Genomic DNA, 57,671 nt, shown 5'->3' with positions numbered 1-57,671 from the left:
ATTGGCTCAAGTGCAATTTTGATTGATGGCACAGAAGAGCAAAAGCAAAAATATTTACCGCGTTATGCAAGTGGTGAAATTATTGGTTCATTTTGTTTAACCGAGCCTGAATCTGGTTCTGATGCTGCCTCTTTAAAAACCAGCGCAGTTAAAGATGGCGACTTTTATGTATTAAACGGCACCAAACGTTTTATTACCAATGCACCTCATGCTGCAACTTTCACCGTAATGGCTCGAACCAATTCTGAAATTAAAGGGTCGGGTGGCATTTCAGCTTTTTTAGTCGAAGCGAATACACCGGGCATTACGTTGGGCAAAATTGACCAAAAAATGGGGCAAAAGGGTTCACACACTTGTGATGTGATTTTTGAAAATTGCCGTGTACCTGCTTCTGCATTGATTGGTGGCGTAGAAGGTGTTGGTTTTAAAACGGCCATGAAAGTGCTTGATAAAGGGCGTTTACACATTGGTGCCTATAGCGTGGGTGTTGCCGAACGTATGTTAAACGACGCATTACACTATGCGATTGAGCGTAAGCAGTTCGGTCAGCCTATTGCAAACTTCCAGCTTATTCAAGCCATGCTTGCTGACTCAAAAGCCGAGATTTATGCAGCTAAATGTATGGTCCTAGATGCAGCTCGCCGCCGTGACAATGGCGAAAACATTAGTACAGAAGCATCTTGCGCAAAAATGTTTGCGACTGAAATGTGCGGACGTGTTGCTGACCGTTGTGTACAGATTCACGGTGGTGCGGGCTATATCAGTGAATATGCCATCGAGCGTTTTTATCGCGATGTACGTTTGTTCCGTTTATATGAAGGAACCACGCAAGTTCAACAAATTATTATTGCTAAAAACATGATTAGGGAAGCTACAGCCTAATAAAAAATCAAATGCCATGAGGCATTGGATGCCTCATGTTCCTTCTGAGGATATGGACATGACAACAGAAACAGTTACCCAAAATACGGCTAGCAGTGAAGCTATCCAGACACCAAAAAAGATTTGGATTACCGCATTTATATTCGCTTTTTTAACATTGTTGTGTGATGGGGCAGACTTAGGTTTTTTGGCATTGAGCCTGACCAGTCTTAAAACAGAATTTCATTTAACGGGTGTACAAGCCGGAACATTAGGCAGCTTAACGCTTTTCGGATCGGCTGTGGGTGGTCTAATTGGTGGCTGGGCGTGTGACCGTTTTGGGCGAGTTCGCATTATTGTGTTCTTTATTGCTTATTCTTCAGTTTTAACTAGTGCGCTGGGTTTTACTGATTCTTATATGCAATTTGCAGTTTTAAGAACATTTGGAGCGATGGGTTTAGGTGCACTTTATATCGCCTGTAATATCTTAATGTCTGAAATGGTGCCAACCAAACATCGCTCGACTGTTTTAGCTACTCTCATGACGGGGTACACCTTAGGTTCTTTACTCGCGACATTATTAGCTGGACATATTATTCCTGAACATGGCTGGCGTTTCCTTTACTGGATTGCAATTGCGCCTGTGGTGTTGTCAGTTTTAATGCACTTTTGTGTACCTGAACCTGAGTCTTGGAAAAAAGCCCGTCAATTAAAAGCGCTAGAAGTCGCTCAAAGTAATCAACCCAAAAAACGCCAAAATCCATATCTTGAGATTTTAAGAGATAAAAAACATGGCACCATGTTTGTGCTTTGGATTATTAGTACTGGTGCATTACAGTTTGGTTATTACGGTGTAAGTAACTGGTTACCCGCTTATTTAGAGTCTGATCTTGGCATCAAATTTAAAGAAATGGCCATGTATATGGTCGGTACTTTCCTGATTATGATGTTTGCCAAAGTGATTGCAGGGATCGTTGCCGACAAATTAGGACGCCGCGCTGTATTCGCTTTTGGAACCATTGGTACAGCCTTATTTATTCCAGTGATTGTCTACCTAAATACACCAACCAACATTTTATGGATGATGCTGTTCTTCGGTTTCCTTTACGGTATTCCATACGCAATTAATGCCACTTACATGACAGAAAGCTTCCCGACTTCAATTCGAGGCTCGGCAGTGGGTGGTGCTTATAATATTGGCAAAGTACTTTCTATTTTCTCTCCATTAACAATTGGTTTTCTATCGCAAAACGGTTCTATTGGCTTAGGGCTTTTGGTGATGGCTGCGGCTTATTTTATCTGCGGGGTAATTCCATTGTTATTTATTAAAGACCGACTATTTAACCCGCAAAAGGCAGAGTGACAGATCAATCTGTCACCTTAAATTAAGGATGAAAAGGGACAAGTGAGATGATAAATAAAATCACCAGTGACATTGAACCAATTTTAAAAGCTATTCCTGATGGGGCAACCATCATGACAGGCGGGTTTGGTGTGACGGGGCAACCTGCTGAATTAATTGAAGCCTTAATCGATTTAGGAAAAAAAGAACTCACCGTTGTAAATAACAATGCGGCCTCTGGTGACCGTGGCCTAACCAAGCTCATTATTGCTGGCTGTGTTAAAAAAATGATTTGTTCATTTCCAAAATCTGCTGGATCAACCGTTTTTCAAGACTTATATAGAGCTGGAAAAATTGAGTTAGAACTGGTTCCACAAGGTAATTTGGCTTGTCGTATTCAGGCTGCTGGTGCAGGTTTGGGCGCTATTTTTACGCCGACTGGTTATGGCACTAAAGTTGCCGAGGGTAAAGAAACCCGCACCATCAACGGTAAAAACTATGTACTTGAATATCCACTTGAAGCTGATTTTGCACTGATTTATGCCGATAAAGCTGACCGCTGGGGCAATTTAACTTATCGCAAAGCAGCCCGCAATTTTGGGCCAATTATGGCAAAAGCCGCCAAGACCACGATTGTTCAAGTGAATGACACCGTAGAGCTAGGAACGCTTGACCCAGAGTGCATTATTACACCGGGAATTTTTGTTCAGCACGTTGTAAAAGTAGGAGATATCTAATGTCAGTTCAAAAACGTTCTCGTGAAGATATTGCCAAGCTCATTGCCAATGACATTCCTGAAGGTTCTTATGTCAATTTAGGGATTGGCTTACCAACCAACGTTGCTAAATTTTTGCCTAAAGACAAAGAAATCTTTTTACATTCGGAAAATGGTGTTTTAGCTTTTGGCCCACCGCCACAACCTGGTGAGGAAGATCAAGATTTGGTTAATGCCGGAAAAGAACTTGTTACTTTGTTAGATGGTGGATGCTTTATGCATCATGGCGACTCGTTTGATATTATGCGCGGCGGCCATCTGGACATTTGCGTAATTGGGGCATTCCAAGTTGCGGTAAATGGAGACTTGGCAAACTGGCATACCGGTAAGGCAGATGATGTGCCGGCAGTTGGCGGTGCTATGGATTTGGCAGTCGGTGCAAAAACGATTTATGTCTATATGGAGCATGTCACTAAAAAAGGTGAGCCCAAAATTGTAAAAGAACTGAGCTATCCAATAACGGGTGAGCAGTGTGTAAACCGTATTTATACCGATTTATGCATTATTGAACTCAAAGACCAAAAAGCTTACGTCAAGGAAATGGTAGACGGCTTAACTTTTGATGAATTACAGGCAGTCACTGACTGTGAACTAATCGATGCACGTGTAGCCTAAATACACACGGAAAAACGCTTCTTTAAGGATTAAAAGATGAAAAAATTAATTTTAGCTGCAGCTTGTGCTGCGGCTTCAGGGACCATTTTTGCAAATTCTTCAGATACGACAGAACAAAGAATTAATTTGCTAGAAACTGAGTTGCAAAAATTAAAAGCAGAACTTGCTGCTCAGAAACAAACTCAAAATAATTTACAGGTCAAACAGGTTAAGATCGAAGAGAACATTGAAAAAACTAAAGCAACGGTAACAGAAAAGCCAGTTGCTCCTTCATGGGTCACTTGGACGGATAATGTCAAGGTTTACGGTATTGCCCGTATTGATGCAGCGGTCGATTTTAAATCATCACCTGACTCGGGTGGTAGAACGACCAGCAGCCTGTACCGAACACCTTTTGAAAGTGAAAAACGTTCAAACCATGCACGCTCTGATGCCATGATTAATGCAAGCCGATTAGGTGTTTATTTTAATAGCCCAAATAAAGCGGTTACAGGGAATATCGAAGCCGATTTCTTTGATAGTTCTAACATGGGAACTGGGGATGGTAAATTCCGTATCCGTCATGCATTTTTTACCTATAAAGACTGGACCTTTGGTCAAACATGGTCACTCATGTCTAACATGGAAACCCGTACAGAAGCTGTTGATTACACCCAATTTGTGGGAACCTCTTATACGCGTACTCCTCAAATTCGCTATGACTGGAAAATTGATGCCAATAATGATTTAAAAGTAGCTTTGGAATATACAGGTTCGAGAGTCTCGGCATTTCCAACTTTAACGGGTCGCTATACCTTTAAACAGGGGCCTCTAACGGCACTTGCTCAAGGCTTTATTAATGAAAAGTCTACAGATGTCGCAACTGCCACGGTGAAGAAAGTAAGCTGGGGTGCTGGAGGCGGTTTAAAATATCAACTCACGCCACAACAATCAGTACAAGCAAATTATCAATATATTGTCGGCGATCAAAAATTTATGCCGTATACCACCCAAAGTGGGTTGGCAAATTCAACAAGTTTAAATGCCGCGGGTGATTTCTCATTAAACGAAGACAAAACAGATTTGGTTATGAATAAGTTGAATAGCATCAATATTGGTTATTCATATAAATTTAATGAGCAATGGCGTGCAAACTTATCGGCTTCAATGTTTGATTATGATGACGACACGGCGTATGCCAAACTCAACCCAGATGCTAATAAACGCTTAACGGACTACGCAGCTAACGTCTTTTATTCACCGATTGAGCAAATGGATATTGGGATGGAATATCACCAAGGCAAACGAGAAGTGTTTGACGGCAGAACCGCTGATGTATCACGTGTAAACTTTGTATCGATGTATAAATTCTAAAATGGGGCGTAGTTAAAAATGGAAAAAATAGTTGAGCCCAATGCAGAAAATATACTGTCAAAAAGCTTTATTTTTATCATGGCAATGACATGTGGAATTTGTGCGGGTTCAAACTATTATAACCAGCCCTTAATCTATTCGATTGCTGAAGCATTAAAAGTTAATGCCGACCAAGTCGCTTTAACTATTGTGATTAGCCAACTGTCATATGCAGTTGGCCTTTTTATATTGGTTCCCTTAGGCGACTTTTTTGAAAAGCGTAGTTATATTTGCTTGCTCATGTGTTGTACGGGGCTTGCACAAGTAGGGCTATCCTTAAGTCAAACCTTGCCAGCTTTATATGGCTTTACCTTTTTAGCCACATTCTTTTCGATTGCGACTCAAGTTTTAGTTCCTTTTGCCGCAGGTTTAGCCAGCCCGAACAAAAGCCCTCAAGTCGTAGGCACTCTCATGAGTGGTTTGTTCTTGGGAATATTATTGGCGCGCTCTATTGCAGGTTTACTTTCTACAGTTTGGTCTTGGCATGCGGTTTATTTAATTAGTGGAATTGTCATTTTGGTATTTGCTTGGGTGATGTGGGTGAAATTGCCAGTTGCGCGTAAGTCTCACCAACTCAATATTTTACAGATTTATGGTTCACTAGTTTCATTAGCAGCTCACCAGCCGCATTTATTACGCCGTGGTTTTGCTGGTGGAATTGGCTTTGGAATTTTGGCTCTGATTTTTACCACTATGACTTTTATTTTGGCGAATGAGCCTTATCATTTTAACGATTTCCAGATTGGTTTATTTGGGATTGTTGGACTGGCCGGTGTATTTGCGACACCTTGGGCAGGTAAGAAAATTGCGGCAGGGCTTGAAAATAAAATTGCAGTGATTTGTATGGGGTTATTAATAAGTGCATGGATACCACTATTTTTTGCCCAGCAGTCTCTGTTTGCCTATGCTGTTGGTGTGATTATGGCGTACTTTGGTTTGTCGGCATTTCATGTACTCAACCAAAATCTGGTCTACCGAATCTCGACCGAGGCCCGTTCTCGTATTAATTCAATTTATATGACCTTATATTTTGGTGGGGCTGCTTTAGGTTCTTTTATTGCGGTGTATGCATGGAAACACTGGGGATGGGAAGCGTGTGCAGCCTTAGGTTTAGCGATGGCAATATTAAGTTTTATAATTGATCGCTTAGATTTTTATGAAATGGGCAAGATTGCCAAGCAAGAAAAGCTCCATAAATAGGAGCTTTAAAATTTTATTATTTGCGAATAATCATTAAGGTTGCTGAAGCAAAAGCATACACTTTGCCGTTCTCATCTACGATTTTACCTTCGGTACTAATAATATTCCGGCCCGCATTAATCAACTCGGCTGTCGCATAGTAAGACGTATCAACCTGCATGGGGCGGATCATTTTTACATTTAAATCAATAGTTCCATAACCAACGCCATGTTCAAGTAATGTATGAGCTGCGCTGCCTGTTGCTGTATCTAAAGCTGTGGCGCAAAAGCCGCCGTGTACACCGCCTTGTATATTTCTATGTTCTTTGCGAGGGGTAACTTTATAAGTTGCTTTACCTTCGGAAACTTCAACGAGTTCCATTGGTATGGTGTGAGCCATAGGTGACGGAGAAACTTCACCATTTTTTAAAGCGGTTAAAAACTCAAGACCTGTGTATTTCGGGCTTTCCATAAATCGTCCTTGCATGATTAAGCAGTCTAATCAAGATACTATAAATTGATTTTTTACGGAATAAAATTTTGCAATACAAAATTTAAATTTATTCTGATTAAGCAGTGTTAATTACTTTTAATACTATATTTATATTTAAAAACATATATTTATATTTTATCTCTATAGCTAAGTTAGGATAATTTTATTAAATTAGTGAAAATATATTTTGCTATAAGAAATTTTTTGATATTTTGGTGAGATTGAAACAATAAAAGTCCATTTCAAGGAAAAACAATATCTGCCCATGACACAGGCAGTGAAGTGAAAGGAAAAAACTATGCCTTTATACAAAGCTCCATTACGTGATATGCAATTTGTACTGCATGAAATGCTTCAAACAGAACAGAACTATCAAGGTTTAAGCAACTATCAGGAAAGCGTAAATCGAGAATTAATTGATCAATATTTAGAGGCAGCAGCAGATTTTTGTGAAAATGAGTTGGCACCGATTAACCAAAATGGTGATCAGGAAGGATGCCATTTAAATCAAGGCGTAGTCACAACGCCGAAAGGTTTTAAAGAAGCCTACCAAAAATATGCTGAGCTTGGATTTACCTCTTTAACTGCCGATCCGGAATATGGTGGGCAGGGCTTACCGACATTGCTGCGGATTGCGATTTCTGAAATGTTATGTGGCTCTAATTGGGCTTGGGCGATGTATCCCGGCTTGTCTCATGGCGCAATGAGAACAATTGAGCATCATGGTACCGAGCAACAAAAACAGCAGTATTTGACTAAACTCATTAGCGGTGTCTGGACGGGAACCATGTGTTTAACCGAATCACATGCGGGCTCGGACCTTGGGTTAATTAGAACGAAAGCCGAACCAAATCCGGACGGTAGCTACTCAATTACGGGTGAAAAGATTTTTATCTCGGCGGGTGAACATGATCTTTCTGAAAATATTATTCATATTGTTTTAGCCCGTTTGCCTCAGGCACCTGCAGGGACTAAAGGCATTTCTTTATTTATTGTGCCTAAATTTAATGTGAGTGATGATGGTCAGGTGCTGGACCGTAATAAAGTCGTTTGTAGTGCGATTGAACATAAAATGGGTATTCATGGAAATGCCACCTGCGTACTTAATTTTGATGGCGCAAAAGGTTATTTGATTGGTCCGGAAAATCGTGGGCTCAATTGTATGTTTACCTTTATGAATACTGCACGCATTGGAACGGCAGTACAAGGGCTTGCTGCTTCTGAAATTTCATTTCAAGGCGCATTAAGTTATGCCAAAGAGCGCCTTGCCATGCGTTCGCTATCTGGTCCTAAATATCCTGAGAAAAATGCCGATCCAATTATTGTGCATCCCGCTGTACGTTCGATGTTAATGACGCAAAAAGCGTTTTCTGAAGGCGGCCGTGCACTGGCTTACTTTTTAGCTCAGCATGTCGATATTGTGGAAAGTTCAAACGATCAGGAACAGCAAAAACACTCCGATGAATTACTGGCTTTTTTAACGCCAATTGCTAAGGCTTTTTTAACAGAATCAGGCAATGAATCTGCCAAGCATGGCGTTCAAGTATTTGGCGGTCATGGCTTTATTGTTGAGCATGGAATGGAGCAAATTGTACGTGATGCGCGTATTTCAACATTGTATGAGGGAACGACCGAAATCCAGTCTTTAGATCTGCTTGCACGTAAAGTTCTCAAGTCAGAAGGTAAACTTTTAAAGAACATGACTGATTTAATTGATCAATTTATTGGTCAACAGCAATCTAGTGAAACCCTGAAACCTTATCTAGAAAAATTAGCTGAGCTTAAGCAACAATGGTTGTCACTGACCAAAATTATTGCAGAGAAAGCTAAGCACAACCCAGAAGAAATAGGAGCAGCTTCAGTAGATTATCTTTATTTTTCCAGTTACGTTGTGTTCGCGTATTTGTGGGCTCGAATGGCACAAGTTGTCCATGAAAAATTAGAATCGGGTACACAAGAAGAAGCTTTTTATAAAGCAAAATTAACGACAGCTAAGTTTTTCTATCAAAAACTTTTACATCGTACACAGAGCCATGCTGCTTCTATTGAGTGTGGAGCTGAATCTGTGATGGAGCTCGATCAAGATGCTTTTGCTTTTTAGTGACTAGTATTTTTTAGAATCACTGGGTGAAATCGACATGCGAAATTTTACCTAGTGATTAAATTTGTAATTTTAGACTCATCAGTTTTTGGTAGGAAAAACCAGTTGAGCCAATGAAATAGAGGGTTAACATAAGCATTAAAACGTGAATTTTCATCAAATATTGATGTTGGACAAGGACTAAGGAAAGAAAATCATGAATGCTTATTATCAATTACTGAATAGAACAATTGGTCCTCAAGGTGAAGTCATTGCTCATTATTGCTCAACTGTCCATGCACAAGGGGCTTGGAACCCTCATGAACAGCACATGGCGCCCGCAAGTGGTGTAATCGCAGCAGAGTTAGAGCAATTTTCACCACGACAAGATATGCGAATTGGTCGAATTAGTTTTGATATTTTTGGATTGATTGCTTTTGGTGAGTTTACGATTAAGACACATGTGATTCGTGCTGGTAAAACCATTGAACTGATTGAAGCTGTAATGCAAGCACAAGGTAAAACCTGCATTGTGGCTAGGGCATGGCGAATGTGTACTCAAGATAGTTCCGATATTGCTGGGCTTGAAGATCAGCCAGTTCACCATCCAGATACTTTTACAGAATGGACGGGCATGAAACGATGGCCGGGTGGCTTTATCCAGACACTCGTCACTAAAACGGATGATCAGCATCGCGCAGGCAAAGGGATTGTTTGGCTGAATAATGATAACGAAATGGTTGAAGGGCAGCTGACCACAGATTTTGCGCATTTAATTGGCATGGTAGATGCGGCAAACGGGATTGTGCCAAGACAAGAAGGAGAATTTACTTGGGGCTTTCCAAATCTTGATTTGCAAATTCATATGCACCGTTATCCGCAAGGTAAATGGCTAGGTCTGGAAACCGTTCAGCAATATGGTTCGGATGGTATTGGTTTAACCAGTGCGGTTTTACATGATGTGTATGGCCCATTTGGACGAAGCGAGCAGATTTTGACTTTACGTAAAATGACTAAGTAAATTTTTGAGCCAATAAAAAAGTCATCCCTAAGGATGACTTTTTTATTTTGAGATTTAATTTTAGTTACGGACTTTTAGCAGTGTTGGTGTAAGTTCATCCCAACGTTGTTTTGCAGCGTCCATTGCTTTCATTTTGATATGACCATAACCACGAACTTCTGCTGGTAATTTTGCAATTTGCTCAGCAACTACCAAGTTATGATTGTCTGGTGCTTCAACAAGTGCTTCAACAAATGCGATGTAACGGTCACGCCAAGCTTGTTCGTGTTGACGTTCTTCTTGACGTGCAAATGGGTCAAGGAAAGTTTCACGAAGCCATTGTAAGCGAGCAAGCATCATCATTGGGAAGCGCATCCAGTAACCAAACGCACGTTTACGAACATTTTTCAGGCCACCAAGTAACGCTGGTGGGGCAAGGTGATACGTTAAACGTAAGCCTTTACCGAACTGGGTTTCAATTGATTCTCTGAAGCTTTTACCTGTTAAAAGACGTGCAACTTCATATTCATCTTTATACGCCATAACTCTATAAAGCTGAGTTGCAATCGTACCTGTTAATTCTTCTGGTAACTTTTTAGCAGCCAGTTCTACAAGAGTACGGTATTTAGCTGCATAAGCTTCATTCCAGTAGTCTGTTAGACGAGCAGAACGGTCTTCAACAAGTTCAGCTAAAGTTTGCGGAGTTTTGGTCTTTGGCATTGCCGCAACTAAACGTGCAGCTAAAGTTGGGTCACTTGCAAGATGACAGCCCACACGGAAAGCTTCTAGGTTCTTTTCAACAGCAGTACCATTTAAGCGAATTGCTTTTTCAATGCTTTCACGCAGTAATGGAATACGACCAGATTGCCATGCCATACCGAGTAATAACTGGTTGGTATAGATTGAATCACCTAAGAGCTGAGTTGCAATTCGAGCCGCTGGCAGAGAAACCAGTTGACCTTGACGAACACGACCACGAAGACGATCAATTAAATCACTAATAGGCGCATACCAGTCACGAGATTTAATAAACTCAGAAGTAGGGGTGCTGTCTTCATTCACAATAACTAAGGCATCATCTTTTAAGCGAGATAGAGCAGCGCTACCACCAGCCACTACCGCATCTGCACCAATCAATAATTCACATTGGCCTGCCGGAATTTTGGTAGAAGAAATTTGCTCATCACTTGCCGCAAGTTGTACATATGAATAAACCGTACCGCCTTTTTGCGCAAGACCAGCCATGTCCATCACACGGGTCGCTTTACCTTCTAGGTGAGCCGCCATACCAAGCAGTGCACCAATAGTCACAACACCTGTACCACCAATACCACCGACCATAATACGACTTGGAACGTCATATAACTGAGGAATAACTGGTGATGTCGGCCAGCCTGCACCAATACCTTCAAATTTAGCTGGACGTTTCATATCACGTGTATGAACAGTCACAAAACTTGGGCAGAACCCTTCGGCACAAGTAAAGTCTTTATTACAGCTACTTTGGTTAATCTGACGTTTAGTACCTAAAGCAGTCTCTACTGGTTCAATCGATAAACAGTTTGATTTTTTCGAACAGTCGCCACAGCCTTCACAGATATCACTGTTAATGTATAAACGCTCTGCTGGATCAGGGTAGGCATCACGTTTACGACGACGGCGTTTTTCGCTGGCACAGGTTTGTACATAGATTAAAGCGGTGACACCTGTAATTTCACGAAGCTCACGTTGAACTGCATCGAGTTCATTACGGTGGCGAATTTCTACACCCGGTGCAATGCCGTCTTCTTCGTTTAATAGTTTAACTTCATCAGTTACGATGACTTGTTTTTTAATACCTTCGGCAGCAAGCTGACGAGTTAACTGCGCAACGCTCAAATGACCATCTACATGCTGACCGCCTGTCATAGCGACTGCATCGTTGTAGAGGATTTTGTAGGTAATATTAGTTTTTGCAGCGATAGACTGACGAATTGCTAAGTAACCTGAGTGGAAATAGGTTCCGTCACCAAGGTTAGCAAAAATGTGTTTTTCATTAGTAAATGGTGATGCACCTACCCAACTTACACCTTCACCGCCCATTTGAGAGAACGTTTCGGTACCACGGTCCAGTGAAACGGCAATATAGTGACAACCGATACCGCCTAATGCACGGCTACCTTCAGGAACTACGGTTGAAGAGTTATGAGGGCAACCACTACAGAAATAAGGTTTACGTTCTGCAAGATCAATAACACGTTTTGATTCTTGCTCTGCTTTTAGCAGTAAGTCGATTCTGCTTTGGATTTGTGCTTTTAAGCTTTCTGGAATATCGAGTTTTAAGAAGCGAGCAGCCAGCATTTTTGCAATTGGTTCTGGTTGGTACTCATAGTGACCAATGAGCGGAGCTTCTTCAATAGAAGTACTCCATTCACCTTTGCCATCAGTTGCTTTACCAATCACATGTGGACGTTTGCCATCAGGAAGTGAGTACAGCTCATCTTTAATTTGTGTTTCAATAATTGGACGTTTTTCTTCAATAACGATCAGTTCTTGTAAACCTTCGGCAAACTCACGAACACCTTGAGGTTCTAAAGGCCAAATCATCCCAACCTGATAAACACGTAACCCAAGCTGTTGGGCAGTTTCATCTTCAATACCTAAAATGCGTAAGGCTTCAATCGTATCTAAATAACCTTTACCACTTGCGGCAATACCGACACGGGCATTTTCACAAGGCCATGTAACAGTATTGATTTTATTGGCACGGGCATAGGCCAAAACAGCAGGTAAGCGATATTTATAAAGGCGTTCTTCTTGCTGAATGCCATGATCTGGCCAACGAATATTGACGCCACCCTCTGGGAAATTGATATCTTCTGGTATAACCGGGGTAACACGGTCTAGATCGACATGAACAGAAGCAGAAGTTTCTACAATTTCACTGACGAGCTTCATTGAAGACCAAAGGCCAGAAAAACGTGAAACAGCAATGGCGTGAACACCAAAGTCTAAAATTTGTTGAACGGATGTTGGGTAGAAAATTGGAATACCGCAACCAATCATGACATGTTCAGACTGGTGAGGAATTGTAGAAGATTTACATGAGTGGTCATCACCAAATAAAGCAACCACACCACCACGTTCAGAGGTACCAGCTAAGTTAGCATGGCGGAGTACATCGCCTGAACGGTCAACACCCGGGCCTTTACCATACCACCATGAAGACACTCCATCATATTTGCCTTGGCCTGAAAGGTTAACTTGTTGGGTACCCCAAATTGCGGTAGCAGCCAAGTCTTCGTTTACACCAGGTTGAAATACAACATTATGGGATTTAAGTAATCCTTGAACTTGCCAAAGGAAACTATCATAGTTACCAACAGGAGAACCGCGATAACCAGAAATAAAACCAGCAGTATGATAACCATTCATCGCGTCACGGCGAGTTTGGGCAAGAGGCAAACGAACAAGTGCCTGAATGCCGGTCATATATGCTGTACCGTTATCACTTACATATTTATCTTCAAGTGACACATCCTTTGTTGCAATAATATTTGGAGTGACTTTTGTAGCTATATTCATTTATATCTCCTTAGAATTTTTAGTAGCTCGGACTACTTTCTTTTTTCAACATCCAGTTGAATATTTGGAGCAAGTGACATACGAAATAAAAAAAGATCGGTTCCTCTTCTTAAAAAGAATTAGTGCCAATGTATGTACATTTAGTCATTGTGGTTGATCTAAACTGGTGCAACAATCCGTAATTTAGGAAAACATATTTACGTTATGCGCAAAAATCTCGATGGTGGGCTATTGCATGCAATGCATGCATTCCTGAAAGTGATTGATAGCGGGAGTTTCACAGCAGCAGCTGAGCAGATGGATCTGACCACAGCACAGGTTTCACGTCTTATCAGCGAGCTAGAAACACGCTTAGGTACAAAATTAATACAACGCTCAACGCGCCAGCAGGCACTGACCGATATTGGTGCGACTTACGCAGAACGCTGTCGGCAAGTCATTTCAATGGTGGATGAAGCGGAGTCGGAAGTAACAGGAACAGCATCTAAACCCAAAGGCCGTTTACGTGTATTAAGCATGGGAAGCTTTGGGCATCATTATGTTTTTCCAGTGATGGCCGAGTTTTGTAAGCATTACCCCGAATTAACCGTGGAATATACGACTTCACAGTACGTTCCAGACTTGTTGGCAAAAGGGGTGGATGTCAGTCTTTATCTGACTGAGTCATTAACAGATTCTCGTTTTGTCGCACGCAGAATTGGCACTATCTTTTCTGTTTTATGTGCTTCACCTGCTTATTTAGAAAAGCATGGTATGCCGAAGTCCCCAGAAGACTTAAAAAACCATGCCTGTTTACGCTTGGTAAACCCATCTATTACACCAGATTGGCACTTATTAAATACAAGTGGTGAGTCTTACCAAATCGACATTGGCGGACAACTCATTGCAGATAACCCTGAGTTATTATTAGATGTAGTGCAACAGGATATGGGCATCGCGTTATTGCCGATGTTTTCAGCTTTAGATGCGGTTCAAAATGGAAGATTATGTCATATCTTGCCAGAGTGGCGTTCGCCCGATATAGGGGTTTATACCTTGTTGCCTTCACGCCATTTTATTGATGCCAAAACACGTGCATGGTTAGATTGGGTGGAAGAATATATTTCCCCAAGAATCGAAATGGATGCATCTTATTTTTATAAATAATGAGATAAATTTTTTAAGGACTAAGATAGAAAAGGATGAAGAATAATACGGATTAAAATAAAAATAGGGTAAAGAATGCTTCTTTTGAAAGAGGCATTTAATACAGAGATAAATAATAGATTTTAAAAAAATTGCATGAGGGATTTAGTCCCAATTCCCGAATGAAATGAGATAAAGATTAGATAGGATGATCTGGTACTTAGCCTTATATTAAGCCTTATACCAGATGCTGAACTACTTTAATTTATGATTAGGCACACTTGGTTTGCCAATACGCATTTGCATAATTCGACAAGCTTTTTCGGTTTAATACGTTGCTAATATTTTGGCTGGCTTGCATCAGTTTTTCTAAGTCAATACCAGTTTCAAAGCCCATGTGTGACAGCAAATAAAATAGATCTTCGGTCGATACATTGCCAGAAGCACCTTTGGCATAAGGGCAACCGCCAAGTCCTGCAAGGGACGAATCAAAAACACGAATGCCTTGTTGTAAAGACTGATAAATATTGGCAATCGCCATGCCATAGGTATTGTGGAAATGCCCAGCCAAAACCTTGCTGTCGAGTTCAGCGAGGCATGCTTGCCAAACCTTTTGAACGCGATCTGGTGTTGCGGTACCAATAGTTTCACCTAAAGACACCTCATAGCAGCCCATGTCATAGAGCCGTTTCACAACTTTTACGACTTGTTCAGGGGCAATTGCACCTTCATAAGGACAGTCGACAACACAAGAGACATAACCGCGCACACGGATGTTATGCGCTTTTGCCGCGCTCATGACATCGCTAAATTTTTCAAAGCTTTCATCAATAGAGCAGTTGATATTTTTACGGGTAAAGTTCTCAGAAGCTGCAGTAAATACCGCAACCTCTTTGCATCCTACTGCTTGAGCTGTCTCAAAACCTTTGATATTGGGAGTGAGCAGGCTAAATTGCACATCGGTTGTTTGGGGGAGTTGCTTAAATAGCTCGTCACTTTGAGCCATTTGCGGCACCCATTTTGCCGAAACGCATGAACCGACTTCAATAGATTTCAGACCTGCATTAATCAGGTCATTAATAAAGTTTAAGCGTTGTTCGACGGTTAAAGCCTGTTTTTCGTTTTGGAGGCCATCTCTGGGACCGACCTCCACGATTTTGACAAACTCACTCATGCAACTTCCTCCTGCGCAGGCTGAAATTCCACAAGCTCGTCGCCAGCTTTGACCTGATCACCGACTTGGAAGTAAGAATCTACAATCAAGCCGTCTTTAGGCGCACGAATGGTGTATTCCATTTTCATGGCTTCAAGCGTCATTAAAATATCGTCTTTCTTCACGCTATGATTTGCACTTACTAGCACTTGCGTAACCACACCCGGCATTGGTGCTTTTAGGTGGCCTTCATCGGCTTGGCTATCTGCCTGATTAAAGTCTTGGCGAATATAAGCAAACTTATAGCTTTGTCCATTTTGGAACAAGGTAATGCCTTGCTGACTTTGATTAAAAGACAGCTTTTGCTTAGACCCACCAATTTGAACAGAGGCAGTATGTGCATCAATCAATTGACCTGAAATCGGGTAGCTTTGCCCATTATATTCTGCGGTGAAGCCTTGTTCATTTGAGGCAAACTTGATTTGGATATTTTGGTTTAAATAATTCAGTTTAATACTGTGCTGGTAAGCAATATTTAAACGCCAAAGTGGTTGAGCCTGCCAAAGCTGTTTTTGGCTTGAGCTGTTGTTATTAAGTTTACTCAGAAACTCAATAAATGCTGCTGCCACCACAAGTTCGGGTTTGATCTCTTCAGGGCTAAACAAGAAGTTTTGTTCACGTTGAATCAGGTTGGTATCAAGCTTGGCTTGTTTAAACGATTCGCTACGAACAATTTTTTCAAGAAAGGCAATGTTGTTGCCTAAGCCATCCACATGGAATTGGCTTAAAGCATGTTGCATTTGAATGAGCGCTGCTTCACGGTTTTTACCCCATACAATCAGTTTGGCAATCATTGGGTCGTAATAGGTCGTGATTTCATCGCCTTCAACAATACCGCTATCTACACGCACATATTGGTTTTGCGTTGGGTAATGCAAATAGTTAATTTTACCAATCGCAGGTAAAAAGCCCTTTTCTGGTTCTTCGGCGTAGATCCGTGCTTCGAGTGCATGTCCGTGAATTTGGAGTTGGTTTTGTAGTTTAGGCAAAGGTTCGCCATAAGCTACACGAAGTTGCCACTCGACCAAGTCTTCACCTGTAATCATTTCAGTCACAGGGTGCTCGACTTGTAGGCGGGTATTCATTTCCATGAAATACGCCGTACCATCTTGTTCTACAATAAACTCAACCGTACCTGCGCCCACATAATTTACGGCACGTGCAGCATCAATTGCAGCTTGGCGCATTGCATCGAGCTTCTCGCTTGGCATTTGTGGAGCAGGGGCTTCTTCTAGCACTTTTTGGTGACGGCGTTGTACAGAGCAGTCACGTTCAAATAAATGCACGTAGTTGCCATGTGTGTCGCCAAACACTTGGACTTCAATATGGCGTGGTTGAATCACATAACGCTCAATCAAGACATCATCATTATCAAAGCTCGATTTGGCTTCACGTTTACAAGAGGCTAAGGCATGCAGAAAATCTTCACTGCGTTCAACCAGACTCATGCCTTTACCACCACCGCCAGCACTGGCTTTAATTAAAACAGGATAGCCAATTCGGTCTGCTTGTTGTTTTAAAAAGTCGGCATCTTGGTTGGTTCCGTGATAACCCGGTGTTAAAGGAACACCTGCTTTTTCCATTAAAGCTTTAGAGGTCGCTTTTAAGCCCATTGCTAAAATGGCATCCACTGGTGGGCCAATAAAGCAAATATTGTGTTGTTGGCAAGCGAGTGCAAACTGGTCATTTTCAGAAAGGAAGCCGTAACCTGGATGAACCGCTTGGCTACCTGTATCAATGGCAGCTTGAATAATACGTTCAACCTGTAAATAACTTTGTGTTGCAGGGGACTGACCAATATAAACTGCTTCATCGGCAAGTTTGACATGTTGTGCGTTTGCATCCGCATCTGAGTAAACAGCAACTGTTGCAATCCCTAATTTTTTAGCTGTACGAATTACGCGGCAGGCAATTTCGCCACGGTTCGCAATTAAAATCTTTTCAAACATGATGATCGTCCTTAATTGTTGTTATTCGAATTAGAAACCCAAGCAGGCTGTTGCTTATTTAAAAAGGCACTCAGACCTTCTTTTGCCTCACTGCCTTGACGAACTTGAGCAATATGATGTGCTGTCTGTTGTAGCAAGTCATTGCTCATGGTCTGGTTGCTCACCATTTGAATGAGTTGTTTTGATGCCGCTTGAGCATGCGGGCCACCGAGTAATAGCGCATCAACAATTTCTTGAACTTTTTTATCTAAGTCTTCAGCATCTGCAACCTCGTGTGCCAAACCAATGTGTTTGGCATCACGTGCTGAAATCCGCTCGGCAGTTAAGAAGTAACGAGAAGCTTGTCTTGCACCAATCGCACGAATCACATAAGGACTAATGGTAGATGGGGCAAGACCTAAACGCACCTCAGAAGTTGCAAACTTAGCATCAGTGCTGGCAATGCAAATATCACATGCCGACGCCAAGCCCATGCCGCCACCAAAGGCAATGCCATGTACACGGGCAATGGTCGGTTGTTTAAGGGTTGCAAGTGCATCTAACATTTGCGCAAGCTTTAGAGCATCTGCTTCATTTTCTGCTGAAGATGCCTGACCTGCCTGTTTCATCCAGTTGAGGTCGGCACCTGCCGAAAAGCTTTTGCCGCGACCCGCTAGAACGACCACACGAATGTCATCACGGGTATTAATTTGCTTAAAGCAAGCATATAGTTCTTCAATGACTGTCGTATTAAAAGCATTGTGTAGTTCAGGGCGGTTCAGCCAAACATAGGCAACCCGATCTTGTTGTTCGAGTTGTAAAAATTGATAGCTCATATACACCTCTTACATGCGGAACACGCCAAATTTGGTTGGCTGGATTGGGGCGTTCATGGCCGCAGCCAAACTTAAACCAAGTACCTGACGAGTTTGCGCTGGGTCAATTACGCCGTCATCCCAAAGACGGGCAGAGGCATAGTACGGATGGCCTTGACGCTCGTATTGTTCACGAATCGGTTGTTTAAACTCGTCTTCTTGTTGTGCTGACCACTCGGCACCTTTTTGCTCAATCTGATCACGTTTTAAAGTCGAGAGTACGCTCGCTGCTTGTTCGCCGCCCATCACTGAAATACGAGAGTTTGGCCATGTCCATAAAAAGCGTGGTGAGTAAGCGCGGCCACACATACCGTAGTTACCTGCACCAAACGAACCACCAATAATCAAGGTGAGTTTTGGTACATTTGCGGTTGCAACTGCCATCACCAATTTAGCGCCGTTTTTTGCAATTCCTTCATTTTCATACTGGCGACCGACCATAAAGCCAGTAATGTTTTGTAGGAATAACAATGGAATATTGCGCTGTGTGCATAGCTCAATAAAGTGCGCACCTTTTTGTGCAGACTCAGAGAATAAAATCCCGTTATTGGCAATAATGCCGACTGGCATACCATAGAGTGAAGCAAAACCGGTAATCAGTGTTGAACCAAAACGTGCTTTGAACTCATCAAAACGCGAGCCGTCTACAATACGGGCAATCACTTCACGTACATCAAAAGGTTTACGCGCATCACTTGGCACTACACCATAGAGTTCCGATGCATCAAATAGAGGCTCATCAACTTGTTTATTTAAGTCGTTTGGCTTTTTATTTAAGTTAGCAACAATGTTTCGTGCAATCGCAATCGCATGTTCATCATTTTCAGCTAAATGGTCAGCTACACCCGAAAGCCGTGTATGCACATCACCACCACCTAAATCTTCACTACTCACGACTTCGCCAGTCGCAGCTTTTACAAGAGGAGGGCCGCCTAAGAAAATCGTACCTTGATTACGGACAATAATGGTTTCATCAGACATAGCAGGCACATATGCACCACCTGCGGTACAGCTCCCCATCACCACAGCAATTTGGGCAATACCAAGGCTCGACATGCGTGCCTGATTATAGAAAATGCGCCCGAAGTGATCGCGGTCTGGGAAAACCTCATCTTGCATTGGTAAGTAGGCACCGCCTGAATCTACCAAATAAATACAAGGCAAGTGATTTTGTTCAGCAATTTCTTGTGCGCGTAAATGCTTTTTAACCGTAAGGGGATAGTATGTTCCACCTTTTACTGTTGCATCGTTGGCAACGATCATGCAAGTGATGCCGTTGACTTGACCAACACCTGCAATCACACCTGCGGCAGGAACATCATCTTCATAAACGTTGTACGCTGCCAACTGACCAATTTCTAAAAATGCCGTGCCGACATCAATCAGTTGGTCAATACGTTCACGGGGTAAAAGTTTGCCTCGAGCCAAATGTTTTTGACGGGCATTTTCACCGCCGCCTAAAGCAATACGCTGGGCAACTTGTTTTAGATCTGTGACCAATGTTTGCATGGCTTGCTGGTTTGTTTTGAAGTCTTCACTTCGAACATTAATCTTGCTTTGTAATTGGTTCATAAGATGCGTCCTTATTTGTAATTATTATTTGGTTTCATTGAAGAGTTCGCGACCAATCAGCATGCGGCGAATTTCAGAAGTTCCAGCACCAATTTCATAAAGTTTTGCATCGCGCCATAAACGGCCAGCAGGGAATTCATTGATATAACCGTTGCCGCCTAAACTTTGAATTGCTTCTCCAGCCATCCATGTTGCTTTTTCGGCAGAATATAAAATGGCACTTGCAGCATCTTTACGTAGACTGCGGTCATGGTCAGCTTTGTCACAGGCAGCACCGACAGCATAGACGAGGGCTTTACATGCTAACCATGTTGAATACATATCGGCAAGTTTGCCTTGCATAAGCTGGAATTCACCTAAAGCTTGGCCAAACTGTTCACGTTGATGTAAATAAGGAATCACGACATCTAAACAGGCATCCATAATACCTAAAGGTCCGGCACTTAAAACTGCACGTTCATAGTCCAAACCACTCATGAGTACTTTTGTGCCGTTACCGACGCCGCCGAGTACGTTTTCAGTAGGTACTTCTACATTGTCAAAGAACAGAGGGTATGTGTTAGAGCCACGCATACCGAGTTTGTCTAAATGGTTGCCGTGACTAAAGCCTTTCATGCCTTTTTCAATTAAAAAAGCAGTCATACCTTTCGCGCCAGCTTGCGGATCAGTTTTAGCGTAAACCACGAGTACATCTGCATCACCGCCGTTAGTGATCCACATTTTTGAACCGTTTAAAACGAAGTGATCACCTTTCTGTTCGGCACGTAATTTCATGCTGACGACATCAGAACCCGCATTCGGTTCAGACATCGCAAGGGCACCCACATATTCACCGGAAATCAATTTTGGTAAATACTTTTGTTTTTGCTGCTCGTTACCGTTACGGTTAATTTGGTTTACACATAAATTAGAATGAGCACCATAAGAAAGACCAATAGCTGCCGAAGCACGAGAAATTTCTTGCATAGCAATAATATGAGCTAAATAACCCATATTGGCACCGCCATATTCTTCAGAAACCGTCATGCCTAAAAGGCCCATATCTCCGAATTTTTTCCAGAGATGTGCAGGGAATTTGTTGTCTTGATCAACTTGTTGGGCAATTGGTGCAATTTCCTTTGCACAAAATGCTGCCACTGAATCTTGAAGCGCAATTAAAGTTTCATCTAGACCGAAATTCAAGCTGCGTAGGTTCATGATATCTTCATCCTATTGGTTATATTTGTTGTCCATAAAATATTTTGTGGGTATTTGATAATTACCATACAATGATTTTTTAAAAAAGTGAATACTGATTCATAAAATGATTTACAATTCATTTTATTTGTTAGAGAATAAATTATGAGCTATAAACGATCATCTTTAATGCAAGAGCGGATGGAACAAAATCGTAAGTCGATTTTGAGTTCAGCCAGAAAGTTAATTTCAGAGGGAGGGTTTAAAGACGCACAAATACAAACAATTGCAGAGCAGGCGGGCGTATCTAGTGGACTGGTTTATCGCTACTTTGATAATAAAAGCCAAGTGCTGATTGAGGTTTTGTCCGAAGCCATTAATACGGAACTATTGGTGATTGATTCGATTACTGAAAGTGACTTATCGGCAAAGCAGAAATTACATAAGGCTGTGGCAACCTTTGTAAAAAGGGCACTGAATAGTCCTCAGCTTGCATATTCACTCATGTTTGAACCCGTCGATTCAACGGTTGAACATGAGCGTTTTCGTGTGAAGCAATTGATTAAACAAAGTATTAAAAAAATACTTGCGGATGGAAATGCAAGTGGTGAGTTTGTCTTGGACGATTTAAATACAGCAGCACTTTGTGTTGTCGGTGCCATGACCTATGTGGTGGTTGAACCCCTAGACCCAGCTCAAAATACAAAGTTTGATCATGCGCACAAAGACTATTTTTCAAAACAGATTGCTGACTTTTGTGTAGATGCTGTGCAGAGGAAATAGGGCATATAAAGGATAAAACAACACAAAGAAGGCGGTTTAGAAAAATAGTTGCAGTAACAACAATTAGATCAGGTAAGAAGAGAATTAGAAGAATCAAGGAGAATGATTCAATGCAACAAGAACGGTTAAGTTACGCCTCGGGACCAAGCACACAGCCCTTATTGGGTATGACCATTGGTGAACAATTTGATCAAGCCTGTCGGCAATATGCTGAAAAGGAAGCAATCGTTAGTTTTCATCAAAACAGACGATTAACCTATAAAGCTTTACAGGATGAAGTAAATGCTTTTGCTTGTAGCCTTTTAAAATTGGGATTAAAAAAAGGTGATCGATTAGCGATTTGGTCGCCTAACTGTGTGGAATGGACAGTTACCCAATTTGCAGCTTTTAAAGCAGGGATTATTTTAGTCAATCTAAATACAGCTTATAAAAGCCATGAACTTGAATATGTGTTGAATAAAGTCTCATGCAAAGGATTGATTATTGCTTCTCAATTCAAAACGACTGATTATCAAGAATTACTGACAAAAATTGCCCCTGAGTTAGCCAACAGTCCAGATAAAGTGCTCAGTTCAGCGCGACTGCCACATTTAAAATTTGTCATTAAAATCGATGATCAACAACATACGGGTATTTATCGCTTTAGTGATTTAGTTACTACACCAACTTCTGAACAGCTAGAACAATTAAAACAATTAGCGAAGCAACATCAGTTTGATGAAACCATTAATATCCAATTTACTTCAGGTACAACAGGTAACCCTAAAGGGACCATGTTGACCCATCATAATATTTTAAATAACGGTTATTTCGTGGGGGAAGGCATTCGTTTAACCCCTCAAGATAAAGTTTGTATTTCTGTGCCGTTGTTTCATTGTTTCGGCATGGTCATGGGGAATCTGGCATGTGTGACACATGGTTCAACCATGGTCTATCCATCGGCGGTATTTAATCCTTTAGAAACTTTAAAAGCGATTCATCAAGAACGTTGTACGGCAGCTTATGGCGTGCCGACCATGTTTATTGCCACTTTAGAACATGAACAGTTTAATGAATTTGACCTGTCGAGCTTAAGAACAGGCATTATGGCAGGTAGTCCTTGTCCACGTGAAATTATGCAACGTGTCATAGACCGAATGCATATGTCTGAAATCACCATTTGTTATGGTATGACTGAAACCTCGCCAGTGAGTGTGCAAAGCTCGGTAAATGATTCGATTGATAAACGAGTAAGTACAGTTGGGCATGTTCATCCGCATGTTGAAATTAAAATTGTCGATTTAGAAGGCCAGATTGTTCCGCAAGGAACTTTGGGTGAGCTATGTGTTCGCGGTTATTCAGTCATGGCTGGCTATTGGGGCGAAGAAGAAAAGACCAAAGAGGTCATTGATTCAGCTGGCTGGATGCATACGGGTGATATTGCCGAAATGGACCAAGATGGTTTTATTAAAATTAAAGGCCGTATTAAAGATGTGGTGATTCGTGGTGGGGAAAATCTGTTTCCAAAAGAAATTGAAGACTTTTTATATACCCATCCAGATGTAAGCGATGTACAAGTCATTGGCTTACCAGATGCCAGATATGGCGAAGAACTTTGTGCTTGTATTATTTTGCATGACCATCATCAAATTGATGAAGACAGTATTCGCCAATTCTGCAAAGAGCACATTTCTCATAATAAAGTACCGCGTTATGTCCGATTCTTTAATGAGTTTCCAATGACTGCTTCAGGCAAAGCGCAAAAGTTTAAATTGCAGGAAATTATGCGAGCTGAACTTAATTTAACTGGAAATGTCTTTGACTAAAGAAGTCGTAAGCCCATTCAAAGTGCAGCAAACTATAAGTTGAAAGGCAGTTTAAATAGAGGATAAGCAAAATGGCAAAAGACTTTAATAACCCAAAGGTAGTCCAAGGATATGACGAACATATTCGTAAATTAATTCCGGGTTATGAAGTGATCCATCAACAGGTGGATGCCATTTTGCAATCAGTGTTGCCGCCAAATGCTCATATCTTAATTGTGGGTTGTGGCACGGGGTATGAACTCGAATATTTACTTAAACGTCATCCAAACTGGAAATTTACAGCAGTTGATCCATCTTTGACTATGCTGCAAAAAGCTCAGGAACAGGTTGAACTTTTAGATAAATCTTCTCAAGTCACCTTTGTTCACGGTGAAACGTCAGCTTTACCTCTTGAGAATTGCTTTGATGCTGCACTTTCTATTCTCGTGGCTCATTTTATTGCAGATGACATAAAACCTGTTTTTTTTAAGGGTATTTATGATCGCTTAAAAGAAAAAGCGATTTTACTGACCTACGATTTAATGACGTGTGTAAATCCACAGCATCTTCAAGCTTTACGTTATTTATGTTTGGCACAAGGCTTAACAGAAGAACAATGTCAAAAAATGTTAGAGCGTATGGCGCAAGACTTTTTTAGCCTAACCACTGAAGGATATATAAAACTTTTAGAAAAAACTGGTTTTGAAAGTGTGCATCCTTATACGCAAATTTTGACGTATCAAGGGTTTATTGCAAAAAAATAATGGATTTGGGAAAGCGTTAATACGGATATAAAACCTGCATATTCTCAATGAGGAAGAGAATATAAAAACTGAAAAGAATTAGAAGATTTAGCTTTACTTAAAACAAATTAAAAGTGGTTTTCAGGCCGCTTTAGGGAGGTTTTGTCTAAAAAATATGATCGAAGGTTTTTCTTGTGAAAGAAAGACAAATTTTAAGCACTTATTTTAGATAGGTACATAACAAAAAGGATGTCGAGATCTTTAAGTCGAATTAAAGATCAAAAGGAAAATTTCATGATGAAAGTTTTAAATACAACGGTTCAAAAAAGCCTGTTGGCTGTTTCTGTGACCCTGTTTATGTCTTCCGCTTTGGCAGGTCAAACAGATCCTGAAATAGCACAACTTCGCCAAGAAGTGAAAGAACTTCGGGCTATGTTACAAGCCAATATGCAGGCGCAAAAATCTTTATCGCAAGGACGAGTGGAACTAGCAAATTCAGCGACTCCTCAAGCCGTATCACTAATACAGCAAGGTTTAACCAAGTCTGGTGCAGAATTTAATTTATATGGTTATATACGGGCAGATGCTTCTTATCAAATGAAGGGCGCATCTACCATGTATAACAATATTAGCGGTGTTCCACTTGAAAACACGCCGGAAGAATCTGCACAAAAAGACCAGTTGCACAGTACGGTTAATGTGACACGTTTCGGGTTGAATTTTAAAACCCCGACGGCCGCGGGTGATGTGGGCGGAAAGTTAGAAATGGACTTCTTTGGGGCAGCCACTCGTGATCAGTTTCGGATACGCCATGCTTATTTAACTTTTGATAAATGGCTTATCGGTCAAACGTGGTCAACATTTATTGCACCCGAATATTATCCGGAAACGATTGATGCGGGCACATTTGTAGGCAGTGCATTATTAAGATCACCGCTCGTACGCTATAGCGATAACTTAACGGCAAATACAAGTTTTGCAATATCGGTTGAAGATCCGAAATACACTGTGACCTCAGATCCTGACAATAAAATGCGTTTACCAGCCTTGGTAGGGCGCTTAAATCATAAATTTGCCAATGGCTCGATGTTGTCGGGGCGTAGTTTTGTTGCCGAAAAGAGAACTAATCATGATGAGGAAGTCGCTTGGGGCGTAGGCTTGGGCGGTAAATACCAAATTACGCCCGATACATTACTCAAAGCCGATTATTACCATGTCAAAGGAGATGGGCGTTTCCTGCTATGGAGTAACAGTGGCTATGCAATAGATGATCAAAACAATATGCATAGCAATGAATTTGATACTGTTTCTTTCGGTATTACTCATCAATTTACACCGCAAATTCGCTCGACTTTAGGCTACGGCTATATGAAAGCCAAAGATGATAACCGTTTTGCTGAATTACAACGTAATAGCACCACCCAAAATAAAGAGCTTTGGCAGGGCTGGGTGAATGCACTTTATAACCCATACAAACCAATTACCTTGGGCGTCGAATATGTGTATGGCGAACGAGAAACTTTTGATGGACGTAACGGAATTGATAACCGCTTCAATATGATGGCGAGTTATGACTTTTAATTTATTCAATAAAACCTTGAATAATCTGTTTTTTCTTTAGGGTGCAATATGTCGTTTTAAAAAATTGAATATGAATTTATCTCACAAAGGAGGTGAGTAAATGACAACATCTAAATTAAATGTAAATGAAGTTATTGATCAGGCCAGATTTACCCCTTTTCACTGGAGTATTTTACTTTGGTGTTTATTAATTATTATTTTTGATGGTTACGATCTGGTGATTTATGGCGTGGTATTGCCTTTGCTAATGCAAGAGTGGTCGTTAACAGCTGTACAGGCGGGGATGTTAGCAAGTACGGCACTATGTGGAATGATGTTTGGGGCGATGTTCTTTGGAACATTGGCAGACAAAATAGGCCGTAAAAAGGTAATTTTAATCTGTGTGACTTTTTTTAGTGGTTTCACCTTTTTAGGTGCTTTTGCATCAAGCCCACTTGAGTTTGGGATACTTCGGTTCTTGGCAGGATTAGGCATTGGTGGGGTTATGCCAAATTTAGTTGCACTTACATCAGAATATGCGCCTAAACGTATAAGAAGTACTTTGGTGGGGAGTATGTTTAGTGGTTATGCAATTGGGGGAATACTTTCAGCATTGATCGGTAGTTATTTGGTTGAAAGTCAGGGATGGCAAATTATGTTTTTAATTGCCGGTATTCCATTATTTTTATTACCTGTCATTTGGAAGTTTTTGCCTGAGTCTTTAACCTTTTTAGTTAAGACGGGTAAGACTGAGCAAGCACAGCGCATTATTCAAAAAATTTCGCCTGAACAAAACCTAACGATTAATACTCACTTAGTGCTTAATGAAGATAATGTTCCAACAGGTAGTTCTGTAAAGGGATTATTTCAACAAGGCCGCGCTTTCAATACACTCATGTTTTGGCTCGTATTCTTTATGTGCTTACTCATGGTGTATGCCTTAAGTAGCTGGTTACCAAAACTCATGCTGGCAGCAGGTTATTCACTCGGAAAGAGTATTTTATTCTTGCTTGCTCTAAATGTTGGCGCAATGATCGGTTCAATCGGCGGTGGTATTTTGTCTGATAAATTCCATCTGAAACCTGTAATTATGGGAATGCTGCTAGCTGGTGTTTTGGCACTGGTCGGCTTAGGTTTTAAATCACCAGCCTATGTTTTATACGGTTTGGTGACTGTTGCAGGAGCAGCAACAATTGGTACATCAATTCTTCTTTATAGTTACGTTGCACAATATTATCCATTAAGTGTGCGTTCTACTGGAATTGGTTGTGCTTCTGGTGTAGGTCGAATTGGGGCTATTGTTGGACCTATCTTAACGGGCCTGTTATTAGGGTTGGAATTACCACATAAAATGAATTTTGTGATGATCGCAATCCCTGCAATTTTAGCGCTTTTCGCCGTCATGGTTTTAAGACGATATGCAGCTGAAAAACAGACTATTACACCAAAACTTAATGTCGAGTTAGAGGGGAATTAATCAATATGAATACGGGTAGGAAACAAATTCCTACCTGTATCTAGATGTTTTATTGATTAACTAGTTGTTTTAAATCAACTAGGTTTGCCATTTGTTGATTACCACGGTCATTCGGATGTAAATGATCTCCTGAATCATAAATTGGATTTAATCGATCAGGATGTTTAGGGTCTTTTAAGCCTTGCTCAAGTTCAAGTACACCGTCAAATGTATGGCTGGTTCTGATCCAGTGATTAATACGCTGGCGTAATTCATCTTTGTTAGGCTGATAATAGTTATCAAGAGGAGTATTTGGTAAAGCTCCCGAAAATGGTAATAAGGTTGCTCCAATCACTTGAATACCTTGGCGATGTGCTTCATCTACAACACCTTTATAACCTTGAGTGAGTGCTTCAAAAGTCGGGATTTGCTGTTTAGGTGCAAATGCGGTACCGGGCCATGAAATATCATTAATACCCACCAGAACAATTAATGTTTTCACACCTGAATATTGAAATACTTCTTTTTTCAAACGATCTAAAGCATTGTCACCCATACCGTCTGTGAGTAGTCGATTTCCTGAAATTCCACTGTTAATGACCGCGACTTGATGTGGCGATAAGCGCTTAGCTAAAAAGTCGGTCCATCGAGTATTTGCGTCTAAAGTTGCAGTTGCTCCATCGGTAATTGAGTCTCCAATGACTGCAACAACATGGGCTTTACGCTTCGGTTTTACTTCTACAGCCGACAATAATAATCGCGCAGTTGTGGTTTTGGCACTGCTAGGCGTATTTAAGTTCGCAGTCTGGTTACCCGTAATGAGCCAACTGGTTTGTTTCGCATCCCAATGAAAAGTTTTAAATGTAGTGGGCTTTTGAATAAAGCTATTTACCATTAACTGTGCATGATCTGGAACAGGGAGCGGGATTGGATCACTTATCAGTTGTTTGCCTGGTAAAATTTGTGCTTTAAGCTTTCCAGAGAAATAAACTGGATAAGCACTCTTTGATTTAAGACTTTGTCCTTTGACTAACCCCACAGTAGTTTTATCAATATAAAGCGGTTGATCCCCATATTGATTTGTAAAAACGAGCCTAACTGCTTCACCACCTAAACTAATTTGACTAATTTGTTTAATAGTCTGATTCGATATTTGATCAGGAATATTGGTCGGGAAAACGAAATCTTTATTCCAGACTTTTTGTGGACTAGCTGCCCAAGTGGTAACCCACTGGCTCTTTTGTACTTCTGCTTGTGCAAAGCTCGTAAATAAAACAAGAGAGAATAGGGCGGGTTGATAAAGTTTCATCTCGTGAACTCTTTAAAATAAATTAAAGTTATCTTGAAACAAATTACTAGCTTGTTATAGCAACATAAGCGGAATAAGATTTGTGAATGAAATTCATAAATAGATTTTGTTATGTCATATTTTGATATTAATCGGTCTGGTGAGTTGGCAATTTTTATTCGGGTAGTCGAGTTAGGAAGCTTTTCAGCAGTCGCAAGAGCTTGTGATATGACGCCGTCTGCGGTGAGTAAGTTAATTTCACGCTTAGAAAAAAGACTTGGAGTTAGACTGCTTAACCGTTCAACACGTCAGTTTCAACTCACCAGTGAAGGATGTCAATTTTATGAGCAAGGCGTTCACATACTCAATAACTTAGATGAACTAGAACAATCTGTTACTGTAAATCACATGCCGCAAGGGCGAATTAGAATTCATACCAGTCTTTCATATTGGACGCATTTTTTATTGCCTTGTATTTCTCTATTTAACGAGTGCTATCCACAAATTGAATTAGAGGCTCATTTGAGTGATGAAATCATTAATTTAGTTGAGCAAAGAATTGATGTCGCAATTCGTACAGGGCCTTTGAAAAGCTCAAATTTGGTTGCTCGCTCACTCGGAAGCACTCAGAAACATTATGTATGTTCACCTACCTATATTGAAAAGAATGGTTATCCGCAGCAACCAGAAGAGTTATACGAACATCAGCTTTTAGACGTAAGTTACCAACGTCAAAATAAAACGTGGATTTTTAAAAAAGACGATCAAGAAATCACACTTGCTCCCACTAAGGTTTTAAGGGTAAATCATGGAGAAGCCATCTTACAGTTAGCGCTTGCAGGTGCTGGTATTGCACAGCTTAACCAATTCCAAGTCAAAAAAGCTTTAGAACAAAAACAGTTGGTTAAAATCCTTGAAGAATGGAATATCAAGGCTTCAGAAGAATTTCATGCTGTTTGGATAGGACATGATAAATATGTCCCTAAGCGCGTAAGGGCTTTTTTAGATTTCTTGGTAGAGCATGCAAAAGTTAGTTAATGGAGTCTTTTCTTGCGCTTAACTGACATTGGTGCATAGTTTCATTCATAGTTTCCACAAAGTGCATATTCGCATTAATATTTTGTAAGCTTACTTTGGGTAAGTTCTCTACAAACTGCGGCGAATAATGTTTTTCTAAAGAGTTATAAATACAGTTGCATTGTGAAAGTGCACGACCAGCCCAAACACAATGTGTATTAAATTCATTTTTACTGATAGACCTGCAACCTAATAAACTTATAGAACTTATTAATAGGGTGCAGATTAAAACAATACGATATAAAAAAAACATCATTATTGCTCTTCATTGGTTGTTGTTATCGTTAAGTCATGTTTATAGAAATTTTCTAGTCTTTATCGAGCGTTAAATATGGAAATATTTACTCTGAAAAGATAGGAAGGCAGAAACATAAAACTGTAGGATATTTTCTTGAAAATATTTTCAGTGAAGTCGATAACGTGATGAAGAGTAGAAGAAAAAACACGATATAAAATAATAGTCATTAGAGACTCCTTGATGAAAGAAGTTGCGCCCAATCACTGCTATTAATTATGGTGGTGAAACGAAAGAGGGTTAGCAGACTGATACCTAAGAAACCAGCACACCCGAAGGTGTCCCACTCCCGTTCCTCCGTCAAAGGCACGAGGGGCTACACACCAAAAAACTTGTTTTTAGTGCGCTTAGGTAGACGGTCTGCTAAAACCGACTGACAAAATAGGTCAGCCGGAGCATCATAAGCTGAGCCTTAAAGCGGGTCAATTGCAAAAATAAAAGATTGGTTTATATAAACAAATATTAATATTTTTAAATTTTCATTAATAAAATAATGAGTTATTTAGAATTGAGAATATTGAATAATAGTTCAATAGAGGTTAAAAAATAATTTTTAATGTTTATATATCAAATATTTATTAATTGTTTATTTATATAGTGTTTGCAAGTAATGACTTATTTCAACATAAGTCAAAAAAGAGCGGGAAATTTTGATTTTATGAATATCATGTAATTAAATAAATAGCCGTTGCCAAATTTTAATTAAAATATCAATTGCAAGAAAAGTAATTTTTTAACATTTATTTTATTTAGATTTTTACAAAAGCTTGCACAACCTACAAAACTTAAGAGAACCACAGCGGTAGGCCAACATAAGATAATGTTATTCATAAGCCTACATCTTAAGATTTATAAGGGTGACCTCAATGTTAAGAATTTTTTGTGCAGTGAGTATGGTAGTTGCAATCGCAATGGGTATGAGTGCATGCCAAGATCGAAATTCAACAGATGATGATGGAACACATGGTTCGAATGACCCAGCAACTACTCAACAAATGGATAAAAATTCGTAATTCTTTCGTTGAAGAAAACTCACTTTTATGTGGGTTTTCTTATCGTTATTTTCTATAAAATATGTAACATAATAAAAAAAGCAATTATATAAAAATATAAAATTAATCAATAAATTAGTGTGTTATAGCCTTTATATTAATTTGTTGTTATTGAATTGTTTCCTCAGTAAATTATAGTTTCAAAAAATTAATAAAATAAACACAATAAATTACTTATATTCATCCAAAATTCATTTTAGTGAAAACAATTTTTAAAGGTAAGGATATGCCCCAGTACTTAAAAATAGCTGAGAAAATCTATCAAAATGTTAAGGAAAAAAAAGGGTTTGTAGATGATCCTATGGAAGATCTTAACAATTTAATGATTGAGCTTAGACATGAGATTAAGGGGACAAAGCTTAAACTTTTATACAATTATATTGATTTCGCTGAATTGCTGATTAAGCCTCTTCAGGAATCTAAAATTAAATTAGATTTAAGTATTATTCCGAAGAGTAAAAACACACAAGAATTTGTATTGTGGCTTGCAGGTTTTATTGAGCGTATTACCACAGGTGGCCAAGGAAAGTTACCGCCAATTCGCGATAAAGTTGCATTACCTGCATATGCTTATGAAGAAACATATCCTGCTAAAGAAACTCCCGTGAATAACGGGGAAGAAATTATTGAATATTTTAAGAAAAACCAAAACTGAAATTTTGTTTACGTACGGCTCAAGTCTATTGCTAGGCTTTTACGTTAAATAAATGACAAAACCAGTAACTTTAGTTAAGAGATAAGGTGGTGGTATGTTTGTATATTTTACTGATGGAACTTGTATTAATGATTCTGAAATTTATGGTGTGAAAGCCAAGCAAGAACAAAACAGATATGTAGTAGAAGTTACGATCAAGCCAACACATACTCTTTCTACAACGCCAAATGTACAATTTAAAAAAGAAATTTTTGATGATCCGCACCAAGCCAATCAATATCTTAGTAATAATTTTAATATGCCGCCGTTTTTCTAATTTATAAATATTTCAAATAATAAAAAAGCTTATTTCCCAGGGCCAATAGGAAATAAGCTATATGCTTTGGACCAATTAAGGATGTTACATGTCATCCCATGCATCTTTAATGGCTTGTTTTGCATGTTCCCATTTTAATCGGGATTCAGCTTTGAGTTCTTCCCACTTTTGTTGCAAGCTACCTTCCATATCTTCAAACTGAGTTCCTTCTTTAGATTCTGAACGGGCACGGTGACCTAGTTCATAAGCAGCAGAAAAATCACGATCATAATCCAGATCTGGCGTAGTTAATTGAGCTTCTTGATAATAAGGTCGAGTAAGATAACTTTCTCGCCAGCGAGAGTCAGAATAATTATGGTCGCCAGCTACTAGTTGAGCATGGTCTGTATTTTGATCTGTCATCAGTTTTTCCTCATCTCTTATTTAATTTTATGCTTATGTTAAATTTAGGAAGGTGAGGGCACCTTCCTAAATAAAATGAATGACCGCATCAAATGACATTTAAGTCAGCAACTGATTAGCGTTGCTGATTGTTGTTATTTGAGTTTTGTTGGCCTGAATCTTTTTGATTCGAGCCTTGTTGTTGACGGCGGTTGTCATTTTGCTGTTGTTGCTGATTGTTTTGTTGCTGTTGATCGTTTTGCTGTTGTTGTTGCTGTTGATTATCGCGTTGATTGCTTTGATTATTAGTAGTGCTCATCTTTAATTACCTCATATCATTTATGATGTGTGTTTTATCTGAGAGCTTCAGATAGGTTCATTTAAACATGAAATTTTTTAATGTGTAGCTTTGGGGTGTTACCCTATATTTAAATGTAAATTTAAAAATTAAATAAAACCTTGATTTCTATAAAATGTAATTTTAATGATTAAACATAATTAATATGAATATAGTTAAAATTACATTTGGGTACATAGAGGTTAAATAAAAGCTATGATCATTTCTAAATATGTATTTGTTATCTTTTATGAAGGAAAGCTATTTTTTATTATCTAATATTATAGATTCGATATCTTGACTAATGTAATAGAGCAGTTGTCTAAGTTTAAGATAGGGTAATCCTTTAAATATACGTCTGAAATTATAAAAATTATCTTTATAATAAATGGAATAAAAAAAGGTACCTACAGGTTTTTCTTGAGTTTCAGAACCTCCTTTTTTTAATAACCCGGTACAGGCAATATAAAGATCGGCATTTATGAGTTCTTTACCTTTTTTGATCATCTCTACAGTGACTTGCATCGACTCAGGCGTATATTTTTCAATGAGTTCTGGTGAAATATGAAGTGTATTTTCTTTGACACGTAGGTCGTAGCTGACCAAGCTACCAATAAGAATATCACCTGAATAGGGACTCAAAGAAAAGCGATAAGCTAAATAACCTGCCGAAGCACTTTCAAAAAAAGCGATTTTAATTTTTTCTTGTGCTAGTAATTTACAACATGAGTTAAACATTTGTATTCTCCTTACAATTGTTTTTAATTTAGTTATAGGATTATTTTTAATTTCTTTTTGTTAAGTTTTTAGTCTTTATAATTTTAAAGGTAAGTTAATTGTAAATATAGTTTATTGTTCATATATTTTTTATAAAAACATATAGTTAAATTATTCTAAAGGTGAGAATGTAAGTTTGTGTTATTTTTTATGTTGTTGAAATATAAAGTTTTTAAAATTATGAGTTGTTTCTTAATAACGTAATATAACAAAGATAGGCTGGGATTATTGTTCAGTTAAAGTATGGTAATTTATATCTCACTAAAGGAGAATAGAAATGCCTGTTGTAGTGAAAAAAAGATTATTAGACTTATTACAAGATAATCAACAGAACTATTACGAATTATTTGTTTTTTTCCTTGATCCTGATATTTCTAGTTTTGAAAAAGAGAAGAAAGCAAGAGATTTTCTTAATGAAGAAATAGATAAAATAGATCAAAAGGAAATTGATTTTCCTGCAACTATAAATACAGTTAAAGAATGGTGTGAAAACGACAATAAACAAAATTGTGAGTTATTTCAGGCTTATCTAAACCGTAGACAAAGTGGGGGTGAGAGAGAGTATTTCCAGAATGTCGGACAGGCATTTGAATTTTTGATTAAGGTCTCTCCAACTAAAAAGGTCGACGGTGCATGGCTCTATAGCTCAGTTCACTACTGGAACGATCCGGTTTTTCATGACCTTATTATTACTTATCTAGAAGAGCTGGGACTCGGTGAGCCGAAAGCAAACCATGTCTGTATTTATGATGACTTATTACGTAGTCTGGGGCTTGATAGTTTTGATCTGCTTTTAGAAGATGAATACTATCATAATGCTGTGATTCAGCTGGCGCTTGGCTATGCTCCACCAGAGTTCATTCCCGAAATTGTCGGCTTCAATTTAGGTTATGAGCAACTACCGCTGCATCTACTCATCAGTAATTATGAACTTGCTGAACTGGGTATTGATTCTAAATATTTTAATTTGCACATCACTATCGATAACATTGATAACGGACATGCAGATAAAGCAATTAAAGTTATAGAAAATATTTATGATAAATACAGAGATAAAGAAGCTTTCTTTAATAAATTAAAACGTGGTTTTGCTCTTAATAATCATGGTGTTTCTTCTTCAAAAATTATTAAAAATTTAAATCTTGAAGATTTAGTCCTTAAAATTTTAAAAAGAAAAGCGCTCGTGGGGCAGCTTATTCATAACGAAACTAGACAGTTTGGATGTAAAACCATTAACCAATGGTTATCAAACCCAGAAGACGTTAAAGGTTTGGTTACACATCTTATTGATCACAAATGGATTAAATTTAATACCGACCCTGAGCAGAGTGTGTTCTGGCGGATGATTAATGAAGAAAATGGAAAAATGTTTGGGGTATTTAACCCTGTGGAACGTCAAATTATTCATGACTGGATTGCTGGGACTGATCATTCTTCTAACTACTTGGCCTACAGTAGAGAACTAAAGAATAGCCAGCGTATTCAAGATTATCTGTTTAGCTATATTTCTGATGGCGAACTCGATGCACTCCAAGAGCGTATACGTCAGACACCCGATCTTGCCATAAAAATATGCAAGCTGACTCCGTTTTTGGCCCCAGATTCACACCATAAAAGCATTGGTCTCTGGAGCACACGTAAATATGTCGAACTCCTTTTCCCCTATTTAAGTTCCTTTAACAAAACTAACTCTTGAAGTTTTTAATTCACCCCACGTTTAACTTTAAAACATAGGTAATGAACATGACTGATAATGTTAAATCAACAAATAAAACAAGTGAAATGGCTGGTGCTGACGCTGCAAATAAAGCCAATACTACCCAAAAAACTGAACAATTAGACTCAGTCAGAGATGATGCAACCAATGAAGCATTAACCACAAATCAAGGGGTTAAAATTGCTGATAATCAGAATAGTTTAAGAGCAGGTATTCGCGGTTCGACACTATTAGAAGATTTTATTTTACGAGAAAAGATTACTCATTTTGACCATGAACGTATTCCTGAGCGCATTGTACATGCGCGTGGCGTGGGTGCTCATGGCTACTTTCAGGCTTATGAAGGAAATGAGCGCTTAACAAAAGCTGGTTTTTTGACTGACCCAACCATTCAAACTCCAATTTTTGTACGCTTCTCAACAGTGCAGGGCCCACGTGGTTCTGCTGATACGGTCCGTGATATTCGTGGTTTTGCTATTAAATTTTATACCCAAGAGGGTAATTTTGATTTAGTCGGCAACAATGCGCCTGTGTTTTTTGTGCAAGATGGGATTAAGTTTCCAGACTTTGTTCATGCAGTAAAACCTGAACCAGATACAGAAATACCAACAGGAGCAACTGCACACGATACTTTTTGGGATTTTGTGTCTTTAGTACCTGAGTCAGCACACGCGGTGATTTGGGCTATGTCAGACCGTGCAATTCCACGTAATTTACGCTCAATCCAAGGGTTTGGGGTTCATACATTCCGACTCATTAATGCCGAAGGAAAATCACATTTTGTGAAATTCCATTGGACACCTAAACAAGGTTTAAGTGCGTTAGTTTGGGATGAAGCTCAAAAGCTTGCTGGTAAAGATCCAGATTTCCACCGTCGCGATCTTTATGAAGCCATTGAAAATGGGGTTTATCCTGAATGGGAGCTCGGTGTACAAATTGTTGAAGAAGAAGACGAGATGAATTTTGACTTCGACTTATTGGACCCGACAAAAATTATTCCTGAAGAGTTGGTTCCAGTGACACCAATCGGCCGATTTGTTTTGAACAGAAATGTAGATAATTTCTTTGCAGAAACAGAGCAGGTGGCTTTCTGTCCAGGACATATTGTGCCGGGGATTGATTTTACAAATGACCCGTTATTACAAGCACGACTATTTTCATACACCGATACACAGTTAAGCCGTTTAGGTGGACCAAACTTCCATCAAATTCCGATCAATAAACCTGTGTGCCCATTTCATAATAATCAGCGTGATGGTATTCACCAGCATACGATTCATAAAGGGCAGGCTTCATATCAACCAAACTCGATTGATAATGATTGGCCAGCCGAAACCCCACCTGCTGCTTCAAATGGTGGTTTTGAAAGCTATCCTGAACAGATTAGCGGACATAAACTTCGTCAAAGAAGCGAGACTTTTTCTGATCATTTTTCACAACCACGCCTTTACTACAAGAGCCTTGCGCCTCATGAGCAAAAGCATGTGGTCGATGCCTATACTTTTGAGTTAAGTAAAGTGCAACGAAAACACATCCGTGAGCGTCAAGTTCAACAAATTTTGGCAAATATTGATCTCGACTTAGCACGACAAGTAGGCGCTAATTTAGGAATTGAAGTACCTGATTTAACGCTAGATTATAAAAAAACCGCAGTTGAAAAATCGGCTAAATTATCTTTCTTGGCTTTCCCGCCCCAAGATATTCAAGGCCGAAAAGTTGCAGTACTCATCCATAATTTAGTCAAATCTGATTCATTAGAAGCGATGAAAAACTGGGCAATTAAAGAAGGGGTGACTCTTCATTTATTAGCGCCAAGCTTAGCTCCTGTAAAAGATCATCAAGACAGTATTATTACGGCTGATGGCATGCAGATGGCTGAACCGTCAATTGCATATGATGCAGTGATTATTCCTGATGGAGATAACTTAAATGCCGTGCTGCAAGATGGCGTAGCGCGCCATTATCTATTAGAGGCTTACAAGCATTTAAAACCAATTGCGTTTTTAGGTAATAAATCTGATTTACTTGAACCGCTAGGTTTAGTTCCCGATGAAGGCACTCTAGTTGGAGATGAATTCCAGCCGATTGCTGAAAATTTCAAAAACCTGATTATGGCTCATCGTGTTTGGTCACGAGAACAAATAGCTGCTCAGATACCGGCTTAACAAACAAAAAAGCCCTGAAAGTTTTAACTTTCAGGGCTTTTTTATATCTTACGGATTAACCATTTACGATTTGACCACCATTTACATGAATGACTTGACCTGTAATGTAACTTGCATCATCTGAGGCAAGGAAAAGATAAGCAGGTGCAACTTCACTTGGTTGTCCCATTCTTCCCATTGGGGTATCTTTACCAAACTCCTTAACGGTTTCTGCATCGAAACTGCTTGGAATTAATGGTGTCCAGATGGGTCCCGGCGCAACACCATTTACTCGAATTCCTTTTTTCTGCTTCATTAAATTGTTCGATAAGCTACGCGTAAAAGTAGTAATCGCGCCTTTAGTACTTGCATAATCAATGAGCTCATCATGGCCTTGATAGCTGGTAATACTGGTCGTATTAATAATACTGTCGCCTTCTTCCATATAAGGAATGGCTTCTTTAGTAAGATAAAACATTGGGAAAATATTAGTTTTAAATGTCTTTTCTAATTGCTCATTACTAATACTTTCAATTTCTTTTTGTTGATATTGCACACCAGCGTTATTCACTAAAATATTAATTTTGCCGTAATGTTGTAGAACTTTATCAATATCGAGTTTTGCAACATCTGGGTCAGAAATATCACCTTTTAATAAAAGGCAATGTTGTCCTTCTCTTTCAACGAGTTGTTTAGTGATTTCGGCATCTTGATCTTCTTCGAGATAAAGTATCGCAATATCAGCGCCCTCACGAGCAAACAATACTGCGACAGAACGACCTATACCGCTATCGCCACCACTAATAACGGCAACTTTGCCTTTTAGCTTATCGCTACCTTTATGTGAGCTTTTTATTATCTCAGGTTCAGGATGCATTTTTTCCTGATCACCTGGTTGATGAGATTGAACTTGTGCGGGGGCAGATGTTGGATACTGGTTTGTTGAGTTTTCCATTTTTAAATACCTCGGTTGTAATATCTAATTTTCATATAGTGAGCTGTTACCGCGTAAATGTGAGTAAAATGAATTTTTTAATAAGTTGTCTTTGTTATTTTATTTGTAAGGATGTAAAAAAATATTTTATATTTGAGGGCTAAATAATATCGATTAACTTGATTTTGTTTTTATCAATCATGCTTTCAATAATAGATCTATTTCCTGTATCCTCTAACCAGTTTTCTATCGGTATATTATTAGATAAGTCTAATATTTTTTTAATAATTTCTTTTGCTCCATCTATATTTTCTGAATTTTTATTATTTTTAACAGCCATATTATCTAGCAACATTTTTATATCTTCATGTTCTATATTTTTTGACTTAATAATATATAAGTCTCTTTGGAAGGGATGACTTGCATGAGGTGGGTCTAATCTATAGCTCCATTCTTTGTCATAGTCCTGCCATGAGTTTTTGGACTTAATATGTCCTAATAAAATTTCAGGGATAGAAATATGAATATATTGTAGAGCTGACTGTTGATTTTTTAATTGCATAGTTAAGTTACTCAAACCATCTTATTAAAATTAGTTTTAAATATTCATATTAATCTCTCAAGTAAATTAATTCTGAAAATGTAATGATATATGTTATTGTTTTTTAATTAAAATAATTGTTTGTTTGTTATTTTCTCAATAGACCTGATGTTGTGTTATTTTACTGTTTTGTACATTTTGAAATTTTTTGTTATCAGTTAAATTATTTTAACTGTGTTTGTAAAACTATATTGTAGTGTACTATTAGGTAATAATGAGTATGTTCATTATTTAAAGAGTAAAATTATTAATAATAAAAATTTTTAAAATATTTTAAAAATAATACGTTTATAATAAATTTCATTTTTTGATTGATATACATTTAAAAGGATTGATACATCACTTGGGTGGGAAAATATTATAGATATTCTATTGTTATTAAATCCGTTAACTAAAAGCGGTAGTGACTATAATTAAATATAGGAAGATATAACTATGGCTAATACTAGATATGAAGATGATGATAACAATAGAACAGGTACTTCAAATCGTGGATTTGCAAGTATGGATCCTGAAAGAGTACGAGAAATAGCCAGCAAAGGTGGGCGAGCTGCTCACGCGAGTGGTAATGCACATGAGTTTACCTCTGAAGAAGCTCGTGAAGCTGGCCGAGCAGCCCATGCAAATGGTAACGCTCATGAATTTACGTCTGAAGAAGCACGTGAAGCGGGTGCCTTAAGTCATAAAAATGATGGCCGTAATGGTCGTGGTCGCAGTCGTGATGATGACGACGATGATGACGATCGCGGTAGCCGCTCAAGTGGCCGTGGTCGCAGCCGTTATGATGATGACGATGATGACGATCGCGGAGGCCGTTCAGGTGGTCGAGGCCGAGGTCGTAGCCGTGATGATGACGATGATGATGATGACGATCGCGGAGGCCGTTCAGGTGGTCGAGGCCGAGGTCGCAGCCGTTATGATGACGACGATGATGATGACGATCGCGGAGGCCGTTCAGGTGGTCGAGGCCGAGGTCGCAGCCGTGATGATGACGATGATGATGACGATCGCGGTGGTCGTTCAGGTGGCCGAGGCCGAGGTCGCAGTCGTGATGACGACGATGATGACGATCGCGGAGGCCGTTCAGGTGGTCGAGGCCGTGGCCGCAGCCGTGATGATGACGACGATGATGATCGCGGTGGCCGTTCAGGCGGACGAGGCCGTGGCCGCAGCCGTGATGACGATGATGATGACGATCGCGGAGGCCGTTCAGGCGGACGAGGCCGTGGCCGCAGCCGTGATGACGATGATGATGACGATCGCGGTGGTCGCTCAGGCGGACGAGGTCGTGGTCGCAGCCGTGATGACGACGATGATGACGATCGTGGCCGTTCAGGCGGACGAGGCCGTGGCCGCAGCCGTGATGACGACGATGATGATGATCGCGGTGGCCGCTCAGGTGGTCGAGGCCGAGGTCGCAGCCGTGATGATGACGACGATGACGATCGCGGTGGTCGCTCAGGCGGACGAGGTCGTGGTCGCAGCCGTGATGACGACGATGATTATGATGGCCGTGGTCAAAACTCTCGTAATCAAAAACGTGATGCCTACGGACGTTTTACGTCTTAAGCAGAATGTTTTAAAAACAAAGGAGGCTTTTGCCTCCTTTGTTTTTAGCTTACTTACTGTATTTACTGAGGGAGAGGTTGTAGGCCTTTTACAATATCAAGGTATTCAGAACCGTTTAACCAAAAAGATTTTTTCAAAAAAAGTGTCGTCATAATACTTTCGGCTGCTTCGCTATCTGGATTTTCACAAAATAATCCGTAGCTTTCACCTAAAACCGCATCATTTTCAATTAGGCGGATATAGTAAGCATGTTGCTCATTTGCATAACCTAAAACCGCATCACGTTGATTTTTCATTTCGCATGTCTCCATACCAAAAACTGAATTTAACCAGAATGTTAAGTGTTCAGAATCTCATTTGATAAAAATCAAAAAACAGTCAGTGATAACGACTATTTCGAAATAGATTTTGATTTTCTTCAAATTGCCATTTTGGTTAAAACATCCCTGTTAAAAGCAAAATGGATTAAAAACTGATCATGAGATTTATTGTTATGCAAAAAAAATATTTCGTCAACTTGAAAATGTAACTTTTTCAAGTTACATTGTTTGTGTAGGATTTGAACAGTGGAATGGAGGCAATATGCCAAAGAAAAAAGAGTTCGAGCATGGCGGTGTACGAGAAAATGCCGGACGTAAAGCACAGTTCAATGAACCCACCAAAGTCATTCGTGTTCCCGAGTCTCAAGTTAACTTTATCAAAAATTGGTTACTGAATAATGTCAAAACTAATAACTTGACCGACTTTAACTCAAAACTTAATGTCCAACAGGTCCACCCGAATAACGATAAAATTTACCACATTCCTTTGGCAACTGAACGTGTTGCGGCAGGTTTTCCTTCACCTGCACAAGATGATATTGAGCAAGCACTCGATTTAAATGAATATTTAATTAGAAATGAAAATGCCACGTTTATTGTCAAAGCCAACTCTTTGTCAATGTTAGATGCTGGAATTGATATTAATGATCCGCTTATTGTGGATCGTAGCATTTCCGCTAAATCGGGTGATATTGTGATTGCACTCATCGATAATGATTTCACTGTGAAGCGCTTAATGATTGATAGTCAATTTCATCCACCTAAAGTTTGGCTAAAAGCAGAAAATCCTGATTATCAGAATATTTATATTGAAGAGGGGCAAGAACTGGTTATTTGGGGAGTCGTGACTTATAACCTCAAACGAATGAGATAATTTTTCTTATATTTTATTATTCAAGTTACTGACCCGAAAAGTGAGTCAGTAACTTTTTGCTGAATGACTTTTAAATTTGTCCAATCAATAAACATGTTGCGATAACAACCATCAAACCACCTGAAAAACGGCCGACTAATTGTGCTGCTTGTGGTCTGGTTTTCAAAATAGCCTCTGAACCATAACCCACCATTAAGTAAATAATTGCGCAGCTAATCATGTGGACAACACCAAAGGCAAGAATTTGTGTCGTTACTGACCATGAAGCAGTGGTGTCAATAAATTGAGGAAGCAGGGCTAAAAAGAGCAAAAAAACTTTCGGGTTTAAGCCACTCACATAAACACCTTTGGTTGCCCAGCTCAACCATGACTGAGCTTTTTCAGAACCAGATTCGTTCGGAGTAGGAGGGGTAAGTAATAAATTTATACCAATCCATAACAAATAAGCAGAACCCGCAACAGTAAGAATCATTAGAGCAGTTGGATTATTTGCTACAAGCAGACCAACACCAGCCGCTACCAATAAAATCGTAATAAAGTGTCCAAATAGCATACCTGCGACGGCGGGTACGACGACTTTGCCTTTAATCCCTGCTGAAATGGCATAGGCCCAGTCTGCCCCTGGCGTAATAATAAAAAGAATGGAGACACTCCAAAATGCAATAAAAATGTTAAAAGCCATATGCTTATCTCGGCGAACTATTTTCCAAAGGTTTCACTCGTGGTTTAGAAAAAATCCCTATTTATTCGAGCTTGTTGAAAATAATATGCTCATGTATTTAGAATGTGCTTTTAAATGTTTGCTCATATCACACTCATTTGGGGTAAATTTTTCTAAATGGATCGCACAGATAAAAAGATTCTTGCTGAATTGCAATTAAATGGCCGATTATCTATCACCGAGTTGGCAGAAAAAGTCGGTTTGAGCATTTCACCTTGTCATAGACGAGTGAAGGCTTTAGAAGAGTCAGGAGCTATCAAAGGTTATCGGGCAGAACTCGACCCAAACTTAGTGGGATTTGAATTTTCAGCGATTGTTTTTATTACGCTTAAAGAGGGCGATAAACAGGCAGTCGAGAAGTTTGAAAATGCCGTGATAGACATCCCACAAATTATTCAGGCACAGCGTTTGTTTGGTGAGCCAGATTATTTACTACATGTGGTGGCTAAAGATTTACCTGCTTTTCAGCGTTTGTACGATGAAAAATTATCTGCTATTCCAAGTGTGCAACGACTCATCTCAACCATTGTGATGAAAGATGTAGTGCCTGAACGTTTATTCCCGATTGGCTAAGAATCATCAGATATAAAAAAAGAAGCTTTAAAGCTTCTTTTTTAGTTTTAAGAATATTTAAGCATCGAGTGTTTTACACAAAGAACAGATCGTACCGTTATGTTTATGAGAGAACATAATATCTGGACGTTCATAACCTTGCTCACATACGCGGCAGTGATAAACCGTTGCTACAGGAGTACCTTCAGCATCATAACGTGGTTCTTTAATACCGTCATCGTGTGACTTGATGTAGTATTTTCCTTTGGTTAATAAGCCCATGATTGGTGTTAATACAAAGGCAAGCACAAGTGCGATAAGCGGTGAGTAAGGTGCTAAGAAGCTACCCAGTAATCCGAAGAATGCTGCAATTGATAAGCCTGCTGATACAAGGAATGCAACCATACCGACAGGGTTTACGTTGTATAGCATGTCACGGCGGTATTCTGGTTCTTTCGGTGAAAGTTTTAACACATATTTATTAATTGAAATATCTGTTGCAACAACCACAACCCAAGCAATCGCAAAGTTTGAATAGAACCCTAAGATTTTACCCAATACCGCAAACATGTTGCCTTCCATTAAAGCAAGCGCAATTGCCAAGTTCACCATCACAAACACAATACGACCAGGATAATGTTTGCTAATACGTGTGTAGGCACTTGTCCATGCAAGGGAACCAGAGTAAGCATTGGTCACATTAATTTTAATTTGAGAAATAACCACCAAAATCACTGCAAGTGTTAAAGCAGCCCAACCCGGAAGCATGTCATGAAACGCCGCATTAAACTGTTGAACAGGTTCAGTACTGTTTACGCCCGGTATTTTAGTGAGTAAATAGAACCCTAAAAATGCCCCAATAATTTGTTTAATTGCCCCTAAAATCACCCAACCTGGACCCGCTGAAATAACGGCTGCCCACCATGCTTTGCTATTTTCTTTTGTTTTAGCAGGCATGAAACGTAAGTAATCAATTTGCTCACCAATTTGCATGATTAGCGATAAACATATACCAGCACCTAACATGATTGCTGCCATGTCTACAGTTGCGAAACCTTCGTTACCAGTAAAAGTTGCAAATTGACTGACTAAAGTAGGTTCTTGATAAATCAGATAGGCCACAGGACCAATCATCAGAACGAGCCAAAGCGGAGTAGTCCAGACTTGTAATTTACTTAAGGCTTTCATGCCGTAAATCACCAGCGGTATGACCATAACTGTTGAGATGAGATAACCTGCCCAAAGCGGAATGCCTAAACCGAGCAATAACCCTTGCGCCATGATTGAACCTTCAAGGGCAAAGAAAATAAAGGTGAAACTGGCGAAAATGATACTGGTCAGGACTGAGCCGATATAACCGAAACCTGCGCCGCGGGTAATCAAGTCAAGATCGATGTTATAGCGCGCTGCGTAGTAGGCTAAAGGAATGCCGGTTAAGAAGATAATAATCGCTGCAAATAGAATGGAGAAAACAGCATTGGTTGTTCCGTAAGACATACCAATACTGGCGCCAATAGAAAAGTCAGCAAGATAGGCAATACCACCAAGAGCAGTAATAGCGACAACTTTGGGACTCCAGCGCCGAAAGCTGTGTGGAGCATAACGTAAAGTATAATCTTCTAAGGTTTCATTCACTGCTTTTTGTGAATCTGTACCTTGCACAGTGTCCAGATTTGGATGTTCAGATACACTCATAACATCAATCTCCCAATCATTTTCGGTCAATCAACACAAATATTGATCATTGTTTTTTGATGGTTTTGAGTGTGTGATTTTTGGGAAAAATTGAAAATACGTTATTTTGCGTATATGTGCGTATTCGAGAAAATCGCCATGATAAATGACTTTTGGCATAAGGATTGCTGGGTTTAATGCAGCCACATCCGAAACATGAGTGTTATGCCAGATTCTTCCAGCCCCGAACAAGCGCCACAACGTGTGATCAAAACACGCCGTGAATATAATATTTGGGTGGCAGATGAAAGTATCGAAGATTATGCGCTTCGCTATGCACCTACCTCAGTACGAAAATGGTCACCTTGGACTGTTACCAATACTGCAATCTCGACAGTCAGCTTTCTTGCGATGGAGGCCATTGGGGCGACCATGCTTTGGCAGTATGGCTTTAGCAATGCATTATGGGCAGCAATTGTCGTATGTACCATCATATTTTTAACCAGTTGGCCGATTAGTTACTACGCCGCAAAATATAATGTGGACGTCGACCTGCTTACTCGTGGTGCAGGTTTTGGCTACATTGGCTCGACCATTACATCTCTAATTTATGCGAGCTTTACCTTTATTTTGCTTGCGTTTGAAGCCGCAATTATGGCGATGGCACTTGAGCTTGCTTTAGGTATTCCGCAAGTTATTGGTTACTTAATTTCTGCCTTAGTGATTTTGCCTTTAGTAGTCAAAGGCATTGGTTTTATTAATAAAGTGCAGGCGATCACACAACCAATCTGGCTCTTATTGCTGTTGTTACCGTGGTTTTTTGTACTTTGGAAACAACCACAAATTTTAAGTAGTAGCCTGCATTTTGTTGGGGCAGTTTCAAACTCAACTGACTTTAATCTGTATTACTTTGGTGCGGCGTGCACTCTTATTTTTTCATTTGTGATCCAAATTGGTGAGCAAGCTGACTATTTACGTTTCTTACCGCAAAAAGAAAAGAATAGAACTGCATGGCGTTTTGCCGTTTTTTTAGGTGGTCCATCTTGGATTATTTTCGGATTTCTAAAAGTCTTGATGGGCATGCTGCTGATGGTGTTGGCTTTTCAGCTGTTTATTCCTGTCTCTGAACTAGACAATCCGACTTATCTATATTGGGTCGCCTATCAACAGTTTATTCCAAACCCTCAGCTTGCTTTAATATTGACTCTAGCACTGGTTTGCTTGGCGCAAATTAAAATTAATATGACCAATGCCTACGCTGGCTCATTGGCATGGTCCAACTTTTTTGCACGCTTAACTCATAGCCATCCGGGGCGAATTGTCTGGCTTCTTTTTAACGTGTTTATTGCCATTGTTTTGATGGAAATGGGAATTAGCCATGCAGTTGAACGCATTTTGGGACTATATAGCAATATCGCTTTGGCATGGATTGGTGCTGTTGTTGCCGATTTAATTATCTGTAAACCTTTAGGTTTAAGTCCGAAGGGAATTGAATTTCGCCGTGCTTATTTATATGACATTAACCCCGTAGGTGTGGGCGCATTACTGATTGCTTCAGTGTTATCGATGCTGAGTTATTTGGGCTTTTTCGGATTAATAGCAAAAGGATTGGCGAGTTTTATTGCTCTGGGGAGTGCGGTGTTAAGTGTTCCTGTTATTGCTTACTTAACCAAAGGCAAATATTACATTGCACGCCAGCCTGAAAAAATTCAAGCGACGTCGGTTGCTAACTGTGTGGTATGTAAAAGGGACTATGAACTTGCCGATATGGCTGGCTGTCCAGCCTATAACGGTACGATTTGCTCTCTATGCTGTTCACTTGAAGCACGCTGCCACGATTTATGTAAACCTGATGCACGCTGGTCAGTACAACTCAAAAAAGCTATTTGGCACTATTTACCAGAACGTTGGGCGAGCCGTTTAAATAGCAGGGTCAGTTTATATTTATTACTGACTTTAGGGCTGTCTATTGTTCTGGCAGTGAGTTTAAGTCTGGTTTATATCCAAGAAAAAACCTATTTAGAAACCATTAATGCGGCAGCCGTTCCTCAGTTATTTACGCTGTTTGTCAAAATTTACACCATTTTATTTTTATTGATGAGTGTTGCTGCATGGTGGTTAGTGTTAAACGATGAAAGCCGTCGTAATGCCGAAATCGAAACGCATCAGCAAACAGCATTATTGATTGATGAAATTGCTGCCCATGAAGTCACTTCAAAAGACTTACAAGATGCCAGAATTTCAGCAGAACGGGCAAATGATGCAAAAAGTCGTTATGTCATTGGTATTAGCCACGAACTACGAACGCCTCTAAATAGTATTTTGGGCTATAGCCAATTACTTCAAAAACAAGAGCAGCTTTCGGAACAAGGCAAAATGGCGCTCGGGGTGATTAGCCGTAGTGGGCAACATCTGACTTCATTGATTGACGGTTTATTAGATTTAGCTCGAATTGAAACAGGCAAAATTTCTTTAAATGTGGTGGATGTGCATTTTCCAAATTTTATAGAACAGATTATTCAAATGTTTCAGCCACAGTTTGAACAGAAGAATTTACAGTTTATTTATGAAATTGGAGAGAACTTACCGCACTATGTTCGTACCGATAAAAAACGCTTAGAGCAAGTACTCATCAATTTGCTGGGCAATGCTTTAAAATTTACGACGAGCGGAACAATTACTTTGAAAGTTGAGTACCGTTTCCAAACAGCTTATTTTGAAATTAGAGATACAGGCTGCGGCATTGCCGAGGCAGATTTAGAGCGAATCTTTAATCCGTTTGAACGGGGCAGTAATGTGGTTCAAGGCGGATTTACCGGAACAGGACTCGGACTACCAATTGTAAAATTATTAGTCGATTTACTTGGTGGCCAGTTATCTGTGACTAGTCAGCTCAATCAGGGTTCACAATTTAAGATTAAGTTTTACTTACCTTCAAAAGAAGTAGTTCATCCAATTTCTAATGTCTACTCCAACCAAATTACGGGTTATCAAGGCGAGCGTAAACGAATTTTGGTTGTCGATAATGAAGCTGTGGACCGAGGCTTAGTCGCTAATTTTCTCAAACCTTTGGGGTTTATTATTGAAGAAGCCGAGTCGGGCATTGATTGTTTAAGACGTGTACCTATTTTTCAGCCTAATCTGATTTTGATGGATTTAAATATGCCTTTGATGGGCGGTTGGGAAACAGCACGATTATTACGTCAGAATAATATTACCAATGTACCGATCTTAATTATTTCCGCCAATGCAGGCGAGCGCGAAGTCAATCCACAAGATGCTGTCTTAAGTGAGGACTTTATGCTAAAACCAATCGACCTGAATTTGTTGCTGAGTAAAATTGGAGATAAGTTGGGCTTGGTATGGATTGATTCCAAATCAGATGCAAACCTTCAAAATAATGAAGTTCAAGCAATGGATATAAAGGTATTTAAGCAGGAGCAAGCTGCTGTTCATACACCAGTCCAGCAACCAGAAAATAATGATCTGCTTGATTTACCGCAAAGCTTGCAACAGTTAAATGATTTGATTGGACAGGGGTACATTCGTGGAATTCAACAGACTTTAACGCAATGCCGCCAAAATTTTCCGGAGCATAACGAGTTATGGGAACAGCTTGAACAGGCGATTCAAAAGTTTGATTTAAAACACGCACAACGATTAATTCAGGATAAGCAATGAGTACGCAACATGTTTCTTTTCAGCAAGCTTCGCCAAACGAGCAGGCTGTTATTCTGATTGTGGATGATGTGCCGGAAAATCTAGGCTTGTTACATGAAAGTCTGGATCAGGCAGGTTATCGCGTGCTTGTCACAACCGATGGATTGAGTGCAATTGAAATTGCACACCGATGCTTACCGGATATGATTTTGCTTGATGGCAATATGCCGCATATGGACGGTTTTGAAAGTTGCATACAGCTTAAAGCGAGTCCAATTACGCAGTTTATTCCCGTCATTTTTATGACAGGTTTATCTGAGACAGAACATATTGTGCGTGGTTTTCAGGTGGGTGGGGTAGACTATGTAACCAAGCCACTGAATATTGAAGAAGTATTAGCAAGGGTAAAAACACATTTGGCACATGCCAAACTATTGCAGCAACAAAAACAGGTCATTGATGCGACGGAAACAGCCATTCTTGCCCTAGATGTTCACGGTAAAATTGTGTGGAAAACCCAAAAAGCCAGTGATTTACTGAATCAATATTTACCTGAATTAGAGGGCTTTGAAGCAGGCTTAAGAGCGTGGTTTTCAGACTTAGAGCAAGAAAAAGACCCCAAAAAATTAACCAGCTGTTCTTATTCAACGCCATCCCAGCAATTACAGCTTTTATTGCTTACACCGTGGGAAAGTGACCCAAGCGTGGCAAAAAATTATCTGATACAGATTAAGACTTCTACGCCAGCTTTGGAAATGGCTGATATTTTGAAATATTGCCCGCAGTTGACTCAACGTGAGGCAGAAGTCATGCACTGGTTGTTGTTAGGAAAAACCAATAAAGACATTGCAGAAATTTTGGAGCTTAGTCCACGGACGGTAAACAAGCATTTAGAGCATATTTTTGAAAAACTTTGCGTTGAAAACCGAACTGCTGCTGTGGCGCACATTAATAGTCTGGTGCAAGAGTTTCACTAATTTAATTGACGATTGTATTTAAAAAGCATACAGACTCACTGCTAAAAATAGTCTATTTTTTTACACTTAAATTTGTTCTTATAGATAAAGATATATAAAGTCATTTTTAAATAAATTTGAGCCATAATACGAGGAATTCATTGTGAATATTCAACAAAAAGATGATGCAAAACACGGCAGCTTTAGCTTACTTGATGGTGAAACTGTTGCAGGCGAAATGACTTATACATGGGCAGGCGAAGGCATGCTGATTATTGACGCTACAGATGTAAATGAAAATTATCGGGGACAAGGCGTAGGTCGCCAATTACTTGATGCTTTGGTGGCTTTTGTTCGTGAAAAAGACGTAAAAGTAATTCCGCTTTGCCCATATGCTAAATCGGTTTTTGATAAAGACCCAAGCATTGGTGATGTACTTAGAAAGTAAGCAATAGATTGAAAATTATTTAATAGGAATCGGGCGTTGGTGTCCGATTTTTTTATTCATCTTTGTTTTAGTGAATATGTTTTGAGCGGTTGTATTCAATTGATTCGAAGGTTTTCGATTGCCAGATCGAATTTATCAAACTTATAGAAAAGCTTATCTAATAAAAATAGTTTTAGACCAATTGGGAAAAAAATAAACTCGTTGCACAAATATTTAATAGCTGACGAAAGCTAAATATTTATAACGTTTTAATATTATTTTTTGGAATTTTCCTTGAACTGGCAGTATATCCATAGTGTGTTGCCGCAATTTTTCTCTGCAACTTTGACCACGCTGAAAATTTCAATTATCAGCATTATTTTGGCAATTATTGTAGGGCTAATTTGCAGCATTTTAATCACATATCGCGTGCGGGTGCTAAATAGAATTGCCCAGTTCTATATTGAGTTATCTCGAAATACCCCTTTATTAATTCAACTGTTCTTTTTGTATTACGGTTTACCAAAGCTGGGTATCAAAATTGATGGTTTTGCTTGTGGTGTGATCGGACTGACCTTTTTAGGTGGAAGCTATATGGCTGAAGCTTTCCGAGCAGGTTTGCAATCTGTTGCAAAAGGGCAGATTGATTCTGCAAAAAGTATTGGTTTGCAACCGACTCAAATTTTTAGATATGTCATTTTTCCTCAAGCACTTGCCATTTCAATTCCGGCAATAGGGGCAAATTGCCTATTTCTGATTAAAGAAAGTTCTGTGGTCAGTGCGATTGCTGTCGTTGAACTGCTTTTTGTCACCAAAGACTTAATTGGCATGGACTATAAAACCACCGAAGCTTTGTTCTTACTCATCATGGCTTATCTGATTATTTTATTGCCCGTTTCTATTTTAACCAGTTATCTGGAACACAGAAGTCGTAAGGTGAGCCATGGAACTTGATTATCTATTTCAAGCGAGTCACCTCGAACGTTTAATGTGGGGACTCTGGGCAACTGCAAAAATTGCTTTTATTTCGGTCTTTTTCTCTGCAATTTTTGGCACAGTTTTCGGCGTCATTATGACTTCTAAGAACATAGTCGTTAAATCGCTGTGCCGTCTGTATCTAGAAGCCATTCGAATCATTCCAATTTTAGTTTTGCTGTTTGTGTTTTATTTCGGCTTTGCGACATGGTTTAACTGGCAGTTTTCAGCAATGTGGGTGTGCGTTGTTGTGTTTGTTTTATGGGGTATAGCAGAAATGGGCGATTTGGTTCGTGCAGCCATTACTTCAATTGATCAGCATCAACGCGATTCGGCCTATGCACTCGGACTTACCCATGTTCAAGCCTTGGTCTATGTCATTTTTCCGCAAAGTCTAAAACGAGTAACACCAGGTGCGATTAATTTATTTACCCGAATGGTGAAAACCAGCTCTTTGGCAGTCCTGATTGGTGTGGTCGAGGTCATTAAAGTTGGTCAGCAAATTATTGAAAATTCGCTGTTGACCGTGCCGAGCGCTTCTCTTTGGATTTATGGCTTTATTTTTATTTTGTATTTTCTGATTTGCTACCCCTTATCGCGTTTGGCGGCACACTTAGAAAAGGTCTGGGAGTAATTATGCCTTTGTTATCGATACAACAATTACAGAAATCATTTGCACAAAGTCATATTTTACAGGGCATTGATCTGGATGTAGAACAAGGAGAAGTGGTTGTTATTTTAGGTCCATCGGGCTGCGGTAAAAGTACCTTATTGCGCTGTATTAACGGCTTAGAACCGATTCAGGGTGGCGAAATCCGTTTAACCGGTTCAGGTGTGCTCGGTAAAGATGTGGACTGGACTAATGCTCGTCAAAAAATTGGTATGGTTTTTCAGAACTATGAGCTGTTTGGGCATATGAACGTCATTGACAACATCTTGCTCGGACCACTCAAAGTACAAAAACGTCACCGTGATGAAGCAGAACAAGTAGCAGATGAATTGCTAAAGCGAGTCGGGCTATATGAGCGAAAACTCGATTATCCACGCCAACTTTCAGGTGGACAAAAACAGCGTATCGCCATTGTCCGTTCACTGGTCATGCAACCTAAAGTCATTTTACTTGATGAAATTACCGCTGCTCTTGATCCGGAAATGGTTAGAGAAGTGCTTGATGTAGTCCTTAAATTGGCGAATGAAGGAATGACCATGCTGATTGTGACACATGAGATGTCCTTTGCCCGTAAGGTTGCCGATCGCATTATTTTTATGGATAAGGGCAAGATTATTGAACAGGCATCGCCAGAAGAATTTTTTGAACAGCCGAAAACAGAACGAGCGAAAGCTTTCTTAAATATTTTGTCGTACTAAATTTTTATTATTTGAATCATGAGGAAGTGAATGTTTAAACGTAATTCAATAAAAATATTAAGCAGTCTTGCCGTTGCTGGGGTTTTATTAACTGCATGTAGTAAAACGCCATCAACTGAACAGGCAAACAATAGTCAAGAAGACCATTCTTTAGAACAAGTCAAAAAAAATGGGGTTTTACGCGTTGCCGTTTTTGCAGATGATCCGCCGTTTGGTTATGTAGATAGTGCGGGGAATAATCAGGGCTTTGATGTAGCTCTAGCAAAACGGGTGACTAAAGATTTGCTCGGTGATGAAAAGAAAGTTGAGTTTATTGTGACTGAAGCTTCAAATCGGGTGGAGTTTTTAAAATCAAATCGTGCCGATGTGGTGTTCGCTACATTTACGGTAACTCCTGAACGCAAAGAGGTTGTAGATTTTGCCGAGCCTTATTTAAAAGGTGCGTTTGGTATTGTCTCGCCTAAAGCTAAGCCGATTACAGACATTGCCCAGTTAGAAGGTAAAACCTTAATTGTAAATAAAGGCACAAGTTCGGATACTTACTTTACCAAGCATTATCCGAAAGTGAATTTACTCAAGTTTGAAAGAAACTCGGATGCCTTCAAAGCTTTAACCGACGGTCGTGGTGACGCAATTTCACAAGATAGTACCTATGCTTTGGCATGGGCCGCGAAGAACCCAAGTTATGTGGCGGGTATTCAATCTATTGGTGATCAAGAGTTTATTGCACCAGCAGTGAAAAAGGGCAATACCCAACTATTGAATTGGCTCAATACTGAAATTAAGCAGCTTAGAACAAGTGGTGAAATTAAGAAAATTTATGATGAAACCTTGAAGCCAATTTACGGTGACTCGGTCAATCCGAATGTGTTTTTAGATGTAGGCCAATAATTTTCGATATCGCTAGAGCAGTGTCTAAAAGTAGGCGCTGCAATTTTAAATAAGACTTTTACAAGAACGATAGGGTGAAATAATGACAACATTAACATTTCAAAACGTGAAGCATATTTTAGCCGCGTCTTTACTGAGTTTAGGTTTAGTTGCATGTGACAAAGGAACTCAGTCTACTGAAAAAACGGCAGATACCACACAAACTGTGTCGAGTATTGAACAGATTAAAAAGAATGGTGTGGTACGAATTGGTGTATTTAGTGATAAACCGCCGTTTGGATATTTAGATGCTCAAGGTAAAAATCAGGGCTTTGATGTAGAAATTGCTAAGCATGTTGCGAAAGATCTGCTCGGTGATGAAAACAAAGTTGAGTTTGTTTTAACTGAAGCTGCGAACCGTGTTGAATATTTAAAAGCCAATAAAGTGGATATTATTTTTGCCAACTTTACTGTTACGCCAGAACGTAAGGAAGTTGTCGATTTTGCTAAGCCTTATTTGAAAGTTGCTTTGGGCGTCGTTTCTCCTAAAAGCCATCCGATTATTGATGTGGCTCAACTTAAAGATAAAACTTTACTGGTCAACAAAGGTACAACGGCTGATTCATTCTTCACCAAGACTCATCCAGAAATTAAGCTACAAAAATATGAGCAAAACACTGAAACTTTTGATGCTTTAAAAGATGGTCGTGGTGCTGCGCTTGCCCATGATAACTTGCTGGTTTTAGCTTGGGCTAAAGAAAATCCAAATTACACTGTTGGCATTACTAATTTAGGTGAGCAGGACTTAATTGCACCAGCAGTGAAAAAAGGTGATAAAGAGTTGCTGGACTGGTTGAATCAAGATTTAGAGAAACTGGCGAAAGAAGGCGTGATTCATCAGGCTTATGAAAAAACGTTAAAACCAGTGTATGGCGATACGATTAATCCAAAAGATTTATTGGTTGAGTAATTCTAACAAAGAGGACTCTAGATAGGATTTGCTCGAGCTAGGAGCTGACTAGATTTTTAAAGTTGGCTCTGCTGCTAATTTATCTGCCAAATATTGAATCAACACACTCAATTTAGGCGGGACATGTCGTGTCGGTGGGTAGAGTAACCACAGCCCACCACTATAATAGGTCTTAAAATACCAATCTGGTAAAACCTGCACTAAGGTACCTTGTTGTAGTGCATGGCGTGCAACGAAGTATGGCAAGCTCGCAATACCTAAATGCTGTAATGCGGCACTCAAACGCACACCTGTATGGTTTGCTGCATAACGACCACGCACGGCAACACTGATCGATTTATTTCCTTGCTGAAATTTCCATTTTGAGTCACTGGCTTGTTCACCTAAGTAAATACATTCATGCTGCTTTAAATCATGAGGGTGGCTCGGTAAGCCATGCTTGGCCAAATACTCAGGCGTAGCACAAACCAAGTGATCAATATCAATGAGTTTTCGACCCATAAGGCCACCCGGTGGTTGCTCTGTAATTCGAAGTGCTAAATCGACTCCATCATCAATGAGATCTACATAGCGATCTTCTAAAAGCATTTGTATATCAATTTTCGGGTAGCGTTCTAAAAATTCGGGCAAATGTGGGTGAATCATAAAATGTCCCACAGCTTTGGGAACACTCATGCGAATAATACCTTCGGGTTCGACATGGAATTGGCCCGAACTTTCCATGACTCCTTGCGCAGCATTCACCATATCTAAACAACGTTGATAAACCTGTTGTCCACTTTCACTTAAACGAAGTTTCCGTGTAGTCCGATAGAGTAAGCGGGTGCCTAAAGCACGTTCTAATCGAGCAATCGCACGGCTAACAGCAGAAGGCGTAGTTCCGAGTTGCCTTGCGGTTTCAGAAAAACTTTCTGACTCGACCACCTTAACGAAGGTCGCCATTTCATTTAACAGAACCAGACTTTGATTTGTGCTCATGAGGCAAAAGTTATTTGGATTTTGATTAGATTATCGCGTCTAAAAAATCGCAATACAATCTTTTAGGTGATTTTCAGGAAACTAAATTGTTATGTGGCAGTTGTATGGACATGAGTTTTTAACGCTAGCTCTTATTCACTTTATGGCGGTGATTTTACCGGGACCAGATTTTGTGATTACGGTAAGGCAAAGTGTACGTTATGGCTATCTGATTGGATGTCTAACCGCAATTGGTATTGGTGTCGGGATTTCAGTGCATGTGTTTTATACACTTATTGGTATTGGCTTTTTGATTCAGCAAAGTGAATGGCTCATGTCACTGATCAGAACAGCAGGGGCAGCTTATTTGATTTATTTAGGATGGCAGTGTTTACGTAGCCAGCCGAATACTAATATTGAAATTAATGGCCAAGCAAACGGTGATACGCCAAGTTTATTTAAAGCTTTTACTATGGGTTTTCTTACCAATGCATTAAACCCAAAAGCCACTATCTTTTTTCTGGCAATTTTTACAACGATTGTGAGTACAACTACACCAATGAAAGTTCAGGTCTTTTATGGGGTCTGGATGTGTATGGTTAATGCCATTTGGTTTATGGTGGTGAGCGTACTGTTTGCACAGCCTATCGTACGTAAACGGTTTTTGGAGTTTGGAGTGTATTTTGAGAGGGTGATGGGAACGTTATTAATTGGAATTGCATTGAGATTGATTTGGGGATCGTTTGTTTAATTGCCGTGAGTATTTAATGGGGGTACAGAAGTACGATTTTAGATTGCTTATAGTGTTCAAGGCGTTCATACCTATATTCACTCGTGCTAAATTTCATCCACAGCCTGCCCATAATTTATAAAGATAATGTATTTGCAATATTTTTTGAAAAATGAAAACAGAGAACAGGTTCTGTGGATGAGAAAGTTTTTGGTTACTTTTAAAAAAAAGTAACAGAATTAGCTACTTTCTTTGGAGGCAAAACGGTAAGACTCCGCCGTGATAACCACTAATAATTTTTAGCTCAACCTAAAGTCATCTGCGAACTATTGCATAGCACGACAGAGTATTATCGCTTAAAGTTTTAATTTCTTCAGTCGCCTTCGGCTGGACTTACTTTGGTTTCGCTCTGAGAAGCGTCTAAAGCTTCGTAAGAGCAAAAGCATTGTCATCTGCAAAACCTGTCGACTTATTTCATTTAACTAGTGTTTCACAGAAAAAGAATCTTTTTGATGCTACGCAGGTTGCAGACGACTTTTGCTCGAGTAAATGTGGTGCTAGGACTATTTGAGTTTTAATAGTTTCCTCATTGAAAAATTGAATTTTAATGATGGCAAATTAATTATAAAAAAAGACCGCTCGAAAGCAGTCTTTTTTTAATAAATTTAACTCGTACGTCGATTACGCGTGAGTTGATGTAACACCGAAACCAATAAATCAATTTCTTCCGTCGTATTATAAAAAGCCAAAGACGGACGCACGGTCTGTTCTACACCAAAACGACGTAAAATTGGTTGTGCACAATGGTGCCCAGAACGTACGGCAATACCATGTTGATTTAAAGCTTTACCGACTTGTTCAGTTGAATAACCTTGTAAGGTAAAGGACATCACACTGGCTTTGTGATGTGCGGTTCCGATCAGGCGTAAACCTGACACACTACTCAGCGCATTTTGACCATATTCGAGTAGATCATGTTCATAGCGAGCAATGTTATGAATACCTAGACTTTCTACATATTCAAGTGCAGCACCTAAGCCAACAGCATCGGCAATATTTCCAGTTCCAGCTTCAAACTTGTTGGGTGCAGGTTGGTAAACTACTTGTTCGAAGGTCACATCTTGAATCATGTTACCGCCGCCTTCCCAAACAGGCATGCTTTCTAGCAACTCTGGTTTTGCATAGACCACACCAATACCCGTTGGCCCAAACACTTTATGTCCAGAAAATACAAAAAAGTCTGCATCAAGAGCTTGTACATTAGTAGGGATGTGCGAAACAGATTGCGCGCCATCAACTAAAACACGTACACCTTTGGCATGCGCAATTTTAATGACTTCAGCAACAGGTGTGACTGTTCCTAAAGCATTCGAAACTTGAGTAATCGACAGCAGTTTAGTGCGTTCATTAATCAGTTTTGGCAACTCTTCTAAAATAATCTGGCCTGTGTCATCCACAGGAATGACTCTTAATTTTGCTCCAGTTTTTTTAGTGAGTTGATACCAAGGCACAATATTGGCATGGTGTTCTAAGTGAGAAACGATAATTTCATCATCTTCACCAATATTTTGCTCACCCCATGTTTTTGCAATCAGGTTAATGCCTTCGGTTGTTCCTCGAACAAAGATAATTTCTTTAGAAGAGGGTGCACCAATGAATCGGGCAACTACATTTCTTGCATGCTCATAGGCATCGGTTGCACGAGCCGCTAACTCATGGGCAGCACGGTGAATATTTGAGTTTTCATGCTGATAAAAATAAGCAATCCGGTCAATCACACGCTGCGGTTTTTGTGTGGTCGCAGCATTATCCAACCAAACTAGAGGGCGACCATTGACGCGTTCCTGTAAAACTGGGAAATCGCGACGTATGGTATGTACATCGAGTGGTTGAGCACTGCTTGCTACAAAAGTGGGTTGCGATGGTTGATAGTGACTATAACTTTGTCCAGTTTGAGG

52 protein-coding genes (2 of these 52 only partly in view) are annotated in these 57,671 nt (G+C 39.6%); 32 read left to right on the top strand and 20 right to left on the bottom strand.

Features of this window, described 5'->3' with window-relative positions; translation table 11 throughout:
- The 6 genes in view from RMB06_RS15240 to RMB06_RS15215 are tightly spaced (at most 58 nt apart) and all read left to right on the top strand, a layout consistent with a single transcriptional unit that may run on beyond the window.
- Window positions 1-882: the 3' portion of an acyl-CoA dehydrogenase family protein gene (locus RMB06_RS15240; protein ID WP_057069240.1), read on the top strand. It extends 273 nt beyond the left edge of the window; 882 of the gene's 1,155 nt are visible here — the last part of the coding sequence; its start codon lies off the left edge, out of view; it ends in the stop codon at window positions 880-882.
- 58 nt (window positions 883-940) lie between these two features.
- Window positions 941-2,224, top strand: a complete 1,284-nt coding sequence (locus RMB06_RS15235; RefSeq protein ID WP_017481548.1) for an MFS transporter — start codon at window positions 941-943, stop codon at window positions 2,222-2,224.
- 47 nt (window positions 2,225-2,271) lie between these two features.
- Window positions 2,272-2,940, top strand: coding sequence for a 3-oxoacid CoA-transferase subunit A (locus RMB06_RS15230; RefSeq protein ID WP_000608704.1), 669 nt, complete (start codon window positions 2,272-2,274; stop codon window positions 2,938-2,940).
- On the top strand, window positions 2,940-3,593 hold the full coding sequence (locus RMB06_RS15225) for a 3-oxoacid CoA-transferase subunit B (protein WP_000116039.1): 654 nt from the start codon (window positions 2,940-2,942) through the stop codon (window positions 3,591-3,593). Before RMB06_RS15230 ends, RMB06_RS15225 begins: the two co-directional genes overlap by 1 nt.
- A gap of 36 nt (window positions 3,594-3,629) precedes the next feature.
- Window positions 3,630-4,946 carry an outer membrane trimeric porin-like protein DcaP gene (gene dcaP / locus RMB06_RS15220; RefSeq protein ID WP_000733488.1) on the top strand — a complete coding sequence of 439 codons (1,317 nt, stop codon included), beginning with the start codon at window positions 3,630-3,632 and terminating at the stop codon, window positions 4,944-4,946.
- An 18-nt stretch (window positions 4,947-4,964) separates the two neighbouring features.
- Complete coding sequence (locus RMB06_RS15215; protein WP_311080178.1) at window positions 4,965-6,185, top strand: MFS transporter; 1,221 nt, start codon at window positions 4,965-4,967, stop codon at window positions 6,183-6,185.
- Between the two features lie 16 nt (window positions 6,186-6,201).
- On the opposite strand, the gene RMB06_RS15210 is transcribed toward RMB06_RS15215, so the two are convergent.
- Entirely contained in the window at window positions 6,202-6,651 is a 450-nt protein-coding gene (locus RMB06_RS15210) for a PaaI family thioesterase (RefSeq protein WP_079284144.1), read from the bottom strand.
- A gap of 304 nt (window positions 6,652-6,955) precedes the next feature.
- Here RMB06_RS15210 and RMB06_RS15205 point away from each other — a divergent pair, with 304 nt between their 5' ends.
- Together RMB06_RS15205 and RMB06_RS15200 are read left to right on the top strand one after the other, a co-directional pair.
- On the top strand, window positions 6,956-8,758 hold the full coding sequence (locus RMB06_RS15205) for an acyl-CoA dehydrogenase C-terminal domain-containing protein (protein WP_311080176.1): 1,803 nt from the start codon (window positions 6,956-6,958) through the stop codon (window positions 8,756-8,758).
- A gap of 196 nt (window positions 8,759-8,954) precedes the next feature.
- The gene (locus RMB06_RS15200) at window positions 8,955-9,758 is read left to right on the top strand and encodes a thioesterase family protein (RefSeq protein WP_311080175.1); all 804 of its coding nucleotides are present in this window, start codon (window positions 8,955-8,957) and stop codon (window positions 9,756-9,758) included.
- A gap of 60 nt (window positions 9,759-9,818) precedes the next feature.
- Here RMB06_RS15200 and RMB06_RS15195 read toward each other — a convergent pair whose 3' ends face one another.
- On the bottom strand, window positions 9,819-13,301 hold the full coding sequence (locus tag RMB06_RS15195; protein WP_311080174.1) for an indolepyruvate ferredoxin oxidoreductase family protein: 3,483 nt from the start codon (window positions 13,299-13,301) through the stop codon (window positions 9,819-9,821).
- Between the two features lie 204 nt (window positions 13,302-13,505).
- Here RMB06_RS15195 and RMB06_RS15190 point away from each other — a divergent pair, with 204 nt between their 5' ends.
- Window positions 13,506-14,447 (top strand): LysR family transcriptional regulator, encoded by a 942-nt coding sequence (locus RMB06_RS15190; protein ID WP_005069913.1) that lies wholly within the window; start codon window positions 13,506-13,508, stop codon window positions 14,445-14,447.
- A gap of 250 nt (window positions 14,448-14,697) precedes the next feature.
- Here RMB06_RS15190 and RMB06_RS15185 read toward each other — a convergent pair whose 3' ends face one another.
- Genes RMB06_RS15185 through RMB06_RS15165 form a run of 5 tightly spaced genes read right to left on the bottom strand, consistent with a single transcriptional unit; the run spans window position 14,698 to window position 21,211 of the window.
- Window positions 14,698-15,600, bottom strand: coding sequence for a hydroxymethylglutaryl-CoA lyase (locus RMB06_RS15185; RefSeq protein ID WP_311080173.1), 903 nt, complete (start codon window positions 15,598-15,600; stop codon window positions 14,698-14,700).
- Window positions 15,597-17,588 (bottom strand): acetyl/propionyl/methylcrotonyl-CoA carboxylase subunit alpha, encoded by a 1,992-nt coding sequence (locus tag RMB06_RS15180; RefSeq protein WP_311080172.1) that lies wholly within the window; start codon window positions 17,586-17,588, stop codon window positions 15,597-15,599. The genes RMB06_RS15185 and RMB06_RS15180 overlap by 4 nt, the downstream gene beginning before the upstream one ends.
- Before the next feature lie 11 nt (window positions 17,589-17,599).
- Window positions 17,600-18,403, bottom strand: coding sequence for an enoyl-CoA hydratase/isomerase family protein (locus RMB06_RS15175; protein ID WP_311080171.1), 804 nt, complete (start codon window positions 18,401-18,403; stop codon window positions 17,600-17,602).
- A gap of 9 nt (window positions 18,404-18,412) precedes the next feature.
- On the bottom strand, window positions 18,413-20,014 hold the full coding sequence (locus RMB06_RS15170; protein ID WP_174739848.1) for a carboxyl transferase domain-containing protein: 1,602 nt from the start codon (window positions 20,012-20,014) through the stop codon (window positions 18,413-18,415).
- Window positions 20,015-20,038: 24 nt separating this feature from the next.
- The gene (locus RMB06_RS15165) at window positions 20,039-21,211 is read right to left on the bottom strand and encodes an isovaleryl-CoA dehydrogenase (RefSeq protein WP_017481558.1); all 1,173 of its coding nucleotides are present in this window, start codon (window positions 21,209-21,211) and stop codon (window positions 20,039-20,041) included.
- Between the two features lie 144 nt (window positions 21,212-21,355).
- On the opposite strand from RMB06_RS15165, the gene RMB06_RS15160 reads away from it, so the two are divergent.
- The 5 genes from RMB06_RS15160 to RMB06_RS15140 all read left to right on the top strand — a co-directional run bounded on the left by RMB06_RS15160 (window position 21,356) and on the right by RMB06_RS15140 (window position 27,537).
- Window positions 21,356-21,973, top strand: coding sequence for a TetR/AcrR family transcriptional regulator (locus tag RMB06_RS15160; protein ID WP_002114305.1), 618 nt, complete (start codon window positions 21,356-21,358; stop codon window positions 21,971-21,973).
- Window positions 21,974-22,083: 110 nt separating this feature from the next.
- Window positions 22,084-23,778, top strand: coding sequence for an AMP-binding protein (locus RMB06_RS15155; RefSeq protein ID WP_284089329.1), 1,695 nt, complete (start codon window positions 22,084-22,086; stop codon window positions 23,776-23,778).
- Between the two features lie 71 nt (window positions 23,779-23,849).
- Entirely contained in the window at window positions 23,850-24,521 is a 672-nt protein-coding gene (locus RMB06_RS15150) for a class I SAM-dependent methyltransferase (RefSeq protein ID WP_311080170.1), read from the top strand.
- A gap of 276 nt (window positions 24,522-24,797) precedes the next feature.
- Window positions 24,798-26,081: a DcaP family trimeric outer membrane transporter gene (locus RMB06_RS15145; RefSeq protein WP_284089642.1), complete on the top strand. Its 1,284-nt coding sequence runs from the start codon at window positions 24,798-24,800 to the stop codon at window positions 26,079-26,081.
- Window positions 26,082-26,181: 100 nt separating this feature from the next.
- Window positions 26,182-27,537: an MFS transporter gene (locus RMB06_RS15140; protein ID WP_311080169.1), complete on the top strand. Its 1,356-nt coding sequence runs from the start codon at window positions 26,182-26,184 to the stop codon at window positions 27,535-27,537.
- 49 nt (window positions 27,538-27,586) lie between these two features.
- Here RMB06_RS15140 and RMB06_RS15135 read toward each other — a convergent pair whose 3' ends face one another.
- Window positions 27,587-28,825 carry an SGNH/GDSL hydrolase family protein gene (locus tag RMB06_RS15135; protein WP_311080168.1) on the bottom strand — a complete coding sequence of 413 codons (1,239 nt, stop codon included), beginning with the start codon at window positions 28,823-28,825 and terminating at the stop codon, window positions 27,587-27,589.
- A 111-nt stretch (window positions 28,826-28,936) separates the two neighbouring features.
- On the opposite strand from RMB06_RS15135, the gene RMB06_RS15130 reads away from it, so the two are divergent.
- Window positions 28,937-29,842 (top strand): LysR family transcriptional regulator, encoded by a 906-nt coding sequence (locus RMB06_RS15130; RefSeq protein ID WP_311080167.1) that lies wholly within the window; start codon window positions 28,937-28,939, stop codon window positions 29,840-29,842.
- On the opposite strand, the gene RMB06_RS15125 is transcribed toward RMB06_RS15130, so the two are convergent.
- Window positions 29,835-30,137: a hypothetical protein gene (locus RMB06_RS15125; protein WP_016806122.1), complete on the bottom strand. Its 303-nt coding sequence runs from the start codon at window positions 30,135-30,137 to the stop codon at window positions 29,835-29,837. The genes RMB06_RS15130 and RMB06_RS15125 overlap by 8 nt on opposite strands.
- Before the next feature lie 905 nt (window positions 30,138-31,042).
- On the opposite strand from RMB06_RS15125, the gene RMB06_RS15120 reads away from it, so the two are divergent.
- The 3 genes from RMB06_RS15120 (at window position 31,043) to RMB06_RS15110 (ending at window position 32,199) form a co-directional block, all read left to right on the top strand.
- Entirely contained in the window at window positions 31,043-31,189 is a 147-nt protein-coding gene (locus RMB06_RS15120) for a hypothetical protein (RefSeq protein ID WP_002114459.1), read from the top strand.
- A 265-nt stretch (window positions 31,190-31,454) separates the two neighbouring features.
- Entirely contained in the window at window positions 31,455-31,883 is a 429-nt protein-coding gene (locus tag RMB06_RS15115) for a hypothetical protein (RefSeq protein ID WP_311080166.1), read from the top strand.
- A 94-nt stretch (window positions 31,884-31,977) separates the two neighbouring features.
- Window positions 31,978-32,199, top strand: a complete 222-nt coding sequence (locus RMB06_RS15110) for a hypothetical protein (RefSeq protein ID WP_311080165.1) — start codon at window positions 31,978-31,980, stop codon at window positions 32,197-32,199.
- 84 nt (window positions 32,200-32,283) lie between these two features.
- Here RMB06_RS15110 and surA1 read toward each other — a convergent pair whose 3' ends face one another.
- The 3 genes from surA1 to RMB06_RS15095 all read right to left on the bottom strand — a co-directional run bounded on the left by surA1 (window position 32,284) and on the right by RMB06_RS15095 (window position 33,655).
- Window positions 32,284-32,601, bottom strand: coding sequence for a surface antigen protein 1 (gene surA1, locus RMB06_RS15105; protein WP_000132045.1), 318 nt, complete (start codon window positions 32,599-32,601; stop codon window positions 32,284-32,286).
- A 115-nt stretch (window positions 32,602-32,716) separates the two neighbouring features.
- Window positions 32,717-32,899 (bottom strand): hypothetical protein, encoded by a 183-nt coding sequence (locus RMB06_RS15100; protein WP_311080164.1) that lies wholly within the window; start codon window positions 32,897-32,899, stop codon window positions 32,717-32,719.
- 279 nt (window positions 32,900-33,178) lie between these two features.
- A complete protein-coding gene (locus tag RMB06_RS15095; RefSeq protein ID WP_311080163.1) occupies window positions 33,179-33,655 on the bottom strand; it encodes a CinA family protein in 477 nt (158 codons plus the stop codon).
- A 316-nt stretch (window positions 33,656-33,971) separates the two neighbouring features.
- Between RMB06_RS15095 and RMB06_RS15090 the strand changes: the two genes are divergently transcribed.
- Both RMB06_RS15090 and katE read left to right on the top strand, forming a co-directional pair.
- The gene (locus RMB06_RS15090; protein ID WP_063098612.1) at window positions 33,972-35,390 is read left to right on the top strand and encodes an iron-containing redox enzyme family protein; all 1,419 of its coding nucleotides are present in this window, start codon (window positions 33,972-33,974) and stop codon (window positions 35,388-35,390) included.
- Between the two features lie 41 nt (window positions 35,391-35,431).
- A complete protein-coding gene (katE, locus tag RMB06_RS15085) occupies window positions 35,432-37,576 on the top strand; it encodes a catalase HPII (RefSeq protein WP_080612909.1) in 2,145 nt (714 codons plus the stop codon).
- A 55-nt stretch (window positions 37,577-37,631) separates the two neighbouring features.
- Here katE and RMB06_RS15080 read toward each other — a convergent pair whose 3' ends face one another.
- Together RMB06_RS15080 and RMB06_RS15075 are read right to left on the bottom strand one after the other, a co-directional pair.
- Window positions 37,632-38,510, bottom strand: a complete 879-nt coding sequence (locus RMB06_RS15080; RefSeq protein WP_032056399.1) for an SDR family oxidoreductase — start codon at window positions 38,508-38,510, stop codon at window positions 37,632-37,634.
- 139 nt (window positions 38,511-38,649) lie between these two features.
- Window positions 38,650-39,051, bottom strand: coding sequence for a DUF6367 family protein (locus RMB06_RS15075; protein ID WP_032006773.1), 402 nt, complete (start codon window positions 39,049-39,051; stop codon window positions 38,650-38,652).
- Window positions 39,052-39,525: 474 nt separating this feature from the next.
- Here RMB06_RS15075 and RMB06_RS15070 point away from each other — a divergent pair, with 474 nt between their 5' ends.
- Window positions 39,526-40,659: a KGG domain-containing protein gene (locus tag RMB06_RS15070; RefSeq protein WP_311080162.1), complete on the top strand. Its 1,134-nt coding sequence runs from the start codon at window positions 39,526-39,528 to the stop codon at window positions 40,657-40,659.
- Window positions 40,660-40,721: 62 nt separating this feature from the next.
- On the opposite strand, the gene RMB06_RS15065 is transcribed toward RMB06_RS15070, so the two are convergent.
- A complete protein-coding gene (locus tag RMB06_RS15065) occupies window positions 40,722-40,955 on the bottom strand; it encodes a hypothetical protein (protein ID WP_002114518.1) in 234 nt (77 codons plus the stop codon).
- A gap of 286 nt (window positions 40,956-41,241) precedes the next feature.
- Here RMB06_RS15065 and RMB06_RS15060 point away from each other — a divergent pair, with 286 nt between their 5' ends.
- Window positions 41,242-41,853: a LexA family transcriptional regulator gene (locus RMB06_RS15060; protein ID WP_032003407.1), complete on the top strand. Its 612-nt coding sequence runs from the start codon at window positions 41,242-41,244 to the stop codon at window positions 41,851-41,853.
- A 70-nt stretch (window positions 41,854-41,923) separates the two neighbouring features.
- On the opposite strand, the gene RMB06_RS15055 is transcribed toward RMB06_RS15060, so the two are convergent.
- Window positions 41,924-42,535: a LysE family translocator gene (locus RMB06_RS15055; protein WP_311080161.1), complete on the bottom strand. Its 612-nt coding sequence runs from the start codon at window positions 42,533-42,535 to the stop codon at window positions 41,924-41,926.
- Between the two features lie 156 nt (window positions 42,536-42,691).
- Between RMB06_RS15055 and RMB06_RS15050 the strand changes: the two genes are divergently transcribed.
- The gene (locus tag RMB06_RS15050; RefSeq protein WP_000376211.1) at window positions 42,692-43,147 is read left to right on the top strand and encodes an Lrp/AsnC family transcriptional regulator; all 456 of its coding nucleotides are present in this window, start codon (window positions 42,692-42,694) and stop codon (window positions 43,145-43,147) included.
- Window positions 43,148-43,204: 57 nt separating this feature from the next.
- Here the strand turns inward: RMB06_RS15050 and RMB06_RS15045 are convergent, their stop codons facing one another.
- Window positions 43,205-44,821, bottom strand: coding sequence for a cytosine permease (locus tag RMB06_RS15045; protein ID WP_002114289.1), 1,617 nt, complete (start codon window positions 44,819-44,821; stop codon window positions 43,205-43,207).
- A 195-nt stretch (window positions 44,822-45,016) separates the two neighbouring features.
- Between RMB06_RS15045 and RMB06_RS15040 the strand changes: the two genes are divergently transcribed.
- The 3 genes from RMB06_RS15040 (at window position 45,017) to RMB06_RS15030 (ending at window position 49,864) form a co-directional block, all read left to right on the top strand.
- Entirely contained in the window at window positions 45,017-48,481 is a 3,465-nt protein-coding gene (locus RMB06_RS15040; RefSeq protein ID WP_311080160.1) for an ATP-binding protein, read from the top strand.
- Window positions 48,478-49,437, top strand: coding sequence for a response regulator transcription factor (locus RMB06_RS15035; protein WP_311080159.1), 960 nt, complete (start codon window positions 48,478-48,480; stop codon window positions 49,435-49,437). The genes RMB06_RS15040 and RMB06_RS15035 overlap by 4 nt, the downstream gene beginning before the upstream one ends.
- 142 nt (window positions 49,438-49,579) lie before the next feature.
- On the top strand, window positions 49,580-49,864 hold the full coding sequence (locus RMB06_RS15030; protein ID WP_005069864.1) for a GNAT family N-acetyltransferase: 285 nt from the start codon (window positions 49,580-49,582) through the stop codon (window positions 49,862-49,864).
- Window positions 49,865-49,959: 95 nt separating this feature from the next.
- Here the strand turns inward: RMB06_RS15030 and RMB06_RS15025 are convergent, their stop codons facing one another.
- Complete coding sequence (locus tag RMB06_RS15025; protein ID WP_079748338.1) at window positions 49,960-50,073, bottom strand: hypothetical protein; 114 nt, start codon at window positions 50,071-50,073, stop codon at window positions 49,960-49,962.
- A 64-nt stretch (window positions 50,074-50,137) separates the two neighbouring features.
- On the opposite strand from RMB06_RS15025, the gene RMB06_RS15020 reads away from it, so the two are divergent.
- The 5 genes from RMB06_RS15020 to RMB06_RS15000 all read left to right on the top strand — a co-directional run bounded on the left by RMB06_RS15020 (window position 50,138) and on the right by RMB06_RS15000 (window position 54,026).
- Window positions 50,138-50,797, top strand: coding sequence for an amino acid ABC transporter permease (locus RMB06_RS15020; protein WP_001104465.1), 660 nt, complete (start codon window positions 50,138-50,140; stop codon window positions 50,795-50,797).
- Window positions 50,787-51,452, top strand: coding sequence for an amino acid ABC transporter permease (locus tag RMB06_RS15015; RefSeq protein ID WP_311080158.1), 666 nt, complete (start codon window positions 50,787-50,789; stop codon window positions 51,450-51,452). The genes RMB06_RS15020 and RMB06_RS15015 overlap by 11 nt, the downstream gene beginning before the upstream one ends.
- 2 nt (window positions 51,453-51,454) lie before the next feature.
- On the top strand, window positions 51,455-52,186 hold the full coding sequence (locus RMB06_RS15010; RefSeq protein WP_001130361.1) for an amino acid ABC transporter ATP-binding protein: 732 nt from the start codon (window positions 51,455-51,457) through the stop codon (window positions 52,184-52,186).
- Between the two features lie 30 nt (window positions 52,187-52,216).
- A complete protein-coding gene (locus tag RMB06_RS15005; RefSeq protein WP_068929597.1) occupies window positions 52,217-53,077 on the top strand; it encodes a transporter substrate-binding domain-containing protein in 861 nt (286 codons plus the stop codon).
- 82 nt (window positions 53,078-53,159) lie between these two features.
- Entirely contained in the window at window positions 53,160-54,026 is an 867-nt protein-coding gene (locus tag RMB06_RS15000) for a cysteine ABC transporter substrate-binding protein (RefSeq protein WP_311080157.1), read from the top strand.
- 48 nt (window positions 54,027-54,074) lie between these two features.
- Here the strand turns inward: RMB06_RS15000 and RMB06_RS14995 are convergent, their stop codons facing one another.
- Window positions 54,075-55,004, bottom strand: a complete 930-nt coding sequence (locus RMB06_RS14995; protein WP_311080156.1) for a LysR family transcriptional regulator — start codon at window positions 55,002-55,004, stop codon at window positions 54,075-54,077.
- A 91-nt stretch (window positions 55,005-55,095) separates the two neighbouring features.
- Between RMB06_RS14995 and RMB06_RS14990 the strand changes: the two genes are divergently transcribed.
- Window positions 55,096-55,734, top strand: coding sequence for a LysE family translocator (locus tag RMB06_RS14990; protein ID WP_311080155.1), 639 nt, complete (start codon window positions 55,096-55,098; stop codon window positions 55,732-55,734).
- Window positions 55,735-56,378: 644 nt separating this feature from the next.
- Here the strand turns inward: RMB06_RS14990 and RMB06_RS14980 are convergent.
- On the bottom strand, window positions 56,379-57,671 hold the 3' portion of the coding sequence (locus tag RMB06_RS14980; RefSeq protein WP_311080154.1) for a family 2A encapsulin nanocompartment cargo protein cysteine desulfurase. It continues 669 nt past the right edge of the window; 1,293 of the gene's 1,962 nt are visible here — the last part of the coding sequence; the start codon falls outside the window, past its right edge; the stop codon is at window positions 56,379-56,381.

Source organism: Acinetobacter sp. V104_13 (genome assembly GCF_031798995.1).
Lineage (GTDB): Bacteria > Pseudomonadota > Gammaproteobacteria > Pseudomonadales > Moraxellaceae > Acinetobacter > Acinetobacter pittii.
This window is presented reverse-complemented; position numbering and strand designations above follow the sequence as displayed.

Bases quoted from the DNA above. Each gene is read 5' to 3' on its own strand.
- RMB06_RS15080 (WP_032056399.1), bottom strand. From the start codon at position 38,510: ATGGAAAACTCAACAAACCAGTATCCAACATCTGCCCCCGCACAAGTT.
- RMB06_RS15165 (WP_017481558.1), bottom strand. From the start codon at position 21,211: ATGAACCTACGCAGCTTGAATTTCGGTCTAGATGAAACTTTAATTGCG.
- RMB06_RS15070 (WP_311080162.1), top strand. From the start codon at position 39,526: ATGGCTAATACTAGATATGAAGATGATGATAACAATAGAACAGGTACT.
- RMB06_RS15155 (WP_284089329.1), top strand. From the start codon at position 22,084: ATGCAACAAGAACGGTTAAGTTACGCCTCGGGACCAAGCACACAGCCC.
- RMB06_RS15185 (WP_311080173.1), bottom strand. From the start codon at position 15,600: ATGAGTGAGTTTGTCAAAATCGTGGAGGTCGGTCCCAGAGATGGCCTC.
- RMB06_RS15060 (WP_032003407.1), top strand. From the start codon at position 41,242: ATGCCAAAGAAAAAAGAGTTCGAGCATGGCGGTGTACGAGAAAATGCC.
- katE (WP_080612909.1), top strand. From the start codon at position 35,432: ATGAACATGACTGATAATGTTAAATCAACAAATAAAACAAGTGAAATG.
- RMB06_RS15235 (WP_017481548.1), top strand. From the start codon at position 941: ATGACAACAGAAACAGTTACCCAAAATACGGCTAGCAGTGAAGCTATC.
- RMB06_RS15160 (WP_002114305.1), top strand. From the start codon at position 21,356: ATGAGCTATAAACGATCATCTTTAATGCAAGAGCGGATGGAACAAAAT.
- RMB06_RS15215 (WP_311080178.1), top strand. From the start codon at position 4,965: ATGGAAAAAATAGTTGAGCCCAATGCAGAAAATATACTGTCAAAAAGC.
- RMB06_RS15130 (WP_311080167.1), top strand. From the start codon at position 28,937: ATGTCATATTTTGATATTAATCGGTCTGGTGAGTTGGCAATTTTTATT.
- RMB06_RS15115 (WP_311080166.1), top strand. From the start codon at position 31,455: ATGCCCCAGTACTTAAAAATAGCTGAGAAAATCTATCAAAATGTTAAG.
- RMB06_RS15200 (WP_311080175.1), top strand. From the start codon at position 8,955: ATGAATGCTTATTATCAATTACTGAATAGAACAATTGGTCCTCAAGGT.
- RMB06_RS15230 (WP_000608704.1), top strand. From the start codon at position 2,272: ATGATAAATAAAATCACCAGTGACATTGAACCAATTTTAAAAGCTATT.
- RMB06_RS15205 (WP_311080176.1), top strand. From the start codon at position 6,956: ATGCCTTTATACAAAGCTCCATTACGTGATATGCAATTTGTACTGCAT.
- RMB06_RS15015 (WP_311080158.1), top strand. From the start codon at position 50,787: ATGGAACTTGATTATCTATTTCAAGCGAGTCACCTCGAACGTTTAATG.
- dcaP (WP_000733488.1), top strand. From the start codon at position 3,630: ATGAAAAAATTAATTTTAGCTGCAGCTTGTGCTGCGGCTTCAGGGACC.
- RMB06_RS15100 (WP_311080164.1), bottom strand. From the start codon at position 32,899: ATGAGCACTACTAATAATCAAAGCAATCAACGCGATAATCAACAGCAA.
- RMB06_RS15095 (WP_311080163.1), bottom strand. From the start codon at position 33,655: ATGTTTAACTCATGTTGTAAATTACTAGCACAAGAAAAAATTAAAATC.
- RMB06_RS15110 (WP_311080165.1), top strand. From the start codon at position 31,978: ATGTTTGTATATTTTACTGATGGAACTTGTATTAATGATTCTGAAATT.
- RMB06_RS15170 (WP_174739848.1), bottom strand. From the start codon at position 20,014: ATGAACCAATTACAAAGCAAGATTAATGTTCGAAGTGAAGACTTCAAA.
- RMB06_RS15175 (WP_311080171.1), bottom strand. From the start codon at position 18,403: ATGAGCTATCAATTTTTACAACTCGAACAACAAGATCGGGTTGCCTAT.
- RMB06_RS15225 (WP_000116039.1), top strand. From the start codon at position 2,940: ATGTCAGTTCAAAAACGTTCTCGTGAAGATATTGCCAAGCTCATTGCC.
- RMB06_RS15180 (WP_311080172.1), bottom strand. From the start codon at position 17,588: ATGTTTGAAAAGATTTTAATTGCGAACCGTGGCGAAATTGCCTGCCGC.
- RMB06_RS15195 (WP_311080174.1), bottom strand. From the start codon at position 13,301: ATGAATATAGCTACAAAAGTCACTCCAAATATTATTGCAACAAAGGAT.
- RMB06_RS15120 (WP_002114459.1), top strand. From the start codon at position 31,043: ATGTTAAGAATTTTTTGTGCAGTGAGTATGGTAGTTGCAATCGCAATG.
- RMB06_RS15210 (WP_079284144.1), bottom strand. From the start codon at position 6,651: ATGCAAGGACGATTTATGGAAAGCCCGAAATACACAGGTCTTGAGTTT.
- RMB06_RS15145 (WP_284089642.1), top strand. From the start codon at position 24,798: ATGAAAGTTTTAAATACAACGGTTCAAAAAAGCCTGTTGGCTGTTTCT.
- RMB06_RS15190 (WP_005069913.1), top strand. From the start codon at position 13,506: ATGCGCAAAAATCTCGATGGTGGGCTATTGCATGCAATGCATGCATTC.
- RMB06_RS14995 (WP_311080156.1), bottom strand. From the start codon at position 55,004: ATGAGCACAAATCAAAGTCTGGTTCTGTTAAATGAAATGGCGACCTTC.
- RMB06_RS15000 (WP_311080157.1), top strand. From the start codon at position 53,160: ATGACAACATTAACATTTCAAAACGTGAAGCATATTTTAGCCGCGTCT.
- RMB06_RS15055 (WP_311080161.1), bottom strand. From the start codon at position 42,535: ATGGCTTTTAACATTTTTATTGCATTTTGGAGTGTCTCCATTCTTTTT.
- RMB06_RS15150 (WP_311080170.1), top strand. From the start codon at position 23,850: ATGGCAAAAGACTTTAATAACCCAAAGGTAGTCCAAGGATATGACGAA.
- RMB06_RS15125 (WP_016806122.1), bottom strand. From the start codon at position 30,137: ATGATGTTTTTTTTATATCGTATTGTTTTAATCTGCACCCTATTAATA.
- RMB06_RS15035 (WP_311080159.1), top strand. From the start codon at position 48,478: ATGAGTACGCAACATGTTTCTTTTCAGCAAGCTTCGCCAAACGAGCAG.
- RMB06_RS14990 (WP_311080155.1), top strand. From the start codon at position 55,096: ATGTGGCAGTTGTATGGACATGAGTTTTTAACGCTAGCTCTTATTCAC.
- RMB06_RS15040 (WP_311080160.1), top strand. From the start codon at position 45,017: ATGAGTGTTATGCCAGATTCTTCCAGCCCCGAACAAGCGCCACAACGT.
- RMB06_RS15090 (WP_063098612.1), top strand. From the start codon at position 33,972: ATGCCTGTTGTAGTGAAAAAAAGATTATTAGACTTATTACAAGATAAT.
- RMB06_RS15050 (WP_000376211.1), top strand. From the start codon at position 42,692: ATGGATCGCACAGATAAAAAGATTCTTGCTGAATTGCAATTAAATGGC.
- RMB06_RS15075 (WP_032006773.1), bottom strand. From the start codon at position 39,051: ATGCAATTAAAAAATCAACAGTCAGCTCTACAATATATTCATATTTCT.
- RMB06_RS15065 (WP_002114518.1), bottom strand. From the start codon at position 40,955: ATGAAAAATCAACGTGATGCGGTTTTAGGTTATGCAAATGAGCAACAT.
- RMB06_RS15135 (WP_311080168.1), bottom strand. From the start codon at position 28,825: ATGAAACTTTATCAACCCGCCCTATTCTCTCTTGTTTTATTTACGAGC.
- RMB06_RS15005 (WP_068929597.1), top strand. From the start codon at position 52,217: ATGTTTAAACGTAATTCAATAAAAATATTAAGCAGTCTTGCCGTTGCT.
- RMB06_RS15010 (WP_001130361.1), top strand. From the start codon at position 51,455: ATGCCTTTGTTATCGATACAACAATTACAGAAATCATTTGCACAAAGT.
- RMB06_RS15140 (WP_311080169.1), top strand. From the start codon at position 26,182: ATGACAACATCTAAATTAAATGTAAATGAAGTTATTGATCAGGCCAGA.
- surA1 (WP_000132045.1), bottom strand. From the start codon at position 32,601: ATGACAGATCAAAATACAGACCATGCTCAACTAGTAGCTGGCGACCAT.
- RMB06_RS15045 (WP_002114289.1), bottom strand. From the start codon at position 44,821: ATGAGTGTATCTGAACATCCAAATCTGGACACTGTGCAAGGTACAGAT.